38 protein-coding genes are annotated in these 47,314 nt (G+C 55.3%); 16 read left to right on the plus strand and 22 right to left on the minus strand.

Annotation, left to right across the window (positions count from 1 at the left end):
* Positions 1-43: 43 nt before the first annotated feature.
* From VM163_09975 to VM163_09985, 3 genes are all read left to right on the plus strand, one after another.
* Positions 44-1,417, plus strand: a complete 1,374-nt coding sequence (locus VM163_09975; protein HUT04204.1) for an FAD-dependent oxidoreductase — start codon at positions 44-46, stop codon at positions 1,415-1,417.
* 94 nt (positions 1,418-1,511) lie between these two features.
* Positions 1,512-3,245: an AAA family ATPase gene (locus VM163_09980; GenBank protein ID HUT04205.1), complete on the plus strand. Its 1,734-nt coding sequence runs from the start codon at positions 1,512-1,514 to the stop codon at positions 3,243-3,245.
* A gap of 96 nt (positions 3,246-3,341) precedes the next feature.
* Positions 3,342-3,647: a ferritin family protein gene (locus VM163_09985; protein ID HUT04206.1), complete on the plus strand. Its 306-nt coding sequence runs from the start codon at positions 3,342-3,344 to the stop codon at positions 3,645-3,647.
* A 134-nt stretch (positions 3,648-3,781) separates the two neighbouring features.
* Here the strand turns inward: VM163_09985 and VM163_09990 are convergent, their stop codons facing one another.
* The 5 genes from VM163_09990 to pilM all read right to left on the minus strand — a co-directional run bounded on the left by VM163_09990 (position 3,782) and on the right by pilM (position 10,086).
* Entirely contained in the window at positions 3,782-5,749 is a 1,968-nt protein-coding gene (locus VM163_09990; protein HUT04207.1) for a methyltransferase domain-containing protein, read from the minus strand.
* A 344-nt stretch (positions 5,750-6,093) separates the two neighbouring features.
* Complete coding sequence (locus VM163_09995; protein ID HUT04208.1) at positions 6,094-6,987, minus strand: decaprenyl-phosphate phosphoribosyltransferase; 894 nt, start codon at positions 6,985-6,987, stop codon at positions 6,094-6,096.
* Positions 6,988-7,016: 29 nt separating this feature from the next.
* On the minus strand, positions 7,017-7,745 hold the full coding sequence (locus VM163_10000; protein ID HUT04209.1) for an HAD family hydrolase: 729 nt from the start codon (positions 7,743-7,745) through the stop codon (positions 7,017-7,019).
* Positions 7,746-7,779: 34 nt separating this feature from the next.
* Positions 7,780-8,958, minus strand: a complete 1,179-nt coding sequence (locus VM163_10005) for a glycosyltransferase family 4 protein (GenBank protein ID HUT04210.1) — start codon at positions 8,956-8,958, stop codon at positions 7,780-7,782.
* Positions 8,959-8,964: 6 nt separating this feature from the next.
* Positions 8,965-10,086, minus strand: coding sequence for a pilus assembly protein PilM (gene pilM, locus VM163_10010; protein HUT04211.1), 1,122 nt, complete (start codon positions 10,084-10,086; stop codon positions 8,965-8,967).
* 263 nt (positions 10,087-10,349) lie between these two features.
* Between pilM and VM163_10015 the strand changes: the two genes are divergently transcribed.
* From VM163_10015 to VM163_10035, 5 genes are all read left to right on the plus strand, one after another.
* Entirely contained in the window at positions 10,350-11,810 is a 1,461-nt protein-coding gene (locus tag VM163_10015) for a flippase (GenBank protein HUT04212.1), read from the plus strand.
* Between the two features lie 328 nt (positions 11,811-12,138).
* On the plus strand, positions 12,139-14,982 hold the full coding sequence (locus tag VM163_10020; protein HUT04213.1) for a right-handed parallel beta-helix repeat-containing protein: 2,844 nt from the start codon (positions 12,139-12,141) through the stop codon (positions 14,980-14,982).
* A 97-nt stretch (positions 14,983-15,079) separates the two neighbouring features.
* Positions 15,080-15,505: a DUF1565 domain-containing protein gene (locus VM163_10025; GenBank protein ID HUT04214.1), complete on the plus strand. Its 426-nt coding sequence runs from the start codon at positions 15,080-15,082 to the stop codon at positions 15,503-15,505.
* Complete coding sequence (locus tag VM163_10030) at positions 15,435-17,186, plus strand: right-handed parallel beta-helix repeat-containing protein (protein ID HUT04215.1); 1,752 nt, start codon at positions 15,435-15,437, stop codon at positions 17,184-17,186. The genes VM163_10025 and VM163_10030 overlap by 71 nt, the downstream gene beginning before the upstream one ends.
* Before the next feature lie 140 nt (positions 17,187-17,326).
* Positions 17,327-20,092, plus strand: a complete 2,766-nt coding sequence (locus VM163_10035; protein ID HUT04216.1) for a right-handed parallel beta-helix repeat-containing protein — start codon at positions 17,327-17,329, stop codon at positions 20,090-20,092.
* A 156-nt stretch (positions 20,093-20,248) separates the two neighbouring features.
* Here VM163_10035 and VM163_10040 read toward each other — a convergent pair whose 3' ends face one another.
* The 9 genes from VM163_10040 to VM163_10080 form a co-directional block, all read right to left on the minus strand.
* Positions 20,249-21,613: a sugar transferase gene (locus VM163_10040; GenBank protein ID HUT04217.1), complete on the minus strand. Its 1,365-nt coding sequence runs from the start codon at positions 21,611-21,613 to the stop codon at positions 20,249-20,251.
* A 33-nt stretch (positions 21,614-21,646) separates the two neighbouring features.
* Positions 21,647-22,330: a glycosyltransferase family 2 protein gene (locus VM163_10045; GenBank protein HUT04218.1), complete on the minus strand. Its 684-nt coding sequence runs from the start codon at positions 22,328-22,330 to the stop codon at positions 21,647-21,649.
* Positions 22,331-22,582: 252 nt separating this feature from the next.
* Entirely contained in the window at positions 22,583-24,541 is a 1,959-nt protein-coding gene (locus VM163_10050; GenBank protein ID HUT04219.1) for a nucleoside-diphosphate sugar epimerase/dehydratase, read from the minus strand.
* 78 nt (positions 24,542-24,619) lie between these two features.
* Positions 24,620-24,997 carry a response regulator gene (locus VM163_10055; protein HUT04220.1) on the minus strand — a complete coding sequence of 126 codons (378 nt, stop codon included), beginning with the start codon at positions 24,995-24,997 and terminating at the stop codon, positions 24,620-24,622.
* Between the two features lie 55 nt (positions 24,998-25,052).
* Entirely contained in the window at positions 25,053-26,060 is a 1,008-nt protein-coding gene (locus VM163_10060; GenBank protein ID HUT04221.1) for a CpsD/CapB family tyrosine-protein kinase, read from the minus strand.
* Positions 26,057-27,508 (minus strand): GumC family protein, encoded by a 1,452-nt coding sequence (locus tag VM163_10065; GenBank protein ID HUT04222.1) that lies wholly within the window; start codon positions 27,506-27,508, stop codon positions 26,057-26,059. Before VM163_10065 ends, VM163_10060 begins: the two co-directional genes overlap by 4 nt.
* A 21-nt stretch (positions 27,509-27,529) precedes the next feature.
* Positions 27,530-28,414: a polysaccharide biosynthesis/export family protein gene (locus VM163_10070; protein HUT04223.1), complete on the minus strand. Its 885-nt coding sequence runs from the start codon at positions 28,412-28,414 to the stop codon at positions 27,530-27,532.
* 151 nt (positions 28,415-28,565) lie between these two features.
* Positions 28,566-29,759 (minus strand): outer membrane beta-barrel protein, encoded by a 1,194-nt coding sequence (locus VM163_10075; protein ID HUT04224.1) that lies wholly within the window; start codon positions 29,757-29,759, stop codon positions 28,566-28,568.
* A gap of 265 nt (positions 29,760-30,024) precedes the next feature.
* Complete coding sequence (locus tag VM163_10080) at positions 30,025-30,996, minus strand: response regulator (protein HUT04225.1); 972 nt, start codon at positions 30,994-30,996, stop codon at positions 30,025-30,027.
* A 441-nt stretch (positions 30,997-31,437) separates the two neighbouring features.
* Between VM163_10080 and VM163_10085 the strand changes: the two genes are divergently transcribed.
* The 8 genes from VM163_10085 to corA all read left to right on the plus strand — a co-directional run bounded on the left by VM163_10085 (position 31,438) and on the right by corA (position 41,789).
* A complete protein-coding gene (locus tag VM163_10085; protein ID HUT04226.1) occupies positions 31,438-33,588 on the plus strand; it encodes a sodium-translocating pyrophosphatase in 2,151 nt (716 codons plus the stop codon).
* Between the two features lie 111 nt (positions 33,589-33,699).
* A complete protein-coding gene (locus VM163_10090; GenBank protein HUT04227.1) occupies positions 33,700-34,428 on the plus strand; it encodes a rhomboid family intramembrane serine protease in 729 nt (242 codons plus the stop codon).
* A gap of 647 nt (positions 34,429-35,075) precedes the next feature.
* Positions 35,076-36,029: an NAD-dependent epimerase/dehydratase family protein gene (locus tag VM163_10095; protein ID HUT04228.1), complete on the plus strand. Its 954-nt coding sequence runs from the start codon at positions 35,076-35,078 to the stop codon at positions 36,027-36,029.
* Between the two features lie 198 nt (positions 36,030-36,227).
* Positions 36,228-37,454 carry a hypothetical protein gene (locus VM163_10100; GenBank protein HUT04229.1) on the plus strand — a complete coding sequence of 409 codons (1,227 nt, stop codon included), beginning with the start codon at positions 36,228-36,230 and terminating at the stop codon, positions 37,452-37,454.
* A 267-nt stretch (positions 37,455-37,721) separates the two neighbouring features.
* A complete protein-coding gene (locus tag VM163_10105; protein ID HUT04230.1) occupies positions 37,722-38,735 on the plus strand; it encodes an ATP-binding cassette domain-containing protein in 1,014 nt (337 codons plus the stop codon).
* A complete protein-coding gene (locus VM163_10110; GenBank protein ID HUT04231.1) occupies positions 38,728-39,522 on the plus strand; it encodes an ABC-2 family transporter protein in 795 nt (264 codons plus the stop codon). The genes VM163_10105 and VM163_10110 overlap by 8 nt, the downstream gene beginning before the upstream one ends.
* A gap of 50 nt (positions 39,523-39,572) precedes the next feature.
* Entirely contained in the window at positions 39,573-40,373 is an 801-nt protein-coding gene (locus VM163_10115) for an ABC-2 family transporter protein (GenBank protein HUT04232.1), read from the plus strand.
* A gap of 348 nt (positions 40,374-40,721) precedes the next feature.
* The gene (gene corA, locus VM163_10120; protein HUT04233.1) at positions 40,722-41,789 is read left to right on the plus strand and encodes a magnesium/cobalt transporter CorA; all 1,068 of its coding nucleotides are present in this window, start codon (positions 40,722-40,724) and stop codon (positions 41,787-41,789) included.
* A 23-nt stretch (positions 41,790-41,812) separates the two neighbouring features.
* Here the strand turns inward: corA and VM163_10125 are convergent, their stop codons facing one another.
* The 8 genes from VM163_10125 to VM163_10160 form a co-directional block, all read right to left on the minus strand.
* On the minus strand, positions 41,813-42,121 hold the full coding sequence (locus tag VM163_10125) for a hypothetical protein (protein HUT04234.1): 309 nt from the start codon (positions 42,119-42,121) through the stop codon (positions 41,813-41,815).
* Positions 42,118-43,260: a hypothetical protein gene (locus VM163_10130; GenBank protein HUT04235.1), complete on the minus strand. Its 1,143-nt coding sequence runs from the start codon at positions 43,258-43,260 to the stop codon at positions 42,118-42,120. Before VM163_10130 ends, VM163_10125 begins: the two co-directional genes overlap by 4 nt.
* A gap of 190 nt (positions 43,261-43,450) precedes the next feature.
* Positions 43,451-44,731, minus strand: coding sequence for an RHS repeat-associated core domain-containing protein (locus VM163_10135; protein ID HUT04236.1), 1,281 nt, complete (start codon positions 44,729-44,731; stop codon positions 43,451-43,453).
* A gap of 37 nt (positions 44,732-44,768) precedes the next feature.
* On the minus strand, positions 44,769-45,782 hold the full coding sequence (locus tag VM163_10140) for a tetratricopeptide repeat protein (GenBank protein HUT04237.1): 1,014 nt from the start codon (positions 45,780-45,782) through the stop codon (positions 44,769-44,771).
* A 25-nt stretch (positions 45,783-45,807) separates the two neighbouring features.
* Positions 45,808-46,002, minus strand: coding sequence for a hypothetical protein (locus VM163_10145; GenBank protein HUT04238.1), 195 nt, complete (start codon positions 46,000-46,002; stop codon positions 45,808-45,810).
* Positions 46,003-46,026: 24 nt separating this feature from the next.
* Positions 46,027-46,611 (minus strand): RHS repeat-associated core domain-containing protein, encoded by a 585-nt coding sequence (locus VM163_10150; GenBank protein HUT04239.1) that lies wholly within the window; start codon positions 46,609-46,611, stop codon positions 46,027-46,029.
* A 41-nt stretch (positions 46,612-46,652) separates the two neighbouring features.
* A complete protein-coding gene (locus VM163_10155) occupies positions 46,653-47,018 on the minus strand; it encodes a hypothetical protein (protein HUT04240.1) in 366 nt (121 codons plus the stop codon).
* A 107-nt stretch (positions 47,019-47,125) separates the two neighbouring features.
* Positions 47,126-47,314, minus strand: a 189-nt coding sequence (locus VM163_10160) for a hypothetical protein (GenBank protein ID HUT04241.1), incomplete at its 5' end; no start/stop codon positions are given.

A 47,314-nucleotide genomic window follows, 5' to 3' on the forward strand; every position in this document is an offset into this window, starting at 1 on the left:
TCTTTGCGGGAATTCGCAACTTTGACAGTGGAGAATCGTGATAATGAACAGGACAGTCAACAAACTGGTCGTTGTGGGGGCCTCAGCCGGGGGCCTAAGCGCTGCAAGCCGGGCGAGGCGCGTCAACCCCGGGCTTGAGATTGTGGTTTTTGAGAAGACTGAGCACGTTTCAGTTGGGTTCTGCGAGCTGCCTTATCTCATCGCCGGTTACATCAAGGACAGGCGCGAGGTGATTGCTGTGTCCCTTGAGAATCTGCGGGAAAAGCGCAACCTCGATGTTCGGATCAGGCACGATGTGCTCGGTATCAATCCGACCGCCAAGACGGTCACCTACAGGGACTTGGAATTAGGCAAGGAGTGCGAGATAGCATACGACCGACTGGTGTTGAGCCCTGGCGCCTCGCCTATTAGGCCGCCAATTCCGGGCCTTTCTGCGCCGAACGTGTTTGTGCTTCACTCGCTTGCTGATGCTGACGCGATAATAAATTACATAAGGGAACGCGGCCCGAAGAATGCGGTCATCGTTGGTGGCGGTTACATCGGTCTTGAGATGGCCGAGGCGCTGTCGCGGAACGAGCTTTCGGTAACGATCGTCGAGATGCTGCCGAACGTTCTGGGCACGATGGACGATGAGCTCACATCGCTGGTCGAGGCGCATCTTGAGAAGCAGGGGGTTGGGTTGGCGCTTTCGTCGCCGCTTGAGAAGGTGGTGCTTGGTGAGGATGGATACGTCCGCGCGGTCGTGGCAGGGGGCAAGCAGTATCCCGCCGACATGGTGTTCTTGGCCCTCGGGATCAGGCCCAACGTGCGCCTCGCAAAGGAGGCGAAGATACAGCTCGGAGGAACTGGCGCCATCGCCACGGATTGGAAGCAGAAGACGTCGGACGAGAGCATCTTCGCCGCTGGCGATTGCTGCGAGTCGCAGGACATCGTGACCGGCAGGAAGGTGTGGGTGGCTCTTGGGACGACCGCCAACAAGCAAGGAAGGATAGCGGGAGACAACGCGGCTGGCGGCTATTCGGTCTTCAAGGGAATCACCTCGACTGCGATCTCTAAGACATTTGATATTGAGATCGGGCGGGGCGGCCTGACGGAAAAGGAGGCCAAGAAACTCGGCCTCGATTACGAGACGGTCGTTGCGAGCGCGAGGTCCAGGTCTGGGACGTACCCCGGAGCCCGGAAGATGCGAGTGAAGCTCGTATTCGAGCGAGTTGGCGGCAGGCTGCTCGGTGGTCAGGTAGTCGGCGAGGATGGTGTGCTCGCCCGAACCAATGTGCTAGCCTGTGCGCTGTTCAATCGTCTGACCGTCGAGGAGGCCGCGCGTTACGACCTCGCCTACTCTCCTCCCTTCGCCCCCGTCTGGGACGCAGTGCTCGTTGCGTGCAATCTGGCAGTTAAGAAGGTGAAGGCGAGGTAGGGGATGTCTTTAGCTGGCCTTCTTGGTGGCAACGCTGTTAGAATGTGTCGGAATTGGGGAACGATTAGAGTGATAGTCTGACAAGGACTGCGCAATGCTTACGAAGCTGATCATCAGAAACTTCAAGCGATTCAAGAGTGTCGAGATAGAGCTCGGGAATCCCGTCGTCTTCATCGGCCCCAACAACTCCGGCAAGACATCAGCTCTTCAGGCACTATCTTTGTGGGAGCTGGGTCTGAGGCACTGGACTGAGAAGCGGAAGGGGCAGAAGACCCCAGAAAAGCGACCGGGCATCACCATCAACAGGCAAGACCTCATCATGCTCCCGGTGCCGGGGACGAAACTGCTCTGGCATGAACTCAGGGTGAAAAAACCGGGCACACAAGGGAGGGACCCCGCTTTCATAGACGTGAGGGTGCAAGGCATAACGCGAGGCGCCGAATGGAAGTGCGGATTTGAGTTCTACTATGCCAACGAGGAGTCGTTTTATTGTCGCCCGTTGCGCCTCAGCGAGGCAAAGAATCCTGAGAGAATGTTCGTTCCCGAAGAGGCGGAAGGCGTTAGGCTGGCTTTTCTTCCACCCATGTCCGGCCTTGCTGCCGCTGAGACAAGGCTCGACGAGGGTGCTATCAACGTTCGAATCGGCGAAGGAAGAACCGCAGAGGTCCTCCGCAATCTCTGCTACAAGGTATATCAGGAGACTAATGGCTCTTGGGAGAGGCTGACCGGACAGATACAGCGGCTTTTCGGGTGCGAGCTCAACCTGCCCGAGTATATCGCCGAACGTGGTGAGGTAACGATGAGTTATAGCGAACGTGGCATAACTCTCGACCTATCGTCGTCTGGTCGAGGTCTCCAGCAGACGCTTCTCGTCCTTGCATATATGTATGCGAATCCTGGCGCTGTCCTACTGCTCGATGAGCCAGCAGCCCATCTTGAGATGCTCCGGCAGAGGCAGACTTATGAACTACTGACTGATGTAGCCCGCGAGAACGACAACCAGATCATCGCAGCAAGCCATTCCGAGGTCCTTTTGAACGAGGCCGCGAGCAAGGACACGGTGGTGGCGTTCGTCGGTCGGCCTCACCGTATGCTGGCAGCCCGGAAGGACGAGGTGCTGAAGTCCCTGAAGGAGATCGGTTACGACCAGTACTATCTTGCGGAGCAAACCGGCTGGGTGTTGTATCTGGAGGGGGAGACAGACCTCGACATCTTGAGGGCGTTTGCGAAGCGTCTGGACCACCAGGGAGCGCTCAAGGCTCTTGAGCGGCCCTTTGTCCGCTACACGACCGACATCACGGGCGGAGTAAACAAGCACTTCTACCCACTGAGAGAGGCGTTCCCGGACCTGAAGGGCGTGGCGCTTTTCGACAGGCATGACAAGAGCCCTGCTGATGAGAAAGGGCTCGTCTGGTTGATGTGGGAGCGGCGCGAGATCGAGAGCTATCTATGCTTCCGTGATGTGCTCATTGCCTACGCTGAAAGCACGGCCAGAAAAAAGGCACCGGGACTGGTATTCGAGGCAGCGGAGGTTAAGAGGCGAGGAGAAACGATGCAGAAGGAGATTGCCACCCTGGAGGATGCGATGAAGACACTCAAGAAGGGCTCACCCTGGGACGGGGAGATGAAGGTCAGCGACGAGTTCCTGACGCCTCTATTCGAGAACTACTACGAGAAATTGGGGCTCTATAACGATATGGCCAAACGATCATTCCATGAACTAGTAGACTTCGTCCCAGTCGAGAATCTGTCAGGTGAGGTCAAGCAGAAGCTCGATGCGATAGCTGAGGTGGCAAAGCAAGCACGGCCCGTATCGGAAGCTGAGTAGGCGACCCCTCCGAAAGCTTGAACGTGATTTTTGGGGAGTTTATACTAACAGCAATTGTTGTTGTGGAGTTGTTTTATCAAAGAAGGAGGCTGAACGATGGCAGAGTTCGTGAATCCATTCAGCGGGGTCGTTCCGGGCCGGAAGCTGACCGATTCGGAGCTTCTCCGGGCGCTGAGATTGACGCTTGCCGCCGAGGAAGAGGCGGTCCATTTGTATGAGTCGATCGTGGATGCAACCGACAACAAGCTGGCCAAGGCTGTCCTGCACGACATAGCGAATGAAGAGCGTGTCCACGCGGGTGAGTTCCAGCGCCTCATCAATATCTTGGCGCCGGAAGAGGAGAGGTTTTTGGCAGAGGGGGCCGAGGAGGTCAACGAGATGGCGTCTGACCTCGAGGGATAGTATTCTAAGAGCCCTTCGAGGCCAACTGGAATAGCGATGACATGCCCGGAGTCGGTTTCCTTGGAGATTGGCGCAATAGTTATCGATAAATGCACAGGTCCCTCGGATGGACGCTATGAGTTGCTCGTTTCTGATTAATGCCCGAGCCGCTTCAATACCTTTTCAGTGATTCCTATCCGCTCCTCAGCGGCGGCCAGAATACTATGGATCGCATCTGCGTAGGACATGCCGGCCAGCGCAGCCGCTTTTACTAAGTGGCCGTCCCAGCACCAGCCAGGGTTCGGATTCGCCTCGAGTAATCTGGGACTGCCTTCGCCATCCAGGCGCCAATCAAACCGGAAGTAATCGCGACATTCGACCCGGCCCGCAAGCAGAAGGCACCACTCGACAATCGTTTCTTCCACACTTGAGAGAAGATCGGCGGGAATGGTCTTGATTTTCCAGTATGGAGAGTCGGGGCACCACTTTGCCTCATAACCGCAGATTCTGGGCAGGTCCGGGGGCAGGGTCGAGTAATCTTCCTGGGTTATGGGGAGCACCTGATAGGAACCGCCTGGTTGCCCTATAATTCCTACCGTTAGGTCCTTACCGGTGAGAAACTCCTCCACAAGGATGGGCTTATCATACCCAAACTGCTCCCGCAAACGGCTAACTGCATCAACCAGAGCTTCTTCGCTTTCCACCACGCTGTCAGCGAAAATGCCGAAACTGGAATCGCCCAAATTGGGCTTCACTATGACAGGATAGGATACAGCGATTTCTATACTCTGTGCATCGGGCAGAACAATGGAGGACAAGGGGACGGGGATTCCCATCTCCTGAGCAATGCCTTTTATCATCGACTTGTCGTAGCAGCTGGCAAGACACCGGGGTCCTGAGCCGGTGTAGGGGATTCCAAGGATTTCAAGCAACGCAGGGACGTGCAGCTCTTTCCGAGGATCGTTATCATAGCCTTCGTCGCAAAGGTTGAGCACATAATCTATTTTGGGGCGTAGGCGCACGAGGTCATTCAGCAGCCGGTCGTGGCGCTTAATATAAACGAATTTTCGGCCAGAAATGGAGCCCAGGGCAGTCTTCAACTCGTCGATGGTGCTGAAGTCATCCTCATCGAACGTGTTGTTGGGCTTAATAGGGTCAGACTTTTCGGGGTCTCCCAGAATCACCGCTACTTGGATGAACTCTCTCTTTCTGGCGGGTCTTGGGGTCCACTCTTTTCTTGCCGAGGCGGTCACGAATATCCGCCGGGCCATCATGCCGAGGTCCTGGTTGCGGCTCGATTCCATTTCCTGGTTGTCTTGAACAACCACTTCGGTGAAACCCACTGTCTTCAAAAGACCCTGCAGATCGCTTTTGGTGTAGAGGCGTTCCGCGTAGATTTGGTCCGTCAGCACGCCTTTTTCTACGTGCGTGATCACCTCGCGGCAGATGAGGCGGTCTTTCTGGACAAGCATCCGCTCCCGGCAAACAAACATCCTGTCGTCAATCCATTCCCAGGAGCGAGCTTCGTAGTGAGCTGCTACGTACTCACCGTCCGCGACATCCAAAAGAAAACGTCCCGAAGGCTTGAGTACGCGAAATACCTCCTTTAGCACCATGACATCTTCGCTTGGGTTTTCAAAGTACCCGAAACTGTTGCCCAGGAGGAGGACTACCTCGAAGCTGTCCGGGGAATAGGGTAGCTTTCGCGCATCACCCTCTCGAAGATCAACGCTGAGCCCCTCATTAGTTGCAAGGGACTTTGCCTTTCTGATCAAGAACCGAGAACGATCGAGCCCGTGAACACTCCGGTATCCCCGCCTTACCATCTCCAATGAGTGGCGTCCCTGGCCACAACACAGATCGAGAATATCCTCATCCGGTTGGAGATGGACCAGCTCGCAGATACGGTCAACTTCCATCCTGGTGATGCGTTCGTCACCCACAACATCACCATCGGTCTTCAGGTAGAGGCTGCCGAAGAGCGACCGCCACCAATCGGGACGCAGATAAGACTGAAGGTCGGGAATGGGACCGTAGGTTCTTCTTTTCGAGGTCTTCCGGCGCGCCCTTCTCTTACCATTAGAAAGCGCTGGTTCTTTCGCCATCTTATGCATCTTCCTCATTCTTCGCTCGTTCTTTGCTGGTTCAGGAGAATCTCAGAGAAATCCCAAATTTGCACATCGAGATCGATTGAACGTATATGACAATGCAAGAAAATCAAATACATATTTTGCATCTTCCGACTGCCGTTACTCCCGCCTCCTATCTATCCACGGCCCGCTCCCCGGCAGGTAACTCAGGCTGGCTTTTCTCGACACACGGCATAGCTGTCGTCCCCCATACGGACAAGGCCGTTCGATATGGGTCGTTTTCCTCACCAGCCCACTCATCACAAGAAGCCACCCATCAAAGCTCTGCTGTCGGCTCGTCCGGGGATGCTACCTTGGTAAGGGGGAGGTTTTGTCATCTAAAGAGGATGCGGGCCAGGCCAATAGACTAGCGCTAAGATGCAGACTATCCAGAGCAAGATGTCGATTATCAGCGGCGTGTCCTCGAGGAGAATCTGAGCCGGGCTGCCACCCATCTCCTTGCGATAGACGATATAAAGATAGCGGAAAAGGCCGTAAAGGACGAAAGGTATCGTGATGAAAAGATATCTCGTCCCGAACTTCTTCGCGATCTCGGGCGAGACCGTGTAAAGCGAGTAAGCCATAATCGTCGCAGCGGTAACGATGCTGATCATCTGGTCAAGCAGCTGAGGCGTGTATTCCTTAAGGATGAAACGGTGGGCCGCCGCGTTGTCTCCGAGGCTCACGAGCTCGTGGCGGCGCTTGGCGATCGCAAGGAAAAGCGAAAGAAAAATCGTGCAGGCAATGAGCCAGCTGGAGAACTCAACACGAATGACGATGGCGCCGGCCAGAGCGCGGATAACGAAGCCAGCGGAGATGGTCATGATGTCCAGCAGGACGATGTGCTTCAGGATGTATGAATAGGCCATCATCACCGCGAGATACAGAGCTGAGACAATCCCGAAACCGGCTGAGAGCCAGAAACTGACAACCAGCGCAATTGCGGCGAGGACTGAGGCCGCGAGGATAGCGAATGATGGGGAGAGCGCTCCCGAGGCGATCGGACGATGCCGCTTCTCGGGGTGTTTCTTATCTTCCTCGATGTCGGTAACGTCATTTACGACATAGACAAACCCGGAAAGGACGCAGAAGACCAGAAACCCAAGAAAAGACCTCGCGAACAAGTCCGCCTCGAAGAGATGCTTTGAGAAGGCGATGCCGCCGAACAGGAGAACGTTCTTGGTCCATTGCTTGGGCCGCATCGCTTGGAGCAATAACAGGGTTCTTTTCATTTTGTCGTCCGAGGTAACCTATGCCACAATCACTTGAGTATCGCCAGCAGCTCCTTGATGTTCCCTATTGTATAATCAGCCTGCCCGATGTCCACCTCGTGCTTTCGATAGTGCCTCTGCTGACGGCACAGGACCGTTAGCATCCCGATCTTTGCCGCCGGCACGATGTCCCAGTCAATCCTGTCGCCGACAAGCGCCGCTTGACGAGGCAAGACCCCAGCCATCTCGCAGGCCCTGCGGTATAAAGTGCTGTCAGGCTTGTGAATGTCAACCTCGTCGGAGATGACAACATAGTCGAAATCGACCAGGCCCGCCTCCTTAAGCTGGGTTCTCTGCATCTGTCCGTCGCCCTCCGTGATGACGCCGAGGGCGTATCGCCTTCCGAGGTCGGCCAGCACCTCCACGGTTCCCGGATAGAGCGTGAGGCTCTCCTGCCTATAACGCGTGTAAACCTCGCCCACATCCTCAAAACGCTCGACGAGCCCCGGCCCCAGGCTCCTCAAGAACTGCTCGGTTCTCGCCCTCCGGTCCTTGAGAAGCGTCCGCGGGATCTCCCCCTTTGCGTCCTTCTCCTCTAGCTCGGCCAAGAAATCCCACTGAGCACGCAGGAAGCTATAAAGGTCCAAGGGACATACATCTTCTATCCTCTCCCACAACTTAGTGGTCGCATAATCGACCGACGCCTCGTAATCAGTTAGCGTCCCGTCGAGGTCAAAGAATACCACCTTCAATTCAGATATCCGCAACTTGCTGCGCACCTCTTCTCCTGCAATCCTCCCTCTAATAACCATACTATATGCCAGGAACGAGCTCCTTCAGAAATGATGCGAGTTTCTCTGCACGCTTCAAGAATGTATGCCGCCTCGCTGTCTCGAGGCCGTTTGTCATGAGATCAAGCGCTAGTTGCGTGTCAAATGCAACTGTCTTAATGCCGTCTGCAAGCGATTCTGCGTCATCCGGCCTCACGAGATAGGCGTTTTGTCGGTGCCGAAGTATCTCTCGCAGGGAAGGCACATCGCTCGCAACAACTGGTATCCCGGCCGCCATGTATTGAAAAAGCTTCAACGGACAGGTGAAAAACGCGGGTTCCGAAGAGTGTCCCGCTGGCAGCGGTATCACGGCTGCCGTGAAATCGTTCGAGTGAAGGAAGGGCATGACATCGCGAGGCGCAAGATAGCCAGTGAAAGAGAGCCTGTCCGCCGGGAGCGATCTGGCACTATCAAAGAGGTTTGAGGCCCTTGCGCCGACAACGACAAGTTGGCAACCCTCAAGATAGCGCAGCGATTCAAGAAGCGTCTCAGTGCCCTTCCAGCCGCCCATACTGCCCACATATACGACTCGCAAAAGGCCGCCGTCGCTTCCGCTCGCCGCCGTTTCCTTGTTCGCTCCTGCGGGCACGACCGGCTCCGGCCCACCATTCCTTGCGACGATCACCTTGTGGTCCCGGCCAAACAGAGTCCTGCTCAGCGCCGCAGCGGCGTCAGACGTGCAGACAAGTCCGGCCGCCATATCGAGGACCTCGCTCTCCGCCTTGAACGTGCGCATCGCTTTGTGTCGAACTCGCCTCGGCGAGAGCCCTGCAAGCCTCGCCTCGTCCGAGACCACCATAAACGTCATCTTGTGCGCCTCGTAAACAAGAGGTGTTTTGGTGCTTCTGCTCAAAGGAAGGAGCTTCCGCGCCGTTCTGAGGTTTCTCGCGTAGAGAAGGGGCTTTTGTGGCGAGCTCTGTTTGAGTAAGGCTCGGACTGCATGCCGGCTGCCAGATTCGGCCTTACCGGTGATCGTCATGTTCGCGGGCAGAACGAGGCCGTAGAAGTCTGCGACGTCGGCTGGGGTCTCGAGAGTGAGCCGATCGACCAAGAGGTGAACTGCGATTCCCAGCTTGGCGAGACTGACGCAAGTGTTTAGCACCTGAATCGATCTTGCTTTTCTCTCGGGAAGCGCCGCCTCATGGACATAGATGATCGGCATGGTCGGTCAATGGCCCAAGAGTCGCTTGTGGCCCGGTAAGGCCGAACGCGAATTGCTACCGTATCCGGTGCTGACGTATCGTGCCCTAAGCGCGAGCCCCATTGCTACGGCAAAGAGCGTCGAGGCGGGCGGCATCGGCTTCTTTGAGAGACTCCCGCACCGATGGGGTAACCCACGAAATGGGTCCAACACCGTAACCCCATACCTGAATAGCGGGGACAGGGCCTCGACTATACATGGAATCGCCGCCCCTCCGCCGCAAACAAGCATCCTGTCGAAGAACCACGTCTGTGAGTTGAGCCTGGCTCGCCAGATAAGGTCCTTGATGCGCGTAACAAACGCACTTATATCGCTCTGAACGTTCTTTATCGCATACTCGGGTGCCAGGCCGGCCGCCTCATGGCCCGAGATCAGGGCCACTGCCGGCCAAAGTGCAACTCCTAGCCTTCGCTGGAGGGCGGAGATGATAAACCGGCTGCCGATGTCCATCTCTTCGTAGAAGAAGAACTCACCCTTCTTGAGCAAGACTATCTTCGTCAACGCCTCGCCGATGTCCAGAATCCCTATGAGCTCGTCCTCGGAGCGTAGGGAAGCCCGCTGATAAGTCGCAGCCAGCGCAAGGCCAGCCGCCTCGAACTCGACAGGCGCCTTGTGCGACGACATCAGAACCTCGTCATAGAAATCACAGATAGCCTGCCTTATCCCAACGAAAGCTACCTCGCTGCCCTCTGCACTCGGATTGAGGACCGGGTTAGTCGTGCTGAAGCCCTTGATGTAGCCGTCCGCGTTTTCAGGCAAATACTGTCTCGCCTCAGCATCAGCCGCCGACGCGACATCGCCCTTCGGGATGCCTCTTAAATCGATGCGCTTGAGTACAACGTTGTGCCCGCCATAGACGCCGAGCGCTGACTGGGCCGCTCGCTTCATCCGACGCGGGAGTATATGTTTCAAAGTCCTGACCAGCAATGTGCGACCAGGAACCTTGTCCTTTGATATCTCAATGCAGTAGCCGTCCGCCATCGTCCGCCGCTCACGAGCATCGTAGTGAAGCTCAACGAGTTTCACCAAATGGTGCCCTATGTCTATGCCGAACGTACTCCCGCCCATCTCACCATTACTTATCGTCAATTCCCGATTACAAACAAGCCAAGACCACGATACCTGATACAGGTCGCCGGGAAAAGCACTCCCGAGAAGCCGAGTGGTTGCTGTGCCGCAATTAGGTGCTCAGCATCCGCCAAACCTAGGACCTTGCATCTAATCCCGCTCGTTTTTATTCCCAACGTCGCATCTATGATCTTTCCAGCATATACACTATACTTCCTTGAGGTAGGCAACGCCGGCGTTCATCACCTTGTCATCTTCTCAAGCAATCTGGTATTTTGCAACTAATGAACACTCCCCGAAAAACCGCAAAGAACTTCACCGCAGTCTTTCTTAGCGAGATACTCGGGAAACTAATCACCTTCTATGCGGTAGTATTTTACCTCGCCAAATACCTCAGCAAAGACCAATTCGGAGCCTACAACCAGGTCTTTGTGTTCATCTCCTTCTGCTTTCTGCTCGCCACCTTCGGGATGGACAGAATTGTCGTCCGAGAGATCGCCAAAGCTCCCAAGCATATCGGTCGAATAACCGGCTCTGCTCTACTCATCAAGGGCATCCTGGCGCTTGCATCGTTTGGGCTGGCCAACCTGGTTCTCTCCCTCGCGGCAGGTTTTCTCAACTACTCACCCAGCCTGATGATGCTGATACGGATAGCCTCGCTCGGCATACTCTTGTCGGTATTCTCCGTCTTCGGCGCCGTGCTTCACTACCGGCTCAGGCTCGGCCAGCGCAGCGCGGCGACCGTGGCTGCAAGGCTTCTCGCAGCCGGGGCAATGATCGCTCTGGTCGCTCTTCATGCACCGCTTTACTGGTTCGTCATGGCTGGCCTTCTGCTGGGCGTGCCCGGCGCACTACTGGGCGTCCCGGAGGCGCTTTTGCTTTATATCTTCTATCGAAGGACTGGCCAAGAGTCACTCGCCGTCAACATCGGAACTTGCGCGAGGCTCGTCAAACAGGCCGCCCCAATTGCTCTTTGCGACATCTTTATCATCACCTACGCCAGAGTCGATCAGATCATGCTCCAGAGTATGCTCGGGAAGGAATCCCTCGTCGGGATATACAACTTCGCCACGCGGTTCGCAGAAGTGCTGCGCATTATCCCTCTCGCCTTCATGGCATCCATATTCCCGTCGCTGTGCAGAGCCTACGAGGATAGGCGCGCCTCATTCGAGGAGGCATACCGCTGCTCGTTCAAATACATGAACCTCATCTGCATCCCGGTTGCGTTTGCCAGCATAGCTCTCTCCAGGCCGCTCATCCTCGCCATAAACAGCAAATACAGCGAAGGCGCCCCGATACTGACACTCCTGCTTTTCGCCGAGGTGTTTGTCTTCCTCGGCATCGTCAACAACAGGCTCTTGGTCTCATCAGGTCGTCAAACCCTTGACATCCTGTTCACCGGCGCCTCCGCCGCACTCAACGTCGCCCTGAACCTTCTTTTGATAGGCCGGCTCGGCATGGTCGGCGCCGCGCTCGCTTCACTTATAGCGTACGCCACCGGGCCCATACTTGGCCTACTCATCCCATTCACAAGACCTTTCTCAATGGCAATGTTCAAGACATCGCTCAAACCGATCGGCGCAGCGTGCATCATGCTGCTCGCGGTCTGGCTTTCGGCCGACCGGATAGGACTCTTGGCCTCGGCAGCGCTTGGCGCTGCTGTCTATCTCGCCGCGATCGCCCTCCTCCGGGGACTCGACAGGGAGGATGCGAGCCTCGTCAGGAGAATCTTTCACAAGGCGTGACCGGGTCCAGCGGGGATACTCTAGGGTATTGTCCGCAGATTGCGCAGATTCAGGGGATTAGTCCGAATAATTTATATGAAGCACAATCCCCTCCGACCCTCCACCAACTCAGCCGGAATCCAACGAACCCCCCAAAAGCGTGTCCCAAAACCGAATCAACAACCCAATATCCACCGTCTATGAATAATCCGGGTTAAGAAACCGGAACACATTCCTATAAAGTTTTCGCCTTTACAATAATCTCTTGTTTGTGCATTATGGAGGCAGCAGCTCAGAGAATAGTCTCGGGCCATTTCTTCAACCCATTTTGTGAATGGAGGAACCAGCCATGTCAAGGCTCAGAATGATGCTACTGGTCGGTATCGCTGCTCTTCTGTTTTGCGGGATGGCTTCTGCTGGCGAGTTTTACGTTGATGCGGAGGCCGGAAGTGATTCCAACAGCGGGACCTCGCCAGAGAACGCTTGGCTGACGATCACCCATGCCTTGTCATCTGTGGAAGGCCGCCCGGACGGTCCCGTGACTATCCACATCACTGCCGGAACCTACAGCGCCTCGACCAACGGCGAGCGCTTCCCGCTTGAGATGAAGTCTTATGTGTCGCTCGTTGGGGCACGCGCGGATCGAGCAGTACTGGACGCGGAGGATGATGCCTACCATGTCAGTTACTGCAATGACCTAACCAATCTCACAATCGAAGGTCTCACGATTACGGGAGGCGTCGCCAATGGGGATTATGTTAGCGGAGAATCCTCTGACCGGAAGGGCGGCGGTGTCTATTGTGAGCACTGCTCAGATGTGTTGATTAAGAATTGTGTGATCACCGGGAATTATGCCGAGCACGGCGCCGGGATTTATCTGTTCGAAGCATCCCCAGTCATTGATGGCTGCGAGATCACATCTAACGAGAAGCCTTCTGATCTAACCGGCTACTCGTGGGGAGGCGGCATCTATGCGCACAATTCAGGGCCCACAGTTATTAACAGCACGATTGCGGAGAATGGCTCGTTTTGGGGCGGCGGCATCTATTTCTGGCGGGGCGGTGGCAGCATCGAGCAATGTACGATATCGAAGAATCACATCTCAGGAGCCAGCGCCTTTCCCTACAACGAAGGGGGCGGTATCTACTTGGATGAGTCATCCACGGCGATTCTCAACTGCACAATATCGCAGAACGATGCATATAGAGGGGCCGGAATCTACTGCGAGCGATTCACCGGAACAATTGAGGGATGCGCCATCACTGATAACGCGTGGACGACCTATGCTTGGTACGAGAGTTGGGGAGGCGGTATCTACATCGCCGATTCCGAGTTCACTGTTCGCGGCTGTGAGATAGTTGAGAATCTGGCGAGCAGCGGAGCGGGGATCTCTTGCTCTGACTCATCCGGAAGCATATCTGGATGCCTGATATCAAGAAACGTAGATCGCCCGGAATCGACTTTGGAGAAGTGGGGGGGCGGCATCTGCAGCAGTGATTGCTCTTTGACGATTGAAGGATGTACGATAACAGAAAACTCGGCCAATCAGGGCGCCGGGCTATACTGCTATAATTCAGCCACGACGATCCTACATTGCACGATATCTTCGAACGAGGCACAAGTTAACGCTGACGACGGCAGTTGGGGTGGAGGCATTCATTTTCGTGGGAGCTCTGGCGACGACACGGTCGGTCTTATATCCGGATGCACAATAACCGAGAACTCGGCACTGAATGGAGGCGGCGTTTACTGCCTGGATGCGGAATGCTTAATTGAGAACTGCGAGGTATCAAGGAACATTGCGCCTCTTGACGATGATGACTTCAGTTACGGAGGAGGGATCTTTTGCCACAACTCGGCCATGACGGTTGATGGGTGTCAGGTTTCACGGAATGCGGCATCTGACGGCGCTGGCATCTATATGCGGGAGGCATCTGGCTCCATCCGGGACTGCGCTATATCACACAACGAGGCGCCACCCGGCTCAGCCCGCGGGGGCACTGGCGGCGCCATCCAGTGCAATAGGTCTTCTCCCAAGATCGAGAACTGCGCAATTGCGGGGAACCGGGCTTGCAGAGGAGGCGGGATTTACTGCTGTTCATCCTCACCGCTTGTTAGCGGCTGCGTCATGGAAAGCAACATCGCGGTGGGGGACGCTTTGAGCAGAAGTTGGGGCGGCGGTCTTTTCTCCTATATGTCAACTCCGGAAATCCAGAACTGCGTCGTGACTGGCAACTCTGCATGGTCCGGTGCAGGCCTCGCGTTCACCCATTCGCCATGCGCTGTGAAGAACTGCCTCATCACGGACAATACCGCGACGGTAGATTGCGAGGACTACAGCCAGGGCGGCGGTGTCGTTTGTTTCGGACTATCATTGGACATCGGCAACTGCACGATAACCGGGAACTCTGCTCTTCATGGCGGAGGCATCCAATGCGCAGCCGGCTCTTCGGTCTCGGTCACGGACACAGTCCTCTCGGCGAACGGAGGCGAGATTGGTCTTAAGGAAGACTCTGCGGTCTCGATCAGCCAATCCTGCGTCGAGGGTGGTTACGATGGCGAGGGCAACATCGAAGCCGACCCGCTCTTCGTGACGGGGCCGTTTGGCGATTACTATCTCTCCTGCCAAGGCGCCGGGCAGAGGGAGAACAGCCCGTGCGTCGACGCGGGGAGCGATTCCGCCGAGAATCTGCGCCTCGCGCAGCTGACAACCAGGACCGACAGCGAGGCGGATGCTGGTGTCGTCGATATGGGTTACCATTACCCCATCTACTTCGGCGGACCGACGATTGAGTGCTCGCTCAACGCATCGAGCTTCCGTCCCGGGGATTATCTCGTTGGCTCGCTCAAGGTCGCAAACGACGGACCCGATATCGAGGTCGATGTCTATGTCGCATTCGTGCTCCCAGACGGGACGATATTCTGCATAACCCCGCACGGCGGTTTGACGAGCGAAATCCTGCCCTGGATGCAGTATATGCTCTTGCCCAAGGGCTATTCCTACGGCCCCGCGCCGATGTTCGAGACAACGGTTCCGGACGGTCTCCCATTCGGCGACTACCTGTTTGCGGCGGCGCTCTCGAGCCCCGAACGGTTTGAGGTCATCGGCGGCAGTGCGCTCTTCCCGTTCACGCTGCAGGCTGAGACTTTATCCGCGTCGATGAGGCATTATCGATCGCGTTATTTTCAATAGCAGTAATCCAATAGCGTATTATATGCTAATATTCTCTAATAATTGTCAAGGAAGCAGGTTTCATAAATATAGTCAAACTCGATGGAGGAGATCGAGAATGCTGAAGCCGAAGATCGCTTTGTCTTGTGCTGTCGCATTCGTTATCATTGGCAGCATCGCATTCGGGACGGACTTCTACGTTGATGCGGAGGCCGGCAGTGATTCCAATAGTGGGACCTCGGCGGACAGCGCCTGGCTAACAATCACTCATGCGCTGTCCTCCGTGACCGGAAGCTCGTCGGATCCCGCAACTGTTCACATCGCCGCCGGAACCTATAGCGCCTCAACAAACGGCGAGACCTTCCCGCTTGAGATGCGGTCTTGTGTGTCACTCGTAGGGGCAGCCGCGGATACGACCATGCTGGACGCCGAGGGCAACGCTCATCACGTCATCGTCTGTTCTCATCTAGGCAATGGTGATTACGATAGCGCGGTGCACTATACGGGACAACGCGGGATACGTCGGCACCGGGATTTGCTTTGACTCCTGCTCTTGCACACTGGAGGATTGCACAATCATCAACAATGCTTGCTCGCGCGATTTAAATGGCAGATCGTGGGGCGGCGGCATCTACTGCTATGATTCCTCGGCTACGATCAGAGGCTGCACCATATCAAGGAACGCCGCGTATATGGGGGCCGGAATCTACGCGTATGAGTCCTCAGGCTCCATTGAGGGCTGCGATATCACTGGAAACCTCGGGATACCTGATTCACAAGGCTTCAGCTGGGGTGGAGGCATAAGCTGCTACGAATCATCCCCGGAGATCAGCATTTGCGCTGTCTCAGATAACTTCGCCTGGAGAGGTGGTGGCATTAGCTGCTACGGATCATCTCCCAGCATTGGCGCATGCAGCTTGGTTGAAAACACGGCAAACCAGGGCGGCGGGATCTATCTTCAGGGCGACCCATCAGCGGTTGTCTTCGATTGCTATCTTGAGGGAAATGTCGCGACGCCGGACTCTGATGGTTATAGTGATGGCGGAGGGATTGCATGCCTGGAGGGTTCCCCGACCGTACGAGATTGCACATTTGTGCGGAATTCTGCTGTCTCCGGAGGCGGGCTAGATTTTGAAGAATCCTCCCCAGTAATCACGAATTGCCTGATCCTCGACAATGCGGGGATTCCCAATAAGATGGGCAGGAGTTGGGCCGGTGGCCTCAGCTCCTACAGGTCATCCTCCAGGATTGACGGATGCACGATATCGGGTAACTCAGCCTGGATGGGAGCCGGTCTCGTTCTGGGCGATTTGCCAACAGGGATTACTGACAGCGAGGTCACGAATTGCATAATAACCGGTAACGTCGCCGCGCCTTCTCCAGAAGGTGACTGCCGGGGTGGAGGTATCAGTTGTTACAGTAGATTCTCGCTGATTCGGGACTGCTCGATATGCGACAACACAGCCTCAATAGGCGGCGCACTCTACTGCTTTTTAGGCGGCGCCTCAGCTATATCCGATTGCATCATCTGGGGTAATGCAGATAAGATGATATACCTACGGGATGAAGCGGTTGTAGCCATTGTCCACACCTGCATCGAAGGTGGCTACGAGGGCGAAGGCAACATCCAAGCTGACCCGCTATTCGTTACCGGGCCCTTTGGCGATTACTATCTCTCTTGCCAAGGCGCCGGGCAGAGGGAGAACAGCCCGTGCGTCGACGCGGGGAGCGATTCCGCCGAGAATCTGCGCCTCGGGCAGCTGACAACCAGGACCGACAGCGAGGCGGATGCTGGTGTCGTCGATATGGGTTACCATTACCCCATCTACTTGGGCGAGGCGACGATTGAGTGCTCGCTCAACGCCTCGCGGTTCCGTCCCGGGGATTATCTCGTTGGCTCTCTCAAGGTCGCAAACGACGGGCCCGATATCGAGGTCGATGTCTATGTCGCATTCGTGCTCCCGGACGGAGCGATATTCTGCATAACGCCGCACGGGGGGCTAATTGGCGAAATCCTGCCCTGGATACGGTATATGCCCTTGCCTGAGAATTACTCCTTCGGCCCCGCGCCGATGTTCCAGACAACGGTTCCGGACGGTCTCCCATTCGGCGACTATTTGTTTGCGGCGGCGCTCTCGAGCCCCGAACGGTTTGAGGTGATCGGCGATATTGCGCTCTTCCCGTTCACGCTGCGGGCTGAGACAATATCCACCGTCTATGAATAACCTGGATTAAGAAACCGGAACACATTCCTATCGAGTTTCGCCTTTACAACAATCTCTTGCTTGTGCATTATGGAGGCATAATACCCAGAGAATAGTCCCGGGGCGATTTTTCAACCCATTTGTGAATGGAGGAACCTGCCATGTCAAAGCTCAGAATGATGCTACTGGTCGGTATCGCTGCTCTTCTCTTTTGCGGGATGGCTTCTGCTGGCGAGTTTTACGTTGATGCGGAGGCCGGCAGTGATTCCAACAGTGGGACCTCGGCGGACAGCGCCTGGCTGACGATCAGCCATGCCTTGTCATCTGTGCTCTCAAGCCAGGGGGACCCAGCGACGGTCCACATCGCCGCCGGAACCTACAGCGCCTCAACCAACGGCGAGACGTTCCCGCTGGAGATGAGGTCGTACGTGTCTCTGGTAGGTGCGAGCGCTGAAACCACAATACTGGACGCGGAAGGCGCCGCCTATCACGTTATTCTTGCGACCTTCGTCCGTGATGTGTCGATTGAGTGCACGACGATCAAGGGTGGAAACGCCACGGGGGTCTATGAGAACGGGTCTGGAGGCGGAGTGTTTTGCACCAGTGTCCTGAACATTACGATGCGCAGCTGCACAGTGACAGAAAACGCGGCTGTTATAGGGGCAGGCATTGTATTGGGCCAGTGCTCCGGGCTGGTGACGGACTGCGATTTCGTCTCTAATACGGCTCAGGGCATTCCCGAAAGCGACGGAATAGGTCTGGCTGGAGGTGTCCTCTGCACTCTCTCTGAGGTCCGATTTGAGAACTGCTCGGTCCGCGAGAACCAGGCACTAGCCGGAACTGGAGCGTACGCCGACGCGATGGCTGCTGGCGTGTGTCTCATGGACATCAGCCAACGCTCGCGCAGCGAGAGAAGTTCGTTCCTTAGTGCGGATGGCGCAACCGCGACCCTAGTTGGATGCAGTGTTCTCGATAATATCTGCGTGGGTGAGCACAGCCTTGGCGGAGGGATCGCTTGCATTGCGGAATCTATTGTTTTCGCGCCGGCTATCGTGGATTGCACCATCTCTGGGAACACCGCCTGGTCGGGTGGAGGCATATGCTGTGCAGGTCAATCCTCCCCTACAATCCTTGACTGCACTATTTCGCGCAACGTCTGCCCGCTCGGCACAGATGGGTCGTCCTACGGCGGCGGGATCGAGTGCGATGATTCCTCTCCGACAATTGTCGGCTGTCAAATAATGCACAATTCAGCCAACTATGGCGGCGGCATTGAATGTTACGACCTTGCAGCTCCTACCATAGAGGACTGCATCATCGAGGACAACACCGCACCGCCAGATATGGACGGCGATAGCAGAGGTGGCGGCGTATGGGGCTATCGAGCCCTCCCCACAATCGTATCGTGCTCCGTAGCGCGCAATTCCGCATATTTAGGAGCTGGTGTCTATCTTTCTGTGTCTCGAGGGAGCATAGAGAACTGCCTCGTGGCCGACAATGTTGGCACGCAGGATGCGAATGGCCAGAGCTGGGGCGGTGGGATGTATCTAAGCGACTCATCAACGTCGATCAACAGCTGCACCATCTCAGGCAATTCTGCCTACGCGGGCGCCGGCATTCGCTGCAAAGGCACGCCATCCTGCGAGATAATAGAATGCACTATCGCTGACAACATCGCGTCGCCCGACCCTGATGGTGACAGTTGGGGCGCTGGCATTAATTGCTATGAGTCGTCACCCGAGATAAGGGGCTGCACGGTGTCGGGCAACTCAGCCTCACACGGTGCAGGAATCCGCTGCTCTTCGGGATCATCACCTGAAATCGTCAATTGTAGAATCGTGAACAACGAGGCCGTATTCGCCGCGGATGACAAGAGCTGGGGCGGAGGCATCGGATCGGGTGGATCGGCACCATTTATCGATAATTGCACAATTCTGCGGAATTCCGCGTGGGCTGGCGCCGGCATCTCGTCCGATGAGGATCTCTCGACGAGCATTCGCAATTGCACAATCTCCAATAACATCGCGGCGCCAAATTCGGGCGGTAACAGCTACGGCGGTGGCATCTGGTGCTACGACAGTTCCCCGGTCATCGCCAACTGCCTCATTCACGATAACTACGCTGTCCGGGGTGGCGGCGTTCGGGCATGTAACTCTCTATCCAACCTCACGAATTGCACAATTAGTGCGAACCTTGCCGATGGGGGCGGAGCGCTCTACTGCACTGACAGTTCTTCACTAACCATAACTGACTCCGTTGTTTGGGATAACGGCGACGAATTCTGGGTTGAGGCATTGTCATCGGTGAACCTAACGTACTCCTGTATCCAGGGCGGTTACACTGGCGTTGGCAACATCTCGGAGGCCCCGCTGTTCGTGAGCGGGCCGCTGGGCGACTACTACCTGTCGTGCGAGGCGGCGGGGCAGGGCGCCAACAGCCCGTGCATGGACGCGGGCAGCGACACGGCGGAGGCGCTGGGATTAGATGAGCTCACGACGAGGACGGATTGCGGGCCGGACGCCGGCGTCGCCGATATGGGCTATCATTATCCGCTGACTTCTGGTGAGGCCCCCGTGATTGAGTGCTCGCTGAATGCCGCTGAATTCTGGCCCGGCGACCAATTGGTTGCAATGTATGACATTGACAATCCTGGGCCCGACATAACGGTGGATGTCTATTTTGCTTTCGTCTTCCCCGACGGAGCCATTTTGTGTATCTCTCCGGATAGGATTGCGTTCGGGATATTCCCTTACATGATGGGCCTGTTTCTGGAGCAAGGCTACTCAATGGAGCCGGAGACCTTGGTTGACATAGCGGTGCCGGGCGGGCTTCCGGGTGGAGGCTATCTGTTTGCGGCGGCGCTGTCGAGCCCCGAACGGTTTGAGGTGATCGGCGACCTCTCGCTTTTCGCCTTCTCAATGAGATAAGGCCGCCTGAGGTTACCTACAGGCTGATGGGTAAGCTCAACAGGTTAGCAGCAGCCTACAAGCGGCATGTGCCAACGTGTTTCCTGGCCGCGCATTTCAATCTGCGTAATCTGTGTAATCTGCGGATAGACCTCTCCCACATATCAGCTAAGGCCGCTAATTGACTCCTTGACGGTCGAGGACTTTCCTGAACGTTTTGAGGATGATCTTGATGTCCAGCGACAGACAGTGATTGCGGAGATAATACATGTCGTATCTCAGCTTATCGTTAATCGAAAGATCGTCTCGGCCGCTGATCTGAGCAAGGCCAGTAATGCCGGGCTGCGCGTCGAGCACTCGGCGCTGCCATTTCTCGTATCGGGCGACAATTGACGGGACCTCTGGCCTGGGCCCGACCAGGCTCATCTCCCCCTTCAGAACGTTTATCAGTTGAGGCAGCTCGTCGATGCTCGAGAACCGCAGGAACTTCCCCACTTGCGTTATTCGGGGATCGTTCTCCTGCGTCAGCACGGGCCCAATGCTATCGGCATTTTCGACCATCGTTCGGAACTTGATTATCTTGAACAGTTTGCCTCCCCTAAGGACCCGCTGCTGGGTGTAGAACACCGGCCCCTTGGAGCTGAGCTTTATCGCCAGGGCAGCAAGGAGGAAGATGGGCGACAGCACGATCAGCGCGATAATTGAGACGACAACGTCGAATATGCGCTTTACGATCTTCTGCTCTCTCCTGATTCGGCTCTCAAAAAAACTCATCAGTAGCAGGTTAGCCGTGTCGTCCATGGGCGCTGTCTGAGTTATTATCTCAAAAAAACTCGGGACGATGCTGTATTCGGTGGAGGTCTCGTTGCAGATAAGTATGAAGTCCGAGATGGTTGACCTGTGCGCAGAGGGCATCGCTATCACGACACGGTCCGCCCTGTGTTTCCTGATCATCTCCTTCATTTGCTCGCGGGTCCCGAGCACCTCAAATCCAGACACAACTGACCCGGTCTTGGCCGGGTCATCATCGATGAACCCGACTATCTCATCTTTCTTATCGACCAAGTCTCGCATCTGGGTGGCAATCCTCGCACCGGCGTTGCCGGCGCCGACGATCAAGACCCTTCTGGCCTCACGGGCCGACTTCAGCAGAAGCCGCGCGTCGATGTACGACCTCCAGATGAAGATCAGAGCCCAATTTGCGAGGAAAATGGAGAGCATGACGCTCTTGGGAAATGGGTATCTATGAAATGCGAACACGTAGGCAATAAGAAGAAGCGTGCCCGCTATACAGGCCTTGCCGGACGAGAACAGAAGTCGAATCTTATCCCTGAACGTATCAACATAATACAGGCCGAAATAGTAGTAACACAGCAGGAATAGCCCGATCCCAACGAGCGCAACAGCGAAGTGTCCAAACGCGCCTCGAATGCCCGCGCCCGCGCCAAAGTTGAAGACGAAGCTCATCAAGTAGGCCAGGACAATTAGAAGAGCGTCTGCCGATAGGACCTGCCACCAGTTGGCCTTGTTCAGCAGCTTCACGCTCTATTCCCTTATATCCTGTCGATTCATTCGCTAACCAAACAGATTGTATCTGACAATACAGTAGATAGCACGCAGCCCATCCCGCCAGCCGATCTTCTTGCCCTCAGTGTATGTTCTGCCTCGATATGAGATGCCCACCTCGTAAACCCTGGCCTTTGCCCTTGCCACCTTAGCGGTTACCTCGGCCTCAAAGCCGAACCTGTTCTCCTTGAGGTCGAGTGATTTGATGAGCGAGGTCCGAAACGCCTTGTAGCAGGTCTCCATATCGGACAGGTTGAGGCCGGTGAGCATATTGGAGAATATCGTAAGTAATCGGTTGCCGATATAGTGCCAGAAATAGAGGACCCTATGCTCCTCACTACCCTTGAAACGCGACCCATAGACCACGTCCGCCCTGTCCTCGAATATCGGCCGTAGGAGTTTGTGATACTCGCCAGGGTTGTACTCAAGGTCGGCGTCCTGCACAAGAATGACGTCGCCTGTCGTCGCTGCGAGGCCCGTCCTGAATGCCGCGCCTTTGCCCATATTCCTATCGTGAAAGAGCAGCTTTTGGATGTAGCGCTCGAGCTTGGGATAGACGTCTCTAGTGCCGTCCGTGGAGCAGTCATCGACCACGATGAGCTCTGAGGCAATGTCAACCTCCGAGACACGTCTAACGATCTCCGCTATCGTGTTCTTCTCGTTATAGACAGGAATAATAACAGAGACCTTCATCTGGGCAACCTCCTGATAGTCCGCAGCAGTGCAACATAACCCAACACAGTCCTCAGCAGCCTTAATTTTGCTCTTACCAAGCTTCCTATGTCAATTCTGCGTAATCTGTGGAGAGGTCTTTCTCGTATCAGTCCAGATACAGCGGGGACATCTTGGGGTGTTTGTCCGCAGATTCAGGGGATTAGATGATGACGAACTGACTGAGGGCAGATGTCGCGCATCTCAACTTGTCAGATGCCCTCCGCCAAGCGCCTATTGTTTCTTCGCCTCGGTCAGGCCAGGATTTGCGTGAGCACCCTGCTTAAACTCCGCTCGCCCATCTGACTCCGCCGACTTGAGGACGTAACTCCTCAAAAGCGACATCTGATCGATTGGGCCCTCACCAACGAACTCCGGGACCATCAGTCGCATCGCTCTGAGCGCACCTTGAAGGTCTCCACGGCCCACGGCCTCCTTGAGCATGTCGATCAGTTTACGTGTCCTGTGAACATCCCGCTCCTCGCCGCCAGCTGCAAGGATGTCTGAGTGCTCCGTGGCTTGTAGGTTCTCGCCCTTCAGAAGCAACTCCTCGAAGAGCTTCTCCCCAGCTCTCAACCCCGTATAGACGATCTCTATGTCCTCGCCCGGGGTAAGCCCTGAAAGCCTGATCAAGTCCTTCGCAAGGTCAACGATCCGTATCTGCTCCCCCATCTTGAGCACGAATACCTCTCCCCCCTTGCCCATCGTGGCCGCCTCGAGAACCAGCTGAACTGCCTCAGGAATTGTCATGAAATAGCGCGTAACCTCGGGATGCGTAACCGTCACGGGGCCGCCCTGACGAATCTGTCGCATGAAAAGAGGAACTACACTGCCGGTCGAGCCCAACACGTTCCCAAACCTCACGATCATGAACGCCGTCTTCTGAGAATCTACGCAATCATGAACATATAACTCTGCCAACCGCTTCGAGGCGCCCATTATGCTAGTCGGATTAACCGCCTTATCCGTCGAGATCAGCACAAAGGACTCCGAGCCCCACTTAATTGCCGCCTCAGCGAGCGTTGCAGTCCCGATCACATTGTTCTTGAAAGCCTCCAATGCATTCCTTTCCATCAGCGGGACATGCTTGTGAGCGGCGGCATGGAAAATGAACTGCGGTCTTGACTCCCTGAATATCTCGTCAACGCGAACAGCATCCACGATGTCGGCTACCATTGCAGTGTGCCTGACCTTCGGCACCATCTCGCGTTCCAGCTCGTAGTCAATCGCATAGAGGCAGTTCTCAGCCTGCTCAACCAGAATCAGGACTGCCGGGTCGTACTTCGCCGCTTGCCTACAAAGCTCCGACCCTATCGACCCACCCGCACCGGTCACAAGAACCCTCTTACCACGGATAGATTGCAGTATGCGCTCCGCGTTCAAGCGAATCGGAGGCCTCCGCAGGAGGTCCTCGACCTGCACATCTCGAATCTGGTTCACGGAGACCATCCCCTTGATTATGTCCCCCAAAGGCGGCAGCGTCCTGAACTTGATGTCCGCCGCCTTGCAGACGTTAATGATCCGCCTAACCTGCGCCCCGCTGGCCTTTGGCATCGCGATTATGACCTCATCCACCTGCTTCTCGGCCGCTATGTTGCCCACCTCTGCGATTGAGCCCAGCACAGGCACGCCGTGAATCCGGTTCCCGACCAAGTCAGGGTCTTCCGTGATCAGGCCAACTAACTCCAACCCAACCGAAGGGTTGCTGAATATCTCCCTGATGAGCATCTCGGCGGGGTCTCCATCTCCAACGACTAACACCTTGCGACTCGCCTTCGGCTGCTCAGAGACAATCAGCCGGTAGCCTCTGGCAAGGAACCTCACCGCGCCGACAGCAAAGATCGTCAGCAACCAATCAATGATGAACACTGGGGCGGGACTGTCGGTGCGGCCATAGAGGATTATGACGACCATGATGATAAGAACTGTGGCTATGCACGTGGCTCGGATGATGACGAGGAGGTCGGCCATGCTGGCGTATCGCCATACGCCCCTGTAACAGCCCGAGAAATAGTAGGCGGCGAGTTTTATACCAATCACTAGAATAATCGTGTTTTGGAAGAGCCTGGCCTCCAGGTGCGGCAGCGGGAACTCAAACTTCAGATAGAACGCCAGAAGATAGCAACCTGCGATGGCCAGAGAATCAGCAAACATCAGCAGGAGTCTCTTCTCCCTGGACGTCAGATCACGCATTCAGCCATCCTTCTAACGCAGACCATATTCGTCGGCCCCAAGGCCTTTCTTGCAATAGTAGTGCCAAGCAAAACGCCTTTATCCCTTCGGCGGTGTTAGCATCTTCAAAATGCTCTGCACCTCTGAGATGCGAAAAGGCTTCACCATCACGGAGTTTGCCCCGAAGCTCAATGCCTTTTCGACCATCTCACGGTTTCTAACACCCGTCATGACGACTATGATCACCTCGGGAAACGCTGACTTGATTTTCTTGATCGCCTCGCACCCGTCCAAGACAGGCATGTACAAATCCATGAAAACCACATCGTATTTCTTGCTCTGGGCCATCTCGAGACCCTGTTGTCCGTTGTAGGCTACGTCAACGTGGTACTTGGCTTTCGGCAAAGCATCGACAATCACGTCGCATACCGGCTGCTCGTCGTCAACTACAAGAATGTTAAATGCCTTCTGCCGCATTTGAACTCTCCATCATTACGGCCAAACGAAACTGTTAGAGAACGATTCGCACTGCTCACGCCCGCCTTGGACGTGAATACGCATAGACCTTATAGTATGGCTTGTGGACATCAACCTCGTTGAGAACCGCTCCCAAAACACGACACCCAACGTTCTCAAGCATCTGCACCGCTAGCGACATCTGTTGCCTCGAGGTCCTCCCCGCCCTGATGACAAGGACAACGCCGCCCACAATCGTGCCCAGCACGACCGCGTCCGTCAGCCCAATTAGAGGAGGTGAGTCCACGAGCACCACGTCGAAATCATCTGACAACGTCGCCAACAGCTCTCGCACCGAGGAAGATGACAATATCTCGGCCGGATTCGGCGGCGTGGGCCCACTAGGAAGAACATGTAACCTCTCGAAAACCGTGTGGCTGATGGCCGAATCTGGGTCCAGGCCGTCAAGGACTACGTTCGTAACGCCCAGGGAGTTGTCGACCCCCATGAACTCATGAAGCACAGAGTGCCTGAGGTCCATGTCCACAAGTATCGTCTTCTTGCCAGCGTTGGCCAGCGCGATGCCTAGATTCGCGACGATAGTGGACTTCCCCTCACTTGCCGAGGGGCTAGTGATAAGAAAACTGTTTACGCCATCCTGCTTCATCTGAACAAGGAGATTAGTCCTGAGAGCCCTGTATGCCTCAACAGAAGGGTCCTCGCTCGTGAACACATCCAGGCCCTGAAGGAGCTGCTGCTCATCCACGCCTTTGGCAAGCCGCATCATGTGCTTGCGACTCGTCTGCGCAAACAGCAGCTGTTCCTCGGCAGAAGAGACGCCGGTGCCCTCCCTGATATCAAGCGCGCAGCCAAGCCTCTCAAGTTCCTCCTTCGCCGCCTGTGCAGAGTCAAAATTCATTCTGCGAAATGAAAACGGAGGGCTTTTGATAGCATGTTCGATCTCTTCCATCCTGGCGCCTTTGCAGAACTTGGAGAGCTTCTCGATGATCGCTCGAACATCAGCGTCCGACGATATCTCCTTTACACAGACCATATATGACTTCTGCGGCTTATCTTTTTTCATTGCCTCTCTCTCCGCCCGCCCTTACGAGCCATCTGTGCCCTGACGTTGGCAAAACTGAGAGCTCGCTCTGTCCCCGACTCAAATCTGGGAATCACGCCCACTACCCAAAGTCCCAAGTGCCGCTCGATGTCCTCCGGCGTCTTGTACGTCATCTCAAGATAGTCCAGCAGAAACGCCAAACCCGTGCCCACCAACAGGCCAATTATCGCAGCAACCAACAACTTGAGGCCCAACTTCTGGGAGACCGGCGCCGTAGGGACAATCGCTGACTCCACAACGCTTATCTTACGTCGATTGACAGCGCTCTCCAGTGCGCTCTTCTTCTGCCGCTCCGCCAGCAGGTCGTAAAGGTCTTTTGAACTAGTTACTTCACGCTCGAGGATCGAGTATTGAAGCTCCATGGCGTTGAGCTTTTGAACTTCCTCCTTGTAGGTCGCAAGGGTTCCAGAAAGGGACTCATCGATCTTTTCCAGACTCTGAACCTTGTTCCGCTGAGTCCTGATGATCTCCATCTCCCGACTCTCCAGCTGCGCCTCGAGCGATCGTATCTTCTCCTTCAGGTCCAGTATGACGGGATGTTTTGGCCTGTACACCCCCAACTTCTCTTTAAGCTCCATCTTGACCTTATCGAGCTCGGACCTGAGATCAGCTATGCCAGCCGAACCATAACTCCCAAAGGTCGCCGTCGCGGCCACCGGCCCCAGCTTCAGTGCCTTCTCGAGCGAGGACAGTGCGAGCTCCGTATTCATCCTGTCCAGGCGGGCCTGAAGCTGCGCACTCGACGTGGTCTGTAACTTGGACGCCAGCTCGTTCTTTCGCTCCTGTAGCCCAATAATGCCCTTCTCAAGCTTGAAATCCTGGAACTTCTTCTCCGCCTTGTTCACATTCTCGCGCATCTGGACAAGCTGCCTGCCAAACCAGTCGAGCCAACTCTTCGCCTCGGCCACCTCACGATTGTGGGTCTGGTCAATGTAGGTCTGGGCGACCAGGCTGGCAACCTCAGCAACTTTGGCGGGGTCAGGCCCTTCCACGGTAATCTCTGCTAACGCCGACTCGGACGACTTATAGACTTTAACCTTGTTAAAGTCGATTGTGATGTTCTTCTTGAATTGCCCGATCCGAGCCAGCTTCTTACTCTGCGAAAGGCTCTCATAGTAAGGGTCAAGCTTTCTCAAAACCGAATCCATCACGGGCCTACTGAACAGAAGTATCCTCTCTATCTCTGGTTCGATCCCCGCAGCCTGCGTCTCCAACGCCCTGATCGGCGCCCCGCCCTGCTCAATCAAGACCTTCGCACTTGCCTCATAGACAGGTTCTGCCCTCATGAACATTATCCCCGTGGGAACGACCGTGACAAGGACCGCAAGGACAACTATCCAAAGCTTCTGCCGGACTACCGCCAGATACTGCCTGAGGTTGATCTCTTGATACTCATCGTGTTCGGCCATCAATTCCTCCCCACTTGATCGCTAGAATATCGAACGAGGGACATAGACAACATCGCCGGGTTGAAGCAGTAGGTCTGCGCTCTGGTCGCCACCCTCTATGATCTCATTGATGTTGACCTTCAACGTGACAAGTTTCCCATCCGCCGCCTTTCGCTTGACCTGAACGCGAGACCTGGCCGCGACCTCCGTGAAATTGCCGGCCTTCAGTATGGCCCGAAGCGCGGTCAGACCTTTCGAGTAAGTAATGATCCCAGGATTCCTCACTTGACCAAAGACCAAGACATTACCCTCCTCGGAGCCAGAGAACTCCCTAGCGTGCTCACCCGACAAGACGTAGATGATGTCGCCCGCCTTGACCGGAACGTTCAACTTGCCGCTCGTGTCGTTCATCAACTCGAGAAGGTTGAATGTGTAGCGCTCGGGTGTCCGCAGCCGCTCCGCGCTTTCGCCTGAGCTGGGCAGCCTAATGAGAAATCCCGTCTTATTGAACCCGTTGACTGGCCCACCAGCACGGATTATCACGTCTTTGAGAAGCTCGCTCTCCGCCTGAAGATAGTAGGTCCCTGAGCTGGCGATCTCGCCCACAAGCCTAACCTTGTGACTCTTGCGCGCCTTGAGCGTAATATAAACTCTGGGCGAGACCAGGTAATCAATGCCGAGCAGCCTCTCGACCTTTTTTGAGAACTCAGTAAGTGTGAGACCACCCGCCCTAACCTTGTTTACCATAGGAAGCATCACGGTCCCCTGAGGAGTAATCGCAACGTCAACTGACTCCCGATACCCTCCCTTCCCGCTGATCACCACCGAAAGCTCGTCGTCAGGTCCAAGTGTATAAACCTTGTCCGACAGCTCAGTCTGCAGCGGCGCCGCAACCATTGGCTGCGAAAACGCAGAAGGCTGCCCCAAGCTCTCTGCCTCAGGGAGCGTGCTAGCTGATTTACGCTCGTGACAACCCAGAGCGCCTAGTAAGATTGCTACACAGAAAACAAACAAAACAAACGCGGCTCTTCTAGCCAAAATCACCCACACCCATGGAACGAGCATTGAAGTTCTCAACTTATTTCGCAAACGAATACTCGACGTAAACAGAAGCCTCCACGACGTGCTCATCATACTCGTATGTTTCTATTGTCGAGTCAACTTTTGCAAAAGTATAGCCTCCCCTTATCGACAGCCATTTGAACAGCTTATAGCCAAGTTTGGCCGACGCCCGATAAGCATAATCCCTCCGATCGCTCTCCCCCTCGTACTTCCGGCGCTGGACACCCCCGTCGAACATCGCCTCTATCCGGTCAAGAAACACCTGTCGGACTGACGCATCGATGCTTCTGCTCCTGTAAAAAGTCCCCGTTGCCTGGTCACTCGGCACATAACTGGCGCTGCCAACGATCTCCGCGCGGGTGTCCTCGCCGAGGTCCCTTGCGATCCTCAGAAGCCCACTGAAGCTCGATCTGCCCTTCTTTGCCTCATCCGAATCGCCCTCACTCTTGAACGTCGTGGTCTCAAACCCTCCCTCACCCCTGATAGTGGTATCAATGCCGACAAGCTTGGTCTCAACATAAACTCTTCCCGAGTAATCGTAGCGATCGGTCTGATTCTCTGTCTCGTTGTCCACCAACCCCCAATCACCCGTAACCCCGATCTCCGTCTGCATTCCTAACCTGTAGCCAGCGCTGCCCGTAACAGAGTTGTCCTCTCGGTTGCTGCTCCTGTCAACCTCCCTGCGGGATATCATGTTGCTCGACCTGTGCCCCAGCGTGAAAACCAGCCTCGACCCGGGCGCATACCGCACCGTCTCATTCGTGGAGTTCTCCATAAACCGTCTGTCGAGACTCGGAACGTCCGAGCGCGACTTCGTACCCACCACCGAGTCGGTCACCCGATCCGAGATGGCGAGCGACAGTTTGTCCGTGAAGTGCAGAGTTCCCGCTAGCTCGCCCAGATGGCTTTTGAGGGAGTAGTGCTTTTGGCCTGAAGGGTAATAAACCTTGTAATAGGGCTCGTAGCGCAGGCTGAAGCTCCCGATGTCCGAAATGTAACTAACACTTAGTGAGGGGGAGTATTGCACCGCGTACGAGTCTTTAACATAGTCCTCGCTCGTCCTCTCGTTCGAAAGCCAAGGGTTCCGCTCATACATCCCGGATATCTCCAGGCTCGTCTTGAACGATAACGACCTCTGCGCAAAAGACGTCGTAAACAGACCAAGAGGCAGCGATGCCGCCAAAACAAATACTGTTACTTTGAAGTTCATGCTTGCTCCACGTCCCGATGAATGCTCAGTTGCCATACAACTTCCACTTTGCCGGTCCGTGCTCGTTAGACCCTAATGTTAATGCCACTCACCGCTCATAACTGCGGATGACCTGAAAGATACATCGTAAAGCCCGTCGCCCGGTTCTGCAAGATGGCTAAGCGGGTTTGACAAACATAACGCCTCGACCTTTGCTCAAAACAGAACGCGACAGCTCTTGCCCCGGACTCGAAGAGAAACCTGCCGCCAGTTAGATGCGCAGCGATTATTCCTGGGACTTGTGCTCCTTCGAAAAACGCTTCTGTTCCCCCTCGGGCGTGAAGGAGTAGCTGCGAGACGAGAAAACAAGCCCCGTCTTACCCTCAAAACCCTTTGCGATGAGGATACCTCTTGACCTCAAACTGTTGGTGAGGCGCTGTATCACATGTTGCCTCGCCTCCTCGCTGGTCTCAGGTAGGAGCAACAGAATAGACGGGTGCTGAAAGGTGATTAGGTCGGAGCCCCTTATGTTCGGGCGAATGATGCGCAGGATCATCTTGGTCAACTCGGCGTCCTGCGCAACTCCGAACTCAGCCCGCGCCTGAGCGAGGTCCTCGAGGTTTATTTTCACCATCGAGACAGACCTGCTGTACCTCATCGCCCTGTCGAGCTCCTCCTTCACTCGCACCGCGAAATACGCCGCTGTCTGGCAGCCATATTCCACGTCCAGCGGCGGTGATGCGAGGTCCGCCTCCTCCCATACCTTGCCGAGAAAGGAGCGAACGTCGCGCGCCACCATGTCTCGACTGACCCCGGCCGCCTCCAATGGCGCCTCAGCTTCGGCCGCCTTGACCTCCTGCTTCGCCAACGCCTCCTCTCTAACCTTGAGGCCCATGTCGATCAGCGAAAGCAGTTCCCTGTAGGAATAAGGCTTCTTCAGGAGCGCATCGAACACGTCCCCCGGATAGTGCTCCCTTAACGCATAGGGACTGCTGCCCGTAACCAGTATGCAATATGTATTTAAGCCGAGGGATTTAACCTGCGTGATCAGGTCAATGCCATTCATCACCGGCATCGAGAAATCAGTCAAGAGCAGGTCACAGTCGTTCTCCTTGATGAACGCGAGCGCCTGCCTGGGCGAGACGAATGTCTGGATGTCGCACTCTGATCTCTCGAGTCGCAGGATATCCGCAGTGAGGTCGAGCATGGTTTCGTTGTCGTCAACACAGACTATCCGGACCATCTTTTCACCGACCAAACCTAATTAACTCAGCAACATTCACTTTCTCACTCCAATCCTCGGGCTCAGGGGAACACTAAACCCGTAAAGAGCCTTATGCACCGGGCGGATCGCAAAGCTGGCAAGACAGATAGCTGTCCGCAACAGAAGCCCACGCTCCGCAATTTGCCCGCCTCATGTAGGATAATATGTCTCAAACCTGTCGCAAGTGTCAAGCTCGCCAAGAAAAGAACTGTATTGGGGCGTAAGGCTCGAGGCGGGTCCGTTTGAGTGGGTGGCTTGACGCAGTTTTGCTCTGCTGCTGGGTCCGCTTGTCAACAACCTTGCAATCGTGACTCCAAGATGTAGCATCACGTCGTTGTTCTACTGTTGAGGGTATCAGCGAATGAGCGTTCTTTTGCCGGGTTATCTTTACTTGCCCATGATGCAATAACTACTGGTGAAGGAGTATATGCAGCGATGACAGCTGACGATCTATTCTGGATAGCCCCGATCGGGTCTGCCCTGGGGCTCATCTTTGCATACGTATTTTACCGCCAGATCATGAAGAAGGCCGAGGGCGATCCTGAGATGATCAGGATCGCCGGTTACGTGCGCAAAGGCGCGATGGCCTACTTAAAACAGCAGTATAAAGTAGTGGCTGTGTTTTTTGTCTGTGCGGGTCTGGGCTTTGGCGTCCTTGCCCTCCTGAACATGCAATCCAAGTGGGTCCCGTTTGCTTTCTTCACGGGTGGTTTTTTCTCTGGGCTCTCGGGCTTCATAGGCATGAAAACCTCCACGAACGCCGCAGCAAGGACGACGTTTGCGGCGAAGCAGTCGCTCAATCAAGGACTTAATGTTGCATTCCGCGCTGGCGCCGTGATGGGCTTGACCGTTGTGGGTCTGGGGCTTCTGGACATCAGCCTGTGGTTCATAGTGCTCAGGAAACTGATGGGCTACAACCTCCACGTCGTTACGACCACGATGCTCTGCTTCGGGATGGGTGCGAGCTCCCAGGCGCTGTTCGCGAGGGTCGGCGGCGGCATCTTTACTAAGGCCGCAGACGTGGGGGCTGATCTAGTTGGGAAAATCGAGGCGGGCATCCCGGAGGATGACCCTCGCAATCCAGCTACCATCGCGGATAACGTGGGCGACAACGTCGGGGACGTGGCCGGCATGGGAGCTGACCTTTACGAGTCTTACTGCGGCTCGATACTGGCTACTGCTGCCCTCGGCGTCGCCGCTGGGCTTGGGATAAAGGGTGTGATCGCGCCGATGATCCTTGCCGCCGCTGGCATCGTGGTGTCAATAGTGGGGGTCTATCTCGTTCGGACAAGTGGCGAAGAGTCCCAGAAGAAACTCCTGGCCGCGTTAGGCCGCGGCATCAATACGAGCTCTTGGCTCGTGGTCATCGTTTCGTTTCTGACTGTCCTGTTCCTCATGCCAGATCATTTCGGCGTGTTCTTCGCGGTAGTCATTGGCCTGGCCGTGGGAATCATCATCGGAAAATCCACGGAATACTTCACATCAAACGCATACCGGCCGACGAGGCGCGTCGCCGAGCAGGGCAAGACAGGTCCCGCTACGGTGATAATCGAGGGTTTAGGAATGGGCATGCTTTCGACAGTTATCCCCGTGCTAACTGTTGGGTTCGGGACACTGGCCGCATACGGAGCGACCGGCGGATTCAGCAATACGGCTATGGGCCTCTATGGCATCGGCATCGCCGCAGTCGGGATGCTCTCCACGCTCGGGATAACGCTTGCTAGCGACGCATACGGCCCCGTCGCTGACAACGCGGGCGGTAACGCTGAGATGACCCGGCAGCCAGCTTTCGTCCGCAAGAGAACTGACGCACTGGACAGCCTGGGCAACACCACCGCCGCGACCGGCAAGGGTTTCGCTATCGGTTCGGCTGCCCTGACTGCTCTTGCGCTTCTCGCCTCCTATGTCGAGGAGATCAGAGTAGGTCTTGATCGCCTCGGGCAAGAGTCGCTCACGCTTATGAACAGCCAGGTGCCGCTGATGAGCGCAACGCTAGAGAACTTCATGGATTACTACCAGGTTCACTTGATGAACCCTCGCGTTTTTGTCGGGCTTTTTCTCGGAGCAATGCTGGTTTTGGCTTTCTGTGGGATGACGCTGAAGGCCGTTGGCCGGGCCGCTTCCGCTATGGTGGAGGAGGTGCGCCGGCAGTTTAGTCAGATCAAGGGCATTCTCGAAGGTAAGGCCGAACCTGACTATACACGTTGCGTTCAGATCGCAACCAAGGGCGCCCAACGCGAGATGATACTGCCGTCCTTGATGGCCATCATAGCCCCGATAGCGGTTGGTCTTGTGCTCGGCGTCCCGGGCGTTATGGGCCTTCTGGCCGGTGCCTTGTGCTCAGGCTTTGCCATAGCCATTTTCATGGCCAACGCCGGTGGCTCGTGGGATAACGCCAAGAAATTCGTCGAAGAGGGCCACCTTGGTGGCAAAGGCTCCGACATACACAAGGCCACAATCATCGGCGACACCGTTGGTGACCCGTTCAAGGATACCGCAGGCCCAAGTCTCAACATACTCATCAAACTAATGAGCATGGTCAGCATTGTCGTCGCGGGACTCATCGTCAAATACCACATCTTCTAAAGACGTTATGAACTATCGGCCGAGCAATGCGAGTCTGCGCTCCGCATGCCGAGTGCCTGCACTGGCTGCCAGCGAAGCATCTGTGGTGCTTGACAATGGGGCGATTCGGGAATGATCATCCCATACAAGGACGTCAACCCGACCGACTCCTTCCCATACGTCACGGTAGCAATTATCGCCGCAAACGCGGCCATGTTCCTCGGGCAGACCTACATGGACATCACGGAGGGGCCGGGCCATAGCGTGCTCAACTTCGGTTTCAGGCCGGTCGCATTACTTCATCCTGCCGAGGCAGTCGCAGCTGTCTCTCCAATTCTAACCCTCTTTCTCTCCATGTTCATGCACGCCGGCATAATCCACATCGCCGGCAACATGCTCTACCTCTGGATATATGGGGACAACGTGGAAGATGTGATGGGGCATGTCTTCTACCTAATCTTCTACGTCACCGGCGGACTTCTGGCCACGTTCACACACCTTCTCTTCAATCCCACCTCTAATGTCCCAATGATCGGCGCAAGCGGAGCGGTCGCCTCCGTCCTAGGTGCTTATCTCGTGTTATATCCACACGCCAAAGTCAAGACGCTCGTCTGGATATTTATTTTCATTACCGTTGTATATCTCCCCGCCTGGGCACTCATCGGCTTCTTTGTCGGCCTGAACCTGGTGATGGGTGTGATCAGTCTCGCCTCGCCCAGCGCCGGCGGCGTCGCATGGTTCGCACACATGGGGGGCCTGGCCTTTGGCGTCGCCATCGCGCTCCTGTTTAGAAGCGGGCTGCGACACGCCAGAAGAGACCACAGTAGTTTTAACCAATGGCCTAGTGAGTGGAGGCTTTAGGACCGTGGCTAGTTAGGTTGTCGGCTCCGCCGTCGCCATGACCATGCTGGACAGGTTCGCAGCTGGAGGCGCAGCTCGCCCCGTGATGGAATCGCAGGAGTTTCCCCAAAAGCGGCTGCCAATCTGTTGTGTTGTTGGCTGTGGGGCTTGGTTTTGTGCCAGAAGACAGTGGAATCGGGCTTGACGTCAGGTCGGAGGGGCAGAAGTCCCCTGAAAGGGGGCCACGTGGGTAGCCCCGTGTGAAACGCGGGGTACTCGTGCGGGAACACGACCCTCACCCCGAAGGCGTCGGACAATCTCTCGCAGATTGCCCGACGCCTTCGGGGTCTATTAAAAGATCCGTGGGTTGTACTCACGGCTACCCACATGATGCCCTTCTAGGGCATTGAAGCATCACTCTCGAACAGTCCCCGCATCCGGCCCACATTGCAGAAGTTTCTGGCGCCAGAATCCCTCAAACTCAGCCCGCCACCACGTTTGCAGCCGCACCAAGGCATGATGTTACGAAAACTCCTTGAGGAATCGATGTTGACAACCCCAAAGCGAATCAGAATACTGCTGCCCAAAAGTACATGATCCCCACAACCTCTCAGTGTGGGGACTGTTTGTGGCTAATATGAAGTAGACAACGTGTTATGGAGGAAGTGATGGAGCGAATCATGGTTATCGGTGCTGTCGGTCAGATCGGCTCTGAGCTGACTATGGCGCTGAGAGAGAAGTTTGGTAACGACAACGTGGTCGCCATCGGCCGCAAGACGAAACCCAGCGAAGAGCTGCTCAACTCGGGCCCTTTTGAGTTCAGTAACGTCCTCAACTACGACGAGCTGAAGGCCATGGTCCAGAAATATCGGATAGACACAATATATCTGATGGCGGCGATTCTCTCCGCCACCGGCGAGCAGAACCCGATGTTGGCCTATCGCGTCAACAACGGCGGACTCGTCAACGTGCTCGAGATAGGGCGCGAGCTGAAGCTCGAAAGAGTGATGATCCCAAGCTCAATAGCCGTGTTTGGGCCCGAAACGCCTCGTGATAACACGCCCAATGAGACCATTCTCAAGCCGAAGACGATGTATGGTATCTCAAAGGTCCATGGAGAGCTTCTCTGCGACTATCACTTCTACAAATACGGCCTCGATATTCGTGGGCTGAGGTATCCCGGCATCATCAGCTACAAGACGCCCCCGGGCGGTGGCACGACTGACTACACGGTCGAGATGTATCGCGCCGCGGCGGAGGGTAAGCCTTACACCTGCTTCGTGAAACAGGATACCGTCTTGCCAATGATGTATATGCCCGATGCGCTCAAATCAATCATGGATTTGGCCGAGGCAGACCTGGGCAGACTCAAACACCATTCGGACTTCAACGTAACTGCGATGAGTTTCAGCGCAGGCGAGCTGGCCGAGTCGATCAGGCAATACAAGCCCGACTTCAAGGTGAGCTATGAGCCCGACTTCAGGCAGGATATCGCCGACTCTTGGCCGAGATCGCTCGACGATTCTGCGGCCAGGGAAGAGTGGGGCTGGGACCCTGAATACGACCTGGAAGCTATGACAGAAGATATGCTGGAGAATCTACCGAAGGTATTGGGCATGTAGTCCGTCTGGCAGACACGCTTCAATCTCCTATCGAAGACTTCTCATGTCGCCTGTCCCTGTGCTTGATGCAAGGCCAGAAGACCCGAGGCGAACATCTCTTGGGGGCCACAGCGGGTTGACATGCTGGCTCTCGTTGACGTAACATATCGAGAAATCTCTTTAGCTTTTAATATCCACTGATTCTCAAAGGAGACGAAAATGGACAACAAACTCGCTAGATTCCTCCTCACAGTAGCGGCGCTCTGCCTCATCGCGGGCGGGGCGTTTGCGCAAGACCCATCCCTATCGATAACCACGAGCTCCTCCTCCGGGATTATGGGCCAAGACAGTGTCGATCTCTGGGTCGAGGCCGATAACTACGGACCGACTATCAACGTGGACGTCCACTTCGCGATCGTGGCGCCCACCGGTGCGATCTACGAAATACCGAGCTGGTTGACTGACCTCACCCCGCTCTTTCGGGACCTGACTTTGCCGCAGGGATTCAGCTTCGGGCCAGCAGTGCTCGGGAACTACGCGGTCGGCGATTTCCCACTGAACGTGGCCGGCAATTACCTCTTCGCAGCCGCATTCGCCGAGCCGTGGACGCCGCGATTCATTGGGGATATCTCTTTTGCATCATTCACAGTGAACGAGCAAGGCGCCTCAGAGGGCTCAAGCGGCGGATTGACTGTCGCACGCGAGAAGTCCTTCGACAGTTCTTTCACTCACGAGTGGACCACAGATGTCTCTGCTTCCGGAGTCTTTCTGGAAACCGTTAGCACGAGCAGAATCTCTAGACTGCCCCTGGTTGAGGGCTGCGAGGTGGCCACAACTGATTGGGGAAGCTGCACGGAAGGTATGAGATGGTTGGACGCCGGAGAGAAGATCGACATGCAGGGGAGCCCGCAGGGGAACATCGAGCTTCAGAAGTATGCTGAAATGGGTTACGTGCTATACCAGCCGGGACGCGAGCTCCAGGAAAGTGACTACGCCGGAGGCAATACCTACGCTTTCACGGGCTACGGCGGGCCAGACGTAGGAAGTTTCGATGTCTCGGTCATTGCGCCAAACATTTTAGACCTGTATCAGCCACAGCTGGACGCAACTCCTGCCATCGATAGGAGTCAAGACTTCGGTGTCCGTTGGAACGGCGCCGGGTCTGGGCAGGTTTACGTTACTATCAGCGCATACGACATCGACATGACCACTATGATGCCGAAGACCGTTACTACGTGCTCGTGCGTATTCGAGGACGATGGCGAGGCGCAGATTCCGGCGAGCATCCTAGGCCAGTTGCCGGCGTCATCGGGACTATTCGGCCTTTGGATGCCGAACTTCTCGATAGGGCGCTTCAATTACAACTATTTTGAGGCTGATGGTCTGTCCAACGGCGGAACGGTGGCGGCGAGCACCTCCGTTAGCGGAGGAGTTGAATTACAGTAAGCGACAATCTGGCGGAGAGCCTCCGCTCCCATGCCCTGGGCCGAGGCTGGCGTGGCCACACCAAAGCCCTGGGCCGAGGCGCCGCGTCCGCCGTCGCTTCGGCTGTGAAGGCGAGCTCCGTTTCGGTGCGAGCCGACCCAGTTCGTTCGCAGATTGAAGCAGCTATCCGAGTGCCGTGGGCACCCATGCGTGTCAGCGCTTGCCGACCAATTCCGCCGGCTGGATCTGGTTGAATAACTGCTGTGCCTCGGGAACCCTTGTATCGATGTGACAGAATCGATAGTTGTTGAGAATCTGACGAAGGCTTATCGGACGTTCGCGAGGCGCCAGGGGCTGCTGGGTGCTGCTCTGGACCTCGTGAATCGCCAGTATTCGCGGACGGTAGCTGTAAACTCGGTGTCGTTCGAGGTCGGAAGGGGCGAGATCGTCGGCTACATCGGCGCAAACGGCGCCGGCAAATCAACGACGATCAAGATGCTCACCGGCATACTGCGCCCCACTTCAGGTAGCGCCGTGATTAACGGCCTTGTGCCGTGGGAGCAGCGGAAGAGGCACGCGCGCAACATCGGCGTGATCTTCGGTCAGCGGACGCAGCTTTATTGGGATATCGCCGTTATCGAGACCCTCAACCTCCTGCGAAAGATCTATCGAGTGAGTAAGTCCGATTACGATAGGCGCCTCGAGGAGCTGACATCGCTTTTGGACCTGGCGCCGCTGCTCACTAAGCCCACAAGGAAGCTCAGCCTCGGCGAGCGGATGCGATGCGACTTCGCTGCGTCCATGATCCACGACCCACCGATTCTGTTCCTCGACGAGCCGACGATTGGCCTCGATGTCTCGGCCAAGTTCAGAGTGCGGGATGCTATCCGCCACTTCGCTTCGGCGCGAGGCAAGACTGTTCTGCTCACGACGCACGATCTGGCGGACATCGAGGACCTGTGCGAGAGGATCATCATAATTGACAAGGGCGGCATAATCTTCGATGGCCTAATAAGAGATATCAAAGGGAAGATGGGCAAGACGAGAAGGGCAGTCATTGACTTCCATGGCCAGGTCTCGACCTATACTGTCTCCCATCTGTTTGAGGGCAAACCGCTTGAACTTGAACAGATAACACCCGAGCAGGTTGGGCTGAGCTTTGAGGTCGAGGCAATCGCTCCGAGCGACCTCGTCAGGACGCTCTTGTCGAGGTTCTCGGTCAAAGACATCGTACTAAAAGGCCCCGATCTCTCCGATATCGTGCGGCGGATATACGATGGTAAGGAGCGGATTGATGCGTAGCCTCGCCGGGTCGCTCATCAAGGTCGGCATCCTGGAGACCCTTGCCTTCCGCCTGAAGCCACTGATGGACCTGTCCGCTTACCCGGTCATCATGCTCGCCAATTACTGCCTGTATTCTGCCATCTTTGCGAACAGCGAGATGGTCGCGGGATACACTGTCGCCCAGGCGATCACTTACATGGGCATAGCCTGGATGCTCAGGTCAGCCTTCAAGACGCAGACAGACCGGCTTATCGGAAACCGGGTTCGATCTGGCGATATCGCGCTGGACCTGATGAGACCCATCTACTACCCGTCGTTAGTCTTCTGGCAGGGCCTGGGCAGGTCACTGGGTCGAGCCCTCTTCATATCTGTCCCACTCGTTGTATTCAGCGCAGTCTTTCTCGACGTCTCAGCACCGAAAAACCTCCGCACCTGGGCTTTCTTTGCCGCAAGCGTCGCAATTGGCTACCTGATGGCATTCTCAATAGACCTGTTGGTCGGCGTCGCCGCCTTCTTCGTCGAGTACAATGTCGAGCTCTCATGGACAGTTGACATGACTGTCCGTCTGCTCGCCGGGCTTCTGATCCCGCTTGATTTCTTCCCTGAGAGAATCGCCGCAATCCTGCTCCATTCGCCGTTCAGATACATCTATTTCCTGCCGATCCAAATCTACCTCGGGCGCATCTCGAGCGAGGAGATAATTCCAGCTCTTATGACGGGGACGCTATGGCTGATTGGGATGCTCATTGCTGGACATGTTCTTTACTTGATCGGCACAAGGCGCCTGACCATCCAGGGCGGATGAAAGACATGTATATCAAAGGTCACTTTCTGAGTTAAGAGGCGGCAATACATGTGAAGAACCTTCCCCACATCATCAGTATCGTGGCCTCATTCATTGCGCAGCGTGCGAAGATGTCGATGGCGTATCGGTTCGATTTTTTCATAAGCACGGTGTCCACGATAGCGTTCGGCGTGATGAACATCTCGCTTCTTTACGCGATCTGCTCTAGAATTCCAACGCTTCTGGGCTGGTCGTTCTATGAGCTCCTGCTGATCTATGGATTAGGCGAGCTCAACTTCGGCGTGTTCGCCATGTTCTTCACCTTCCTCTATCGCGTGCCGTCGCACTACATCGTCGAGGGAAAGCTCGACCAGAAGCTCACCCGGCCTGTGCCAATCTACCTACAACTGGCTGCCGAGGGGTTCAATTTCAAGGACATAATCATAGTCGCAAAAGGTTTAGGCATCGTCATCTACGCCTCAGCACAACTCTCGCTCGACATCTCACTCTCTCGACAGCTGATGATTGCCTTGCTCTGCATGAGTGCGGTCGCAATCTACGCCTCGGTATTCACGATATTCGCCTCGTTCTCATTCTGGGTAATGGACCGAACGGGCTTCTTCAATCCCCTGTTTCCGATTAGCGACTTCTCGCGATTCCCATTGACGATCTACCCGCTTGGCATCCGCCTCTTCTTGACGTGGCTCATCCCCTTCGCATTCGTGGCGTTCTATCCCGCAACGGTCCTCTTGGACCGTGGTGAGTTCCTGACGATGGCAAGCATTGCGCCCCTCGTCGCACTAGTTTTTGTGCTTATCGCCTCGCGCGTCTGGAAAGCAGGTCTCGCCCGCTACGAGTCAACAGGCACCTAAGAGGGGCTCGGACCGCAGGGTCTGAGGGGGAAGCCACTGAGTTCTTGCCAATAATGTCGCATCGGCCTCGTCCCAATCTAAAGTCCGCATCTGATTCTGTCCAGCAATGGCGCTTGCCCAAGCTGCTCCCATCGCTTTGTCCGGCTGAAGGTCATGAGGGGTGTATTCCTTTGTGAGAATCAACGGCTTAAAAACACTGGAATAAGAAGCGGGAATGCGCCAATAATCGGATATTGCACAGGGACTTTGGTGCGGGATAAGCGCCTGGCATGGTGACGTCGGTTTGATTGCTATGCGGTCTGAAGAGACGTGGCAAACGGAAATATCTTCTCTGAAAGGAGAATCCTAATGCTGAAGCGATTCAGAAAATCATCCAGAACGGTCGGCTTGCCTCCGGGCACACCTGTTTACACGGGAGAGATAAGAAAAGAAGAGAAGGTCAGAATCACGCTCTTCAAATATGACGAGTCGCAATTCCAGGAAAGAGAAGTAGATGACATCGAGAGGGGCTTCCGGCTTTCGGAGAATCTGACCGTAAGCTGGATCAACATCGATGGGATTCACAGGCCCGAGATCGTCCAACAGGTTGCTCAGCAATTTGGCCTCCACTCACTGACAGTCGAGGATATCGTCAACATCCACCAACGTCCCAAGGTCGAGGAGTTCGAATCCTACGTCTTTGTGGTCCTCAAGATGCTCTATCTCGACGAGGCGACAGACCAGGTGATCGCTGAGCAGATTAGCATCGTACTTGGCTCGGGCTTCGTTCTGTCGTTTCAGGAACGTGAAGGAGACGTATTCAAAAGCATCCGAGATAGGATACGCGGCGCTAACGCACGCATCAGGCACAAGGGCGCCGATTACCTTGCTTATTGCCTAATTGACGCCGTTGTTGATCATTACTTCACGATTCTGGAGCGCATGGGGGACGATATCGAGAAACTGGAAGAGCAGATTCTGAGCGAGCCCTCAAGGGAGACGCTTCAAGGCATCTGGCGGTCTAAGAGCGAGATCATGTTCATCAGGCGATGCATTTGGCCATTGAGAGAGGTGATCGGTGGCCTTCAAAGGCTCGAAAGCTCACTTGTTCAGGAATCCACAAACCTGTTCTTGAGAGATGCCCACGATCATATCATCCAGATCATCGATACCGTTGAGTCCTTTAGGGACACCCTCACAGGGATGCTTGACACGTATCTTTCGACAATCAGCAACAGGATGAATGAAGTGATGAAGGTACTGACCATCATCGCAACGATATTCATCCCGCTGACTTTCATCGCAGGAGTCTATGGGATGAATTTCAAATTCATGCCGGAGCTCGAGTGGGGTTTTGGCTATTTCGCGGTTCTGATTGCGATGGGCATCGTTGCGTTAGGGATGGTAATCTATTTCTTCAGGAAAAAGTGGTTTTAAGTAGCGCTGAGCCCTGGCTCGCATCAGCCCGCGAGCCCAGCGACGAATCGCCTCAGTAGGCCCCAACTAAGCCGACCGGAGAGCGAGGACCAAAACACGGAGCTCATCCGGTCGAAGGGATCATAGTTGAACGCCTTAGTGTCGCCGCCCGCCTGCTTGGCGGTCTTATCCGTCATGGAGAGAGGCTCATCAACCCACGGCCCGTGCGTGTATTCTTTATTCACCGTTGACCAGTCCGAGTTATACTTCTGAATGACGTCGTTTCTATCGTAGAAGAACTTACGCGTGCCCGAGGCGTCCGTCAAGCTGAGGCGCTTGCCATTCTGAATCACGGTGTAAAGCTGGCAATGACCTCCCCGCCGAGCCTTTGGATCACAATCTCACGCGAGGTAGAATCGTAATAGACCATCTCCATAAGGTCCACATCCCAGGCTGAGACCCTGAGCGATGTCGGTTTCGGCAGAACTACTCTCTCAAGCAGCTCACCGCTGATACTGAAGACCCTCGCGCCGACCACCATCTTCGTTGTGCCCGGGAGGCCGTCTTTCTGAGATTGACCTTCTGTTTCGAGGAAGCCTATGTTGCCCGACGCAATGCCGGCTTTGAACTGGTCACCAACCCAGTCCACTAGCATTCTCAACTCTCCTGTCGCTACGTCGTATGACCAAAGAGCAGGCGCGCTTCCCACTTGGGCAAGGTTCTGTCTCGAAAAGAACACCCTCCTAGCATCAGCCGTGATACCTAGCAGCTTCACAACCCCATCAGCTATGGCCCTGCCATCCTGACAAAGCACTCCCGGGGCGTTTGGTCTCTCAATGTCAACGCCCGCCCAGACCATTTGGCGGTCCTTGAGCAAGAACATCCCGTCTCTGACGTGACGCACACCGTCAGGTGCCAACTCCGTTTCAGCCGTTCCGACCGAAACTAATACATGCTTCGATTGGTCCGAAGAATCCGGAGCAATGTCAATCGATATTGCAGCAAGACGACCGTCTAAGATGTTGTAGCGATCGAAGCAAAACAGTCTCTTATCCGGCGCGCCTTGAATTAACTCGCAGCATTGCATAGTCATGGGATCGAGTTGCCATAAGGAAGTCATGGCTTCGTGGCCGCCGTTGAATGTGGTAAAGCAGTACGGGCCATTTGGCGCTGTCATGACAAACGTAGGCAACTGCCTCTGACCAGAAGTGAAGATGTCGCACAGCCGTTTTCGCTTCACGTTACCTTCGGGGTCCCATGAGAATCCCCGTACCGACCCGTTTGTGAATCTGGGGAAGCCCATCGAGTCTTTGGCTGGGCGGAGCTTCACATAAAGTGCCTCCCTCCTCCCCGGAATGATCGCGAGCTCTGACACAGTGACGGGCCCTTGACGCGGCTGCGTCAAAAGAAACACTACGAGGAGGATACCCAACAAAGCGGTGCCCATAACGAACTTCAAGACTACCCGCCCAGATGATGCAGATTCAGGCATGTCGTGGGCTTCTCCTATGGTCTTCACCGGGCGAAGCAACAGTTCAATCGGAGCCAAGCTCTTCTTTCCATCGATCAGGGTGATAGTCTTCTGACCGTGAAATGTCTATTCTTCCGGACCTGCAAACGAGTCCTCGCGCAAGCGAGGCGAAGGAGACCCAGCCTAACCAACCTACCCGGAGGCGTCATTGCTAGAAGAAAAGGTCCCAAACCGATTTGATGGTCCAGACGGCCGCTCCAACGTAGGCCCACACCTTCTCCCCTATTTCAGTGTCGTTCTTTGCTGCAAGGGCGAAGCCCTTTGCAACGTCTTCAGCACTCCCGCATTTACCCTTGCCATCCTTACCCACATATCCGATCACATCTCCATTCTCGTCGTAGAGCGGCATCTCCTCGTCTCCGTCCTTCTCCTCGTCCCAGTCTCGCTCCTCGTTGCCCTCCTCGCTATCCTTGACCTTTATGCTTCCGTCTTCCTTCTTAGTCGCTTTCTTAGTCATGAAAGCCCATATCGGATCCCAGCATGGAGGTCGCACGCCAGGGCCACACGGCCTGGCGCATGATTCTGCATCCAATCCAATTGACGCCCCGGCAATCAGGCCAAAGGGATCGGTGAAGTTGGTGGGGGAGTTGTGGCAGTAGGCGTAGAGGCTGCCGAGGGAGAAGACGGGGTCGCGGCTGAAGAAGCGACCCAGGGATTGATTGTAATACCTCGCCCGGTAGAAGTAGTTGCCCATCGCCTCGTCATAGACCCGGCCCGTGAAGCGATACATGCAGTCAACATGGCCAGAGTGATACGTCGCGGTGGGCTGGCCGAAGGCATCATACGAATACGTCGTTTTGAGGTTCTCGTTGCTATCCATGATGTTGATTATGGAGCCGAGCCGGTCCTTCATGAGGTAGTGCGTATCTCCCGCCTGCGTCTTTGTTTTATCCGTCATGGAGAGCGGCTCGTCAACCCACGGCCCATGAGTGTATTCTTTATTCACCGTTGACCAGCTCGAGTCGTATTCCTGAATGACGTCGTTACCGTCGTAGAAGAACTTACGCGTGCCCGAGGCGTCTGTCAAGCTGAGTCGCTTGCCGTCGGGGCCGTAGGTCATTGATTGGAGGGTGTTTCCGCCTTCTGAGACCGAGGTCATGCGATCGAACGGATCGTAGGCGAATGTCTTAGTGACACCGCTGGTTGTCTGCCCTGTAAGGTTTCCATTATCATCGTGCGAATAGGACGTGCCTATCGTGCCCTCGGTTGACTGCGTGAGCTGGTCGGCGGCGTTGTAGATGTAGGAGATAGTTGCGTCCGAGCTCCGCGCCCACTGCGTCCTGTTGCCGTTGTCGTCGTAGCTGAACGCGTCGGTATTACCCGCCGGATACGACGCCTCGGTCAGCTGCCCCTCGGCATCGTAGGTGTAGTCCGTTTCCCCAACGTTGTATTCGTCTTTCTCGGTTACGCGCGCACAGGCGTCGAATGTCAATAAAGACCACAAACAGCAAGGGGAAATCAGTACATTCCTAATCTCCCGAAGCGTCGGCTGAAGCGACGTTCTCTAGCATCCCCTCAAGTCTCGTGATGTCTGCTTGGGCATATTCGACTTCGCATCTTTCAGTGAGGTCCGCATTGTCCACGAATCTCTCGTAGCTGTCAATGGCCTCACTTAATCGGCCCAATTCTTCCAGGACCCTCCCCCTTAGAAGGTGAGCTATAGCATAGTCAGGCACCAACGCTATTGCTCTATCGCAGTCGGATAACGCCTCGGCATATCGCCCTACTTCTTTCAGGGCGCAGCCGCGGTTGTAATAGGATTTAGCGTCATCATGATCCAGCGCGAGTGCCCGTTCGAAGTCGCTAAGAGCTCTATCATGTTGTCCCAACGTTTTGAAGCATATCCCTCGATTGCAATACGCACTCGCGTGCTTCGGATCTACCGATAAAGCCCTGGTGTAGTTCTCAATGGCTAGGTTTGTGAGGCCCAATTCCACGTATGAGTTACCACGGTTGTAGTATGCTTTAGCATACCTTGGATTGAGCTCTACCGCCCTGTCATAGTCCGCAATTGCTTTGTGAAATTCACCGGACTGTCTGTATGCCGCCCCTCGAAGTAGGTAGCCCGAGAAACTAGCAGGTCTCAGGCGGATCGCATTGCTGCAATCGGCAACGGCCTGCTCCGACATTCCCATTTCTAGATAGACATAAGCCCTCTTGAGATAGGCCTGGAAATACTCTGGCTCCACTGCTATTGCCCGTGAATAGCTTGCTATAGCTTTGCCATATTCATGCTCTGCCTCCCACCGTTTCCCGTCCGAGTAGTGAAACTGCGCATTGTTCTCTTGACAGCCTGAAGCTAGAATGCAGAATGCGACAGCAACTGACCCACAGAATACCCGAATTAGCCGATGACCCCTCGACTGCTCTCGAGAGCCAACCGAAGGGCTGCCAAGATGTCGATTCCTGCCTATACACAGGGACTCTAGTGGCCTCCTCGTGTCCCCATGTGAGCAGAACATGACGTTACGCAAGGCTCTCACACCAGCTCTCTGACACGCATCGTGCTCATTCCCATCCTGGTCCCGACCCCACCCATCTCATCTCGTTTTCTTCCCCCTCGGGTGGATCACCGCTTGGTGGATCGTCATCGTTGTCGTCTATTGGCGGCTCTTCGTCGATCTGGTTGCCCTCATCGTCAAACAAATCTATCTCGTCACCATAGTAATCGTCTTTATCTCTGTCTTTGTAATTAGGGTCCATCCAGGACCTATACTCGAGTGCCACTCACCAGAAGCCATATACATCCATTAGCTCCATAAACATCAACCAGTCAAAACCATCTCCAGAATCACCATCTGAGTCATAATCAATACTGGACTGCCATGCTGGAGGATCGCCAGCGCTTGCTCTTGGCAGATGGAAAGTCCATGACCAGTCACTGGTTGAGCCCGAACTAGCATCACCTCCGCCCGTGTCTCCTCCCCCTCCGGCCGGGTTAGGGTCGGGTACAGAGAACGTCCCACTCGGGTCGGTGAAGTTTGCGGGGGAGTTATTACAGTAGGCGTAGAGGGACTGGAGGGAGAAGATGGGGTCGCGGGAGAAGAAGCGGCCAAGCGATTGGTTGTAGTAGCGAGCACGGTAGAAGTAGTTGCCCATCGCGTCGTCGAACACTCGGCCTGTGAACCGATACATGCAATCGACCTGGCCGCTGTGATAGGTCGCGGTCGGGTCGCCGAACGCGTCGTAGCTGTAGGTCGTCTTGAGGGTCTCGTTTTCGTCGAGGATGTTGATGATCGAGCCGAGGCGGTCCTTCATTAGGTAGTAGGTGTCGCCCGCCTGGTTGCTGATCGCGTTGCTGTGGTTCCCCAAGTGCGGCTTCTCACTTTTGTTGGACAGCAAATAGAGAGCATTCATGACCCATGTTGGGTAAGCTCGCGCGATACTTCATTAGCACCCATATCTCGCAGCTTTTCACCGATCCTCTTAAGGGAGATGAGGTATGTAATCGGCATTATAATGCCACTCAATACAATAAGCCCACACGGCATGACCGCCAGTGGCAATATACGCATAATTCGTTTCAAAAGCGGAAGCCTGAAATATGGGGAGGAGGTTGTGACGTATGCGTCAACAATGAAAAAGATGCATAAGAGTGCCACCAGAATAACATTAGCCACCGTAAAGAAGAAGCGCCAGCGGCTGGAGGCCAGCTTATCAATCAATTCCATTGTTCGTTTGCCCTGCCGATCAATCAGAAGTTCCCAAAACCAAGCCAACGCGCGTCTCCCCTTTTCCTTAAATACTCAGTCCTATTGCATCCCTAGCGCCACATAATACAGGCAATTGGAAGGACCGTAAACCCTAAGATAAGACCTTTTGAAGGTTACCAGAGATCCCAACTGTTGTCAACTCTAAGCCGCCAGGCCATTTTACTGAAGACGTAGCTTGCCGTCCCAAAGTAAATACTCATCCCGAAAACCCCAGGGCCTCCTAAAGGCGACAAAAGCGCATATTCGATTGAGAGAAAAAACAAAGCGTCCGAATACAGATTGTAGTTATCGGCTATTTCCTT

The sequence above is a fragment of the bacterium genome, from assembly GCA_035527515.1.
Classification (GTDB): domain Bacteria; phylum B130-G9; class B130-G9; order B130-G9; family B130-G9; genus B130-G9.

Coding starts and splice junctions, on each gene's coding strand:
- VM163_09975 (HUT04204.1), top strand. CDS start 44: ATGAACAGGACAGTCAACAAACTGGTCGTTGTGGGGGCCTCAGCCGGG.
- VM163_09980 (HUT04205.1), top strand. CDS start 1,512: ATGCTTACGAAGCTGATCATCAGAAACTTCAAGCGATTCAAGAGTGTC.
- VM163_09985 (HUT04206.1), top strand. CDS start 3,342: ATGGCAGAGTTCGTGAATCCATTCAGCGGGGTCGTTCCGGGCCGGAAG.
- VM163_09990 (HUT04207.1), bottom strand. CDS start 5,749: ATGAGGAAGATGCATAAGATGGCGAAAGAACCAGCGCTTTCTAATGGT.
- VM163_09995 (HUT04208.1), bottom strand. CDS start 6,987: ATGAAAAGAACCCTGTTATTGCTCCAAGCGATGCGGCCCAAGCAATGG.
- VM163_10005 (HUT04210.1), bottom strand. CDS start 8,958: ATGCCGATCATCTATGTCCATGAGGCGGCGCTTCCCGAGAGAAAAGCA.
- VM163_10015 (HUT04212.1), top strand. CDS start 10,350: ATGAACACTCCCCGAAAAACCGCAAAGAACTTCACCGCAGTCTTTCTT.
- VM163_10020 (HUT04213.1), top strand. CDS start 12,139: ATGTCAAGGCTCAGAATGATGCTACTGGTCGGTATCGCTGCTCTTCTG.
- VM163_10025 (HUT04214.1), top strand. CDS start 15,080: ATGCTGAAGCCGAAGATCGCTTTGTCTTGTGCTGTCGCATTCGTTATC.
- VM163_10030 (HUT04215.1), top strand. CDS start 15,435: ATGGTGATTACGATAGCGCGGTGCACTATACGGGACAACGCGGGATAC.
- VM163_10035 (HUT04216.1), top strand. CDS start 17,327: ATGTCAAAGCTCAGAATGATGCTACTGGTCGGTATCGCTGCTCTTCTC.
- VM163_10045 (HUT04218.1), bottom strand. CDS start 22,330: ATGAAGGTCTCTGTTATTATTCCTGTCTATAACGAGAAGAACACGATA.
- VM163_10050 (HUT04219.1), bottom strand. CDS start 24,541: ATGCGTGATCTGACGTCCAGGGAGAAGAGACTCCTGCTGATGTTTGCT.
- VM163_10055 (HUT04220.1), bottom strand. CDS start 24,997: ATGCGGCAGAAGGCATTTAACATTCTTGTAGTTGACGACGAGCAGCCG.
- VM163_10060 (HUT04221.1), bottom strand. CDS start 26,060: ATGAAAAAAGATAAGCCGCAGAAGTCATATATGGTCTGTGTAAAGGAG.
- VM163_10065 (HUT04222.1), bottom strand. CDS start 27,508: ATGGCCGAACACGATGAGTATCAAGAGATCAACCTCAGGCAGTATCTG.
- VM163_10075 (HUT04224.1), bottom strand. CDS start 29,759: ATGAACTTCAAAGTAACAGTATTTGTTTTGGCGGCATCGCTGCCTCTT.
- VM163_10085 (HUT04226.1), top strand. CDS start 31,438: ATGACAGCTGACGATCTATTCTGGATAGCCCCGATCGGGTCTGCCCTG.
- VM163_10090 (HUT04227.1), top strand. CDS start 33,700: ATGATCATCCCATACAAGGACGTCAACCCGACCGACTCCTTCCCATAC.
- VM163_10095 (HUT04228.1), top strand. CDS start 35,076: ATGGAGCGAATCATGGTTATCGGTGCTGTCGGTCAGATCGGCTCTGAG.
- VM163_10100 (HUT04229.1), top strand. CDS start 36,228: ATGGACAACAAACTCGCTAGATTCCTCCTCACAGTAGCGGCGCTCTGC.
- VM163_10110 (HUT04231.1), top strand. CDS start 38,728: ATGCGTAGCCTCGCCGGGTCGCTCATCAAGGTCGGCATCCTGGAGACC.
- corA (HUT04233.1), top strand. CDS start 40,722: ATGCTGAAGCGATTCAGAAAATCATCCAGAACGGTCGGCTTGCCTCCG.
- VM163_10130 (HUT04235.1), bottom strand. CDS start 43,260: ATGCCTGAATCTGCATCATCTGGGCGGGTAGTCTTGAAGTTCGTTATG.
- VM163_10145 (HUT04238.1), bottom strand. CDS start 46,002: ATGGACCCTAATTACAAAGACAGAGATAAAGACGATTACTATGGTGAC.